This is a genomic window from Aggregatibacter valvarum, from assembly GCF_980468985.1.
In genome coordinates, this window is record NZ_OZ413141.1 from 288,358 (window position 1) to 346,028 (window position 57,671).

The following is a 57,671-nucleotide window of genomic DNA, read 5'->3' on the forward strand; positions in this document are numbered from 1 at the left end:
GTAATGGTACTTGCCCCTTGAGAGGTGCCGCCTTTATTGATCGTCACCATTAATGCACGCGCGATCCCGATCGGATCCAACCCATGATGTTCATAAAAACGGCTATCTTCTGTTGCCAATACGGCTTGAATTAATTTTTCAGGAATATTTTCCAATTTTACCGGAACACGACGTTGTTCACCGACTTCACCAATCAACTTACCGTCTGAAGTGTAAATTTGCATCGGCTGTTGCAATTCCACCGTTTTCAAACTTTCTACATCGGGTAACTCTGACTTGAACTGGACATAGACCATGCCGACAGCAACACAGCCCAGAATAAATAAGGTTAACAAGGTGCTTAATATTAATTTTGCGATCCGCATCGAAAATTTCTCGCTTACTTAAAGGGGGTTAAGAAAATTAAAATAAAGTTAGCCGATAAGTATAAAGACTACGCGCCTAAAGAAAAAGCGAAAACTGTTGGAAATCGGGGGAATCAGGATAAATTTATGTTCATAAAACGTACACCTTCAATTCAAGTCGGCCTCTGGTTGCGTCATCACGCTGTTGATGTGGTGTGGTTCGATAAGGACAATCGTCCTCATAGTGAGTGTTTGGAAAAATTAGATTTACTGGAGCTTCCCGCCACCCTTAATCGCCGACTTGCTATGCCTGCACGCAGAAAATCGCCTTATAAATTTATTACCGCCATCATGCCGCATCATATTTGGCAAAAAACACTGATTTTGCCGCACAATCTCACCCCGTTGGAATGTGAGCAACAATGTCATTTTACACTTTCCAACGAGCTGCCGTTGCCGCTTGAGGAGATTTGGTATGACTATGCCGCTATCCCGTTAAAACAGGGTTTTCGTTTGGAAATCTTCGCGATTCGCCAACAAATTGCAACGGATTACTTACAGCAATTTATGCCGCTACAGATTGAGGTGTTAGACAACATGGCAAAAGCCTTGTTACGGGGCGCAGAATATGTGTTAGGCAAGCCCTTGCCGGCAGAGGCCATTTTCTTATATCAAGATGAACAAGGCGGATTAGCTGTACAACCCAAACTGCAACAAAATCAAACCTTATTCCAAACAGAGACAAATTTGACTGCACTTTTTGAGCAATATTGCCATCGTTATGACGAAAAACCGGAAGCCGTTTTTTACCTGCAAACGGAAGACACTGAAACGGCAGTGCCGGATCACTGGCATTGTCTCTCAACGGAATTGCCGCTTATCGCCCTTGGTAATGCCTTATGGCAACAAGATACGTACGCCAAATCCACCGCACTTTTTGATGCACCGATAGGTTAAGGAAAGGTGATGAAAAAAGACATTAATCTGCTGCCGTGGCGATTACAGCAACGCCGCCGGCAAGCCAAAGCCTTGGTGACGAAATGCATGGCAGGTGCGGTGCTTTGTACGGTAATTAGCGTGGGGTTATACCGTGCTGCCGAACAGTACGCAAAACAGGCGGAAAAATTACAACATGAATATGTTGCATTGCAACGTGAGCTACAACTTACACAACAACACATTCAGCAGATTAGACATCATCAGCGTCATGACCAAGAGACCCAAGCAATCACCAAAGAAACGGTTTTTTTATTGTTAAATCAATTAGCTGAGTTACCACTCACACAAGGAGAGCTATCCGCGTTGGCACTTTCGGAGCATCATTTAACGCTTACCGGCCAAAGTGTTAGCCAAGAGGAGTTCGATCGCCTTAACCATTTTCTGACCGAGCAAGCGTTATTTAGCGAAGTGAAACTCACGGAATTTAAACCGCAACCGCAAGAAATGCGGTTTCAGTTTGATCTCAAGTTGCAGGTAACCCCATGAAATGGATAGATAAAATGGCGACGACACCGCTGTTAACGCATTGGTATCAGCTTGCTGCTTGGCAACAGACGGCCTTGTTATGCGCGCTGGGTATTGCCTCACTTTCTTGGCCGGCACAACATTATTGGCAGCAATGGACACAATTAGCACAACTGACAGAACAACAGGAAATGCAACAGGCGACATTAGCGCATCAACAAAAAATTTTGGCAGCACTAAAAGAAAAAGCCGATAAGCATTTACTTACACCAAAATTAGCCGGCAAACTTGCAGCAATTAATCAGCAAATTCAACAGCTTGCCCAAACATTACACATTGAACATAGCCAGTGGGACTTTCATCAAACAGCGTTGTTAACACTGCATGTTCAAGGCTATTTTGATGAGTTAAGTGCATTTTTGACCGCACTTTTAACAGAAAATGCGGGCTTGGCGTTAGTAGAATGGCAGGTGCAAAAACGCACTGAATCGAATAATGACAGTGTCCTTTTCAGCGAACTGTTATTCCAATTCAATCCCGAGGAAAAATAATGGTAAGACAAATGTTATGGTTATTCATCAGCGTGATGATCAGCCACGCTGGTTTAGCGAAAGATCCCTTTGACAAAACTCGCCGGCAAGGTACGACGCAAGCCGCGCCGGAAAAACAAAATAGCACGCCAAATTCAACCTGCCACACGGCGCCTTCAACCATTTTCCCGCAAACGACCTTTGAACAGATTCAAGTGATCGGCGTATTACAACATCACACCGATTGGCAAGTCATCTTGCTTGCTGACAATCAAGTCAGCTTTGCCCATCCCGGCGATTTGATTGCTTCCGAGCATATTCAAATTAGCAAGATCGACAAACAATACATTGATTTCTTACGTTGGAGCAATAGCGCAAACTGTGAGAAAACAACGCCGTTTCAGCTTAGATTTTAAGGATAATAGATGAAATTAGCGCTTTTCCACCGCTTAAAGTGCGGTCTATTTTTCGGATGTTTTGTGAGTCTGGTGATGAGCTTTTCCGTGCATGCGGAACAACCTCGCGTGTTTTCAATTCGATTGAAGCAAGCACCATTAGTGCCAACGCTGCAACAGCTGGCATTAGCACAAAACGTCAATTTAATTATTGACGATGAATTGCAAGGCACCCTTTCACTTCAACTGGATAATGTGGACTTGGATCAGCTCTTTCGATCTGTTGCCAAAATCAAGCAGTTGGATTTGTGGCAAGAAAACGGTATTTATTATTTAAGCAAACTTGAGACCGCCGCCAAATTTGCCACCCAAATGGAAACGCCTTTTACGTTGCCTGCCGAGATGACGGAACAACCCACGCAACTCACTACTGCCACCATTAAACTGCACTTTGCCAAAGCCTCGGAAGTGATGAAATCGCTCACCGGCGGTAGTGGTTCTCTCCTTTCTCCCAACGGCAGTTTAAGTTTTGACGATCGCAGTAATTTATTGTTAATTCAAGATGAACCGAAAGCCATTGCGAACCTCAAAAAGCTCATTAAAGAATTAGATAAGCCCATTGAACAAATCGCTATTGAAGCCCGAATTGTGACCATTAACGGTGAAAGCCTCAAAGAGTTGGGGGTTCGTTGGGGAATTTTTAATCCAACAGAAAATGCCCATCACTTCAGTGGAAGTCTGGCTGGTAACGGATTCGATAATATCACTCCCCAATTAAACGTTAACTTGCCGACAGCGACCACGCCGGTCGGTTCTGTTGCGCTGCAAGTGGCGAAAATCAACGGGCGGCTTTTAGACTTAGAATTGACCGCACTTGAGCGGGAAAACAATGTAGAGATTATCGCCAGCCCTCGTTTGCTCACCACCAATAAGAAAAGCGCTAGTATCAAGCAAGGGACGGAATTGCCTTACATCATGGTGAATGAAAAAAGTGGGACACAAAGTGTAGAATTTCGCGAAGCTGTATTAGGCTTAGAAGTGACGCCGCATATTTCACAGGATAAACAAATTTTGTTGGATTTAGTGGTCAGTCAAAATGCGCCGGGTGGACGTGTTTCATACGGCTTGGGTGAAGTGGTTTCTATTGATAAACAAGAAATTAATACACAAGTTTTTGCCAAGGACGGCGAAACCATCGTGTTGGGCGGTGTTTTTCACGATACCATCACCAAAGGCGTGGACAAAGTGCCTTTGTTGGGGGATATTCCAGGCATTAAACGCTTATTTAGCAAAGAAAGTGAACGCCATCAAAAACGCGAACTGGTGATTTTCGTCACGCCGCATATTTTACGCCAAGGGGCATTTCCGGAAAGTCTAAAAAAATCATCGCAGGTAACGCCTCAGAATAAACGCAACGAACCGGCAAAAAAACGATAAATTCACCATAAACCTGCCATTTACATGGCGGTAAACGAAATAAATCGCTTGTTTAGGTTGAAAAGAATAGGGATTTATTGAGATAATCTTGGGCAATTTTGGGGTGATCTTTTCCACTTATTCAAAACTTTCACACGACCACATGAATCATCACTTGCGGTCGTTTCTTATTTTCTAAAAGATCACATTTTTTCCGATGACATAAATTTAAGATGAATAACAATGGCAGAAAAACGTAATATTTTCCTCGTGGGGCCTATGGGGGCAGGTAAAAGCACCATCGGTCGCCAACTTGCACAACTACTTAACATGGATTTTGTCGATACCGACGCAGAAATTGAAGAACGCGCCGGTGCCGACATTGGTTGGATTTTTGATGTTGAGGGCGAAGAGGGATTCCGCAAAAGAGAAGAACGCCTTATTAATGAATTAACACAACGTCAAGGCATTGTATTATCTACCGGTGGTGGTGCCGTGTTATCAAAAGACAACCGCAATCATCTTTCCGCACGCGGTATCGTAGTTTATTTGGAAACGACCGTAGAGAAACAATATCAACGCACTCAACGAGATAAAAAACGTCCACTCTTGCAAGATGTTGATGATCCGCGCCAAGTGTTGGAAGACTTAGCTAAAGTTCGCAATCCACTTTATGAAGAAGTGGCGGACATCACCCTACCAACTGACGAACAAAGTGCCAAAGTCATGGCGACACAAATTATCGACCTGATTGACAACTACAACGGTTAATACGAACGGTTAAACCCCTCAAAGGCAAAGTAAATGTTGTGTGTAAATGTTGAATTGAAAGAAAGAAGCTATCCGATTCATATCGGTGCCGGATTACTCACGAATACCGATTGCTATCCGCTGCAATCCGGCAATAAAGTCATGATCGTAACCAATCCAACCGTTGCACAACATTATCTTTCCACCGTGACGGACACCTTAGAAAAAATCGGTTGTCTTGTTGAGCACGTGTTATTGCCGGACGGCGAACAATACAAAACCCTTGATTCTTTGAACCTGATTTTCACCGCACTTTTAAAAGCTAACCACGGACGCGATACCACGATCGTGGCATTAGGCGGCGGTGTCATCGGTGATATAGCCGGCTATGCCGCAGCAAGCTATCAACGTGGCGTACGTTTTATTCAAATTCCGACGACATTATTAGCCCAAGTGGATTCTTCCGTGGGCGGCAAAACGGCGGTAAACCACGAATTAGGCAAAAACATGATCGGCGCGTTTTATCAACCCACCGCCGTGATTGTCGATACACTCACCTTAAATACCTTACCCAAACGTGAAGTCAATGCAGGCTTAGCTGAAGTCATAAAATATGGGGCAATTTTAGACTTCCCCTTTTTCCAATGGCTAGAACAACACATTGATGACTTAGTCGCCCTTGACCAAAACGCATTACAACAATGTATCGCCCGTTGTTGCCAATTAAAAGCGGATATTGTGGCGCGCGATGAAACGGAAAAAGGCGATCGTGCGCTATTAAATCTTGGCCACACGTTCGGTCACGCCATCGAGACCTATTTAGGTTACGGCAACTGGTTACACGGTGAAGCAGTATCCGCCGGCTGTATGATGGCTGCGGCGTTATCAGAAAAATTAGGCGATTTAACACCGCATGATGTGGCACGGTTAGAAAAGCTCTTGGCCCGTGCCAATTTGCCAACGGTTTCGCCGGATGGCATGACCGCACAAGATTACTTGCCACTAATGATGCGTGATAAAAAAGTGCTAAATGGCAAATTGCGTTTGGTACTCCTCAAAGCGCTTGGACAGGCTTATGTGGCGACAGATGTCCCACAAGAACAGGTGATTGACGCCATCAATCGTTGTACGCAAGTTGACTAGCCCCCATGCCTAAATCTGCTAAAGCTACGACATCAACACCCAAAACTAAAAGCCGCCCTTTTCTCAAATGGGCGGGCGGTAAATATCGTCTCACAGACGAAATCAACCGCTTATTGCCAAAACGCAAACACTGTTTAGTCGAACCCTTTGTTGGCGCCGGTGCGGTATTTCTCAACAGCCATTTCGAACGCTACATTCTGGCAGACATCAACCCTGATTTAATCCACTTATTCAATATCGTCAAACAGGACGTTGAAGGCTACATCCAAGCGTGCAAACCAGTTTTCTTCCACCCGGATGCCAACACAGAAAGTTACTACTACAGCAAGCGTAAAGCATTTAATCAAAGTACCGATGTCTTCCAACGCGCCGTGTTATTTCTGTATTTAAACCGTTTTGGTTTTAACGGCTTGTGTCGCTACAATGCCAAAAACGAATTTAATGTGCCTTTCGGTGCTTACAAAACCCATTATTTTCCGGAAGAAGAACTCCGTTTTTTCTCAGCGAAAGCACAAAGTGCGGTCTTTATTTGCGCCGATTTTCAACAAACCTTTCAAATGGCGGATGACGACTGCGTCATTTACTGCGACCCACCCTATGCCCCAATTTCACAAAACAGCAATTTCACCAATTATTCCGGCAATGAATTTTCCATCGCCCACCAACGCGATCTTGCCAACCTTGCCAAAGACACCGTAAAACAACGTAATGTCCAAGTAGTGATTTCTAACCACGACACACCATTCACCCGAGAAATCTACCAAGGCGCGAAAATCCGCCGTTTAAAAGTACAACGCTCCATCAGCCAAGCGTCACATAAACGTGTCAAAGTAAGAGAGTTGATTGCGGTCTTTAACGCCTAAAAATAGCTTAAAAACTTACCGCACTTTTACAAATCAAACACGTCCGCATCGCGCAATACGTGAATATTGCCTTTGCGGCGTAAGAAACCACAGCGGTCGAAATATTCCACCAGTTGCACGGTCATTTTGCGTCCGAATTGTAATGCATCACGCAATTCGTTCACCGATATGCCTTCTTTCCCGGCGACAAGTTGTTTGATTAAACGGGCGGTGGCATAAATGTTCTCGGTCAGGAAGAAGCGGTCTTTTACCACAGCGGTGAGATAACCTAATTTACCAGCTTTGTAGAGGAAGTTGCGCATGGCGCTTTCTTCCTGTCCTAATAAGCCTGCAAGATCACGAACCCACAACGCTTGTCCGTTATGTTGCTCAAATTGTTCGAGAACTTGCTGCCATAATGCGCGTTCTTGTTCATTAAATTGAATTTTATGATCAGCGGTGTGTAGCCAACCACGGGTTTGCTGTAGCTGATTTTCGGCTAATAATTCATCAATAAAATGATAAATCAGTTTTTCCGGCTGATTCAGTGCCGCAATGCGATACAAACGGGCTTTACCTAAGCCGAGTTGGTCGGGATGTTGTTCGTGATATTGCGCAAGTGCGGTCAATAATTTTGACGTTTGTTGCGTGCGATACTCGGCATTAAAGCACCAACTTTGGAAGCGAATGTCGCCGTTTTTTTCAAGAATGTCATTTAGTTGTGAGTCTGTCAGTTGTTCAATCCACATCAACTGCTCGGCTTCCATCGCTTGATTTTGCAGATAAAGTGCGGTGCGTTTTTCGGCTGTTTCTGCTTGAATCAGTTGGCGTAAATAATCGAAACGGGCTTCTGTGCGCTTGTGGCGTTTCGGTGAATCGATTTCAATCACTTTGGCACCACCGAGTACGGCGGTCGAGTTGCTGTTGCGTAAGATGATTTTGTCACCATGTGCCAAAAACAACGGTTGTTCTAAAATGAGTTCTGCCAGCGCGTGTTGTTGCGGTGCGAGTTTTTGCTGTTGCAATAACGTCAGCTTGCCCGTGGTGTGTGAGGCGGCGTGATAAATATGCACCGGTTGGCTTTCGTTCAGTGGAATTTGGTTTTCCAGCCAAACGGTGACGCGATCTGTCGATTTGGCAGGCGGTTGGGAAAACAACCAATCGCCGCGTTCAATTAACGTGCGGTCGAAATCCAGGTTAATATTTAATGCCAGGCGTTGCCCTGCCAAGCCTTCTGTGCTTTGTTCGTTTTGTGCGTGGATATTTTTCACCCGCACTTTTTGCCCATTGCTTAAATACAATTCGTCGTCAATGGCAACCTTGCCCGCAAATGCGGTGCCCGTCACCACCGTACCAGCACCTTTAATGGTAAAAATACGGTCGATGGCATAACGGAACGGTTTTTCCGTGTCCGATAATTCCGGCAACTGCGCCAAATAATCGCGTAGCGTTTCGATGCCCTGACCGGTGGTAGCAGACGTGACGAAGAATTTACTGTTCGCCAAGAGGGCATATTGTTGGCGTAGTTGTTGTTCTAATGCGTCGATTTGTTGCGCATCGGCGCGGTCGGCTTTAGTGATCACCACCATGATTTCCTGCAGTTGCAACAAGCTCAAAATGTTTAAGTGCTCGATGGTTTGCGCTTGCACGCCTTCGTCTGCGGCAACGATAAGCATGGCGTAATGGATGCCGCCCAAGCCTGCTAGCATGTTAGCGAGAAAACGTTCGTGCCCCGGCACGTCGATAAAGCCGAGGATTTGATCTTTTAACGGCAAATAGGCGTAGCCTAAATCAATGGTCATGCCGCGTTTTTTTTCTTCAGGTAAATGCGCCGTGTGCGTGCCGGTGAGGGCTTGCAATAGTGCGGTTTTTCCGTGGTCAACGTGTCCGGATGTGACAATAATCATAGCGCCTCCAAGGTGTCGAGCAAGCGTTCGAGATTGGCCAAGCTGCGTAAATCCAACCAAATTTTATCCCGTTCAATGCGCCCGATAACCGGTTGCGGTAGCGCCAATAAACGGGCGAAAAGTGCGGTGGTTTTTGTCGGCATTTTTTCTGTTGCCGGCGCAATGGTGACCGCGATTGACGGAATCCGTGCCAGCGGCTGAGAACCACTACCAACTTGCGCTTCGCTTGATTCGATCGCAACAACGTAATCTGCATTTAAACGATTTTCCAACCGCTTTTTCAGTTGTTCCGCCTGTGCTTGTAATTGGTCGATGGGCTGAGTGAGCAGATGAAGTGCGGTCAGTTTTTCAGTGATTTTTTCCGGCTGCAAATACAAACGTAAAGTGGCTTCCAGCCCGGCAAGAGTCACTTTGTCGCAACGTAGCACGCGTTTGAGCGGATGGGCTTGTAGCTGTTGAATCAATGCTTTTTTACCCACGATAATGCCCGCTTGCGGCCCACCAAGCAGTTTGTCGCCGGAGAAGGAAATCAAATCCAGACCCTGTTGCAATTTTTCTTGCACCGTCGGTTCTTCCGGCAAATTGAATTGTTTCAGATCTATTAATGCACCGCTGCCTAAATCTGTGATGACCGGAATGCTAAATTCTTTACCTAATTCCGCCAGTTCTTGCTCGTCAACAGAATGCGTGAAACCGCAAATTTGGTAGTTACTGCTGTGAACTTTCATTAAAAATGCAGTATTTTCGTTAATTGCGTTGCGATAATCTTTTAAATGGGTACGGTTGGTGGTGCCCACTTCCACCAGTTTACAACCTGCCTGTGCCATGATGTCGGGAATGCGGAAAGCACCGCCGATTTCAATCAATTCACCACGGGAGATGATCACCTCTTTCCCCTGCGCGAAAGTCGCCAATATCAGTAATACCGCTGCGGCGTTGTTGTTCACCACACAGGCCGCTTCGGCGCCTGTGAGTTGTTGCAGTAAGTCGCTGATGTAGTTGTCCCGATGGCTCCGCTCGCCAGCCGCTAAATCATATTCCAACGCGACATTGCCCTGCATAGCGTCTAGAGCCGCTTGTTGTGCCGCTGGTGACCACAACGCGCGTCCAAGATTGGTGTGTAATACCGTGCCGGTTAAATTATGTACGCTCTTAATGTTCACTTGTTGTTGTAACAATAATTGTTGGCGGATGTACTGAAAGGTCGCCTCATCGGTTTGCAAAAAGTGCGGTAGATTTTCATGGCGTTTTATATGTTCGCGCGCTTGTTGCAACATCTCGCGAGACACACTGACAGTGGCACTATGACCAAATTCTGCCACGAATTGTTCACCTTGCGGGGTTTTGAGTAATTTATCGACGGCGGGAAGGGCTTGATAAAGGGCTGACATGATAATTCCTTTTTCTGGAGTGTTAAATTGGCATTTTAAGCGGGGATTATAAGGCGTGAAACCTGATTTCTTCTTTGCTTTTGCGTGCGCATTAGATACACTAGCGCCAATTTTTTTCGTATTTTTAAATTCTTGGAATTATAGGTAATTCAATGCGTACAAGTAAATATTTATTATCCACCTTAAAAGAAACCCCGGCAGAAGCGGCGATTGTTAGCCATCAACTCATGTTGCGTGCGGGCATGATTCGCCCTCTTGCTTCCGGCCTTTATAACTGGATGCCAACCGGTTGGCGCGTGCTACAAAAAGTGGAAAACATCATTCGCGAAGAAATGAATAAAAGTGGCGCCATTGAGATCAAAATGCCCGTCGTGCAACCGGCGGAATTGTGGCAAGAGTCCGGTCGTTGGGATCAGTATGGTCCGGAATTATTGCGTTTCACCGACCGTGGCGAACGGAGTTTTGTGATCGGCCCGACCAATGAAGAAGCGATTACCGATTTAATGCGTCGTGAAGTGACTTCTTACCGTCAACTTCCCCTCAATTTATACCATATTCAGACCAAGTTCCGTGACGAAGTGCGTCCACGTTTCGGTGTGATGCGTAGCCGCGAATTTATCATGAAAGATGCTTATTCTTTCCACATGGACAAAGAAAGTTTGCAGCAAACCTATGAGGTGATGTACCAAACTTATAGCAATATTTTCACCCGCTTAGGGTTGGATTTCCGTGCCGTGCAAGCGGATACCGGTTCTATCGGTGGTAGCGCGTCTCATGAGTTCCAAGTATTGGCAAACAGCGGCGAAGATGATGTTATTTTCTCCACCGAGTCCGATTATGCGGCCAACATTGAGCTGGCTGAAGCCGTGGCTGTCGGCGAGCGTGCCGCACCAACTAAAGCGATGGAATTGGTGGATACACCGAATGCGAAAACCATTGCGGAGCTTGTCGCGCAATTTAACCAACCGATTGAGAAAACCATTAAAACCTTGATTGTAAAAGGGGCTAGTGAAGAACAGCCGTTAGTGGCGTTAATCATTCGTGGCGATCACGAATTAAACGAAGTCAAAGCGGAGAAACTGGCAGAAGTGGCCTCCCCATTTGAATTTGCTGATGAAGCCGCCATTAAAGCCAAAATTGGCGCAGGTGTAGGTTCCCTTGGGCCGGTCAATTTAAACATTCCGGTGATCATTGACCGCAGCGTGGCGATCATGTCTGATTTCAGCGCCGGCGCCAACATTGACGGTAAACATTATTTCAACATTAACTGGGAACGCGATGTGGCGTTGCCGAAAGTGGCGGATATTCGTAACGTTGTTGAAGGCGATCCAAGCCCGGACGGCAAAGGCACGTTATTAATTAAACGTGGTATTGAAGTCGGCCATATCTTCCAATTAGGCGATAAATACTCCAAAGCCATGAATGCGACAGTACAAGGTGAAGATGGTCGTCCGATGGTTGTCACTATGGGCTGCTATGGTATTGGTGTGACGCGTGTTGTGGCAGCCGCGATTGAACAACATCATGATGAACGCGGTATTATTTGGCCGAGCGATGCGATGGCGCCATTTACGGTAGCGATTGTGCCGATGAATATGCACAAATCGGAAAGCGTGCAAGCATTCGCTGAGGATTTATACCGTACTTTATTGGCACAAGGTGTGGAAGTGATTTTTGATGACCGTAAAGAACGTCCGGGCGTGATGTTTGCGGATATGGAGCTTATCGGCGTGCCACACATGGTCGTCATCGGTGAGAAAAACTTAGCGAACGGCGAAATCGAATACAAAAATCGTCGTAGCGGTAAGAAACAAATGATTGCGAAAGCGCAATTATTAGACTTCTTAAAAAGCCAAATTAAGGCGTAACCATAAAATAAAGCGGCTATGATAAATAACCGCACTTTTTATTATTCACCGCACTTTTGTGATGAAAGTGAGGTGATTTTTTATGGCAAATTTCGTGAAGAATTATAAATAGAATTTTTCAACCACTTTCAAGTTGTCATCTAATTTATACACTAATGGCTGACCGGTTGGGATTTCTAAATCCATGATATCCGCATCGGAAATGCCTTCAATGTGTTTTGCCAGTGCGCGCAAAGAGTTACCGTGCGCCACCACTAAAACGCGTTTGCCGCTTAATAATGCCGGTGCGATTTGGTCTTCCCAGAACGGAAGTACGCGTTCTAGAGTCACTTTCAAGTTTTCACCATTCGGAATGACATCAGCCGGTAGGTTTGCGTAGCGACGGTCATTGTGGGCAGAATTCGGGTCTTTCGGATCTAATAATGGTGGCAATGTGTCGTAAGAACGGCGCCAAATGTGAACTTGCTCATCACCGTATTTTTCCGCAGTGGCTTTTTTGTCTAAACCTTGTAGCTCACCGTAGTGACGTTCGTTTAAACGCCAGTTTTTCACTTGTGGAATCCATAATTGGTGAGATTCTTCCAATACGATATTACAGGTTTTGATCGCACGAGTTAAAACAGACGTGAAAGCAATGTCGAATTCAAAATTGGCATCCAACAATTTTTTGCCTGCCGCTTTGGCTTCCTCTACGCCACGTTCGGTTAAATTCACATCACGCCAACCGGTAAATAAGTTTTTTGCATTCCATTCACTAAAACCGTGACGAATAAACACTAATTCCATGATAGATCTCCTAAGATTAATTAAAAAACTCCCTCAGTTATAGCAAAAAAAGCCTTTCTGATAAAGAAAAAATGCCTTTATTTTCTGCCATGTTGTTTGGGTTTGGCGAAGACCTTGATCGTCTTTGGGGGAATTTATGAAATAGATCAAAATGTTGTAATTAATCGGAAATAAACGTTTTACTTTCAGTATTTTTTAGATAGTCTAACAGGTATTTTTAATGTTTGATTTTCTAGAAGGAAGACATGATGACAACACTTTTCGAGATGGCACAAAATTGGTTAAACCAAGATCCGGACGCTGAAACGCACGCAGAATTAACCGCACTTTTAAGCGCGGCAAAAAGTGGCGATGCAAAAGCGGAAGCTGAACTGGCTGCCCGTTTTGACGGACGTTTACAATTCGGTACTGCCGGTTTACGCGGTCGCCTGCAAGCCGGTTCCATGGGGATGAATCGTGTGTTGGTGGCGCAAGCCGCCGGCGGGTTGGCTGAGTATTTAAAAGGGTATGATAATCAGCCTTCCATCGTGATTGGCTATGACGGCCGTAAAAACTCCGATGTATTTGCACGCGATACGGCTGAAATCATGGCTGGCGCCGGCATTAAAGCCTATTTATTACCACGCAAATTACCAACACCGGTGTTGGCTTATGCTATTCAATATTTTGATACCACTGCAGGCGTGATGGTGACGGCGAGCCACAATCCACCGGAAGATAACGGCTATAAAGTTTATTTAGGCAAAGCCAACGGTGGCGGACAAATTGTATCTCCGGCAGACAAAGACATTGCTGCATTAATTGATAAAGTTGCGGCAGGCAGTGTGAAAGATTTACCGCGCAGCCAAGATTACGTTGTGTTAGATGACACCGTGGTGGACGCTTATATTGCGAAAACAGCCGCACTTGCGAAAGAACCGCAAACCGACATTAACTACGTTTACACCGCCATGCACGGCGTGGGCTATGAAGTGTTGAGCAAAACGTTGACAAAAGCGGGCTTGCCACAACCGCACATCGTTGCTGAACAAGTCTGGCCGGACGGCACTTTCCCAACCGTGAACTTCCCTAACCCTGAAGAAAAAGGGGCGTTAGATTTAGCGATTCAAGTGGCAAAAGCAAACAATGCCGAATTTATTATTGCCAATGACCCGGATGCTGACCGTTTAGCGGTGGCAGTGCCGGATGCTGAAGCCAACTGGAAACCATTGCACGGCAACGTGGTGGGTTGCTTCTTAGGTTGGTATTTGGCGAAACAATATCAAGCACAAGGTAAAAAAGGCGTATTGGCTTGTTCCCTTGTGTCCTCGCCTGCCTTAGCAGAGATTGCCAAACGTTATGGCTTTGAATCCCAAGAAACCCTTACCGGCTTTAAATACATCGGTAAAGTTCAAGGTTTGTTGTTTGGTTTTGAAGAAGCGTTGGGCTACTTGGTGGATCCGGATAAAGTGCGCGATAAAGACGGCATTTCGGCTGCCATCGTGTTCTTGGATTTAGTGCGTAGTTTGAAAAAACAAGGCAAAACTTTGGCAGATTATGCAGAGGCGTTCACCAAAGAATTTGGCGCCTATGTGAGCGGACAAATTTCTATTCGTGTGAGTGATTTGTCAGAAATCGGCAAATTAATGACCGCACTTCGCAATAACCCGCCAAGCCAAATCGGTGGTTTCAATGTGGCACAATTTATTGACCACACCAAAACTGACCGCCAAAGCGATATTTTGGTCTTTGTTTTGGAAAACGGCAGCCGTCTTATTGCTCGTCCTTCCGGTACTGAACCGAAAATCAAGTTCTATCTTGATGCACGTGGTACCGATCCGAAAAATGCGGATCATGTGTTGGCGGAATTCGATGCTGCCGTTCGCGCGATTTTACGTCAAGAGGCGTATGGTAAGCAGGATTGCTAATTAAGCTCGACAGTTGAAATAAAAAACGGTAGGTCAATGTGCCTACCGTTTTTGTTGCCAATCCCGTGATTATTTTTGTGAATAACCTTCCATCAAGTGCTGCCAATGCTGCCCGTCAAATTGAATGTGCATACGTTCCACTTCTTTGTTAAAGGAACGCTGTAATCGTTGCAAATTGCCTTCCTTCCAAAAACTTCCCGATTTTTCACCGCACTTATCAAAATCAATGAGCCAAAATTTTGTCCCGCTTTCCAGAATCGTAGCGTGCAACTTGTTGCACGAAATCATGAATGCCTGAAAGAGTTAAATAACGTTCCGTGCGTAATTTGGTCGTGCATCAAGATGCACGCTACGCATGAAATCGTGAATTACGCATCGAGGCTAATTATTCGTGCAACAAGTTGCACGCTACGAGGGGTTAAATAATCGTCCTATATGTTGAATTTTGGTTGTCAGCCTTGTTCATTATATAGCGAGGATTTTTTTTTGTTCATTGCTTAAGCTATTTGTCTCCATACGCATAGTGTATGCCAGACTTTGCCTGGCTATAATAAAAAACGGTAGGTCAATGTGCCTACCGTTTTTGTTGCCAATCCCGTGATTATTTTTGTGAATAACCTTCCATCAAGTGCTGCCAATGCTGTCCGTCAAATTGAATGTGCATGCGCTCCACTTCTTTGTTAAAGGAACGTTGTAATCGTTGCAAATTGCCTTCTTTCCAAAAACTGCCCGATTTTTCACCGCACTTATCAAAATCAATAAGCCAAAATTTTGTGTCGCCTTCTCGTTGTTGGCATAAAATGTTGTGCGCGTTAAGATCGGTGTGACAAATTTGTAAATCGTGTAATTGACGGATCAATCCGCCGATTTGTCGCCATTGATCGGCGGTAAGCCGTTGTGTCTGCAAAAGTGCGGTCAGATCTTGGGCATTTTCGATTTTTTCGCTCAGCAAATCGGCTTGATAACAGACTCCCAAGTTGCCTTTGAGAACCCGAGCCCCAATGGGTTTGGGTACCGGTAGTCCCGCCTGATGTAATTGATTTAACAAGTTAAATTCAGCAATGCTGCGGGTGCTTTTTAGCTGCTGAAAACGGTAACGATCTTTGTTGAACTTGCCCCATAAGCCACCACGGTAATAATGACGCAGCGCGGTGTTTACACCGAAGCGATCTGCCGTGTGTAAAAACCATGTGGTGCCGCGCCCTTGCGCCGATCCTAAAATGCGGTTTTGTCGGCGCCAAAAATCGGCGTTAAAAAAGTCTTCCTGATGGGGTTCCGGGTGTTCAAAATTAAAGAGAAAAAAGTCGTTTTTAAGTTGATATTCAAGCATTTTGCGACCTTGAAAAGGAGATAGCGGATGGGCGCATTCTACTTTAAAATAACGCAATTCCCAAATTCAACATCAACGAGAGATCTATGCCGCTTTTCACCCAACCTCCGCAATCCCTTTGTATTTTACGTTTGTCCGCCATTGGCGATGTTTGTCATGCGTTGGCGGCGGTGCAACAGATTCAGCGTTATTGGCCAAGCACCCAAATAACATGGGTTATCGGCAAGACGGAAGCGCAGTTGTTTCGTCATGTGTCGGGAGTGGAGTTTGTGGTGTATGACAAAAAAAGCGGCTGGCGTGGGTTGTGTCAGTTGTGGCGACAGTTGAAAGATCGTCGGTTTGATGCGTTGTTAAATATGCAAACGGCATTTCGTGCGTCAATTTTATCCCTGGGGATTAAGGCGAAATATCGTATCGGTTTCGGTAAACAGCGGGCGCGCGAAGGGCAGTGGTTGTTTACCCATCGCAAGATTCAAGATCCGAGCAATCCTCATGTGTTAGACGGCTTTATGGCGTTTGTGAACTATTTGGGTGTGCCTTGCACGGAACCGCAATGGGATTTGCCGGTCGCGGAGGAGGATTTGATCACGGCGCGCCAATATATTGATCCCACCCGTAAGAATTTGCTGATTTCCCCTTGTTCCAGTAAGCCCGAAAAAGACTGGTTAGTGGAACGTTATGCGGAAGTCGCCAATATTGCCCACCAACAGAATGTCAACGTGATTTTGTGCAGTTCACCTGCGCCTCGTGAACTGGCGATGATTGAGCAAATTCAGGGCTTATGTCACTTTGCACCAACCAATGCTGCAGGCAAGTTAACGCTTCCACAGCTTGCGGCGTTAATCCGACTTGTGGATTTGGTGCTTTCACCGGATTCTGGCCCGGCACATATTGCAACGACGCAAGGCACGCCGGTTATCGGTTTATATGCTTATCACAACCCGTTGCGTACCGGTCCTTATCGCAATCTTGCCAATGTGGTGTCGGTGTATGAAAAAAATGTGCAAAAAGAATTTGGCAAACCGTCTGCGCAGTTGCCTTGGGCAACGAAATTAAAGGGAAAACATTTAATGGCACAAATTGAGGTGGCGCAGGTGGTGGAACAGATGAAAAAGTGCGGTGTGTTTTAAAAGAGAAAAACGCCTCAATATCTGACCGCACTTGCACTGTTGCCGTTATTTCATTTATGTCAATTTAATTGGAGTTTGCTATGGCCGTATCGCTATCTCGTTTATCCGAAATCATTCCGCCTAACGCCCCTTTTGCGCCCACTGAATTTAAGTTGGGATTGTATGTTATCGTGGACAGTTATGAATGGGTTGAACGGCTCATTCACGCCGGAGTGAAAACCTTGCAAATTCGCATTAAAGATCGCTCATCGGAACAAGCAGAAGAGGAAATCGCCCGCTGCATTGCCTTAGCCAAACAACATCAAGTGCGATTGTTTGTGGATGATTTTTGGCAGTTGGCAATTAAGTATCAGGCTTATGGCGTCCATCTTGGGCAAGAGGATTTACTTACCGCCGATTTAAACGCCATCCAACAAGCGGGGCTGCGTCTCGGTGTTTCCACCCACAACCAGGAAGAAGTCGATCTGGTGTTACCGTTGCGTCCTTCCTATATTGCCCTAGGACATATTTTCCCGACGCAAACCAAAGCGATGCCTTCATCGCCTCAAGGCATTGCCAATTTAGCGGCACAGGTGAAAAACGTAGGTAAGATACCGACCGTCGCCATCGGGGGTATTAATGCCTCACATTTCCCTGATATTTTAGCCACCGGAGTGGGCAGCATTGCTGTGATTTCTGCCGTCACCAAGGCACAAGACTGGCAAAGTGCGGTGAAAAACTTACTGCAATATTTTGCCGAATAACGGGCTATTTTCGTTCAAATTCATGGCGCACTATCTCGAAAAATTTATCTTAAAATTGAACCGCACTTAAGTTGACGGAAAACATAGAGCAAAATCAATTTGTCTGTAGTTTTTGCAAGACAAAAGAACAAAATAGCTTTATGATACCGACGTTTTTAGAGCAAACTAACCCGTTTTAATTAACTTAATGAGGAAAATAAAATGGCAAAAATTGTTAAAGTCATTGGTCGCGAAATTATCGACTCTCGTGGTAACCCAACAGTGGAAGCCGAAGTGCATTTAGAAGGCGGATTCGTCGGTCTTGCAGCGGCTCCATCAGGTGCATCTACCGGTTCTCGTGAAGCCTTAGAATTACGTGACGGCGACAAATCCCGTTTCTTAGGTAAAGGCGTATTGAAAGCGGTTGCCGCCGTAAACGGCCCGATTGCTGAAGCCATTCTTGGCAAAGATGCCTCTAACCAAGCTGAAATCGACCAAATCATGATCGATTTAGACGGCACGGAGAACAAATCTAACTTCGGTGCAAACGCCATCTTAGCGGTATCCTTAGCAAACGCAAAAGCAGCCGCAGCGTCTAAAGGTTTACCACTTTACGCTTACATCGCAGAACTTAACGGTACGCCAGGCGTTTACTCTATGCCATTACCAATGATGAACATCATCAACGGTGGTGAACACGCCGACAACAACGTTGATATCCAAGAATTCATGATCCAACCGGTTGGCGCAAAAACCTTACGTGAAGCCCTTCGTATCGGTGCAGAAGTGTTCCACAACCTTGCGAAAGTATTAAAATCTAAAGGCATGAGCACAGCGGTTGGTGATGAAGGTGGTTTCGCACCAAACCTAGCCTCTAATGCTGACGCGTTAGCCTGTATCAAAGAAGCGGTAGAAAAAGCAGGTTATGTATTAGGTAAAGATGTGACTTTAGCCATGGACTGTGCCTCTTCTGAGTTCTATAACAAAGAAACCGGTAAATATGAGTTAAAAGGTGAAGGCCGTTCATTCACATCTCAAGAATTCACACACTATCTTGAAGAATTAACCAAACAATACCCAATCGTGTCTATCGAAGACGGTCAAGATGAATCTGACTGGGAAGGCTTCGCATACCAAACCAAAGTGTTAGGCGACCGCGTTCAATTAGTGGGTGACGACTTATTCGTAACCAACACCAAAATCTTAAAAGAAGGTATCGAAAAAGGTATCGCGAACTCCATCTTAATCAAATTCAACCAAATCGGTTCTTTAACCGAAACCTTGGCTGCGATTAAAATGGCAAAAGATGCAGGTTACACAGCGGTTATTTCTCACCGTTCCGGTGAAACCGAGGATGCGACTATTGCTGACTTAGCAGTGGGTACCGCAGCAGGTCAAATCAAAACTGGTTCTATGAGCCGTTCTGACCGTATTGCGAAATACAACCAATTAATCCGTATTGAAGAAGCATTAGAACGCGCGGGTACACCAGCGCCGTTCTTAGGTTTAAAAGCGGTTAAAGGTCAAGCGTAATGGCATAGATGCGGAGAAAATAGGTGTTAAAAGCCACCGCACTTTCGTGTTTCAGGCTGAGTTCAATTGAGGTTGAACTCAGTTTTTTTATGCCACTAAAAAAGGATAAGCCTATCGACTTATCCTTTCTTTATTTTGATTAGCACATTGACCGAGGTAAATCGGTCAATGAGAAAAGTGCATATTACGCGAAACGTCTCACTTCGCCGTTGCCTGCAACGTTTTCTACGCAACGTGGGCAAAGGGTCGGATGTTCTGGATTCACGCCGATTTTATCGGAATAATGCCAGCAGCGTGGACATTTTTCACCGTGAGAACGGGCAACGCTTACGGAAACCCCCTCTAACTCTCCAGCCGCCACATCTGCCGGTTTGTCTGCTAATGCTTTCACTTCCGCTTTTGAGGTAATTAACACAAAGCGTAATTCATCACCTAATTGTTCCAACAAGGCACGATATTCATCGTTAGCATAAACCGTCACTTCTGCTTCTAAACCACCACCGATCACTTTGTCGTTACGGGCGATTTCTAACACGCGGTTCACTTCAGAACGTACTTTGATCAGTTGTTGCCAGTAAGCATCATCTAATTTTTCGTTCTCACCTAAGCCGAATAAGCCTTCGTAGAATTCTTCCGTGAAGACGAATTCTGCACATGCCGTCGCCGTTTGCGGCAAGTAGCCCCACACTTCATCCGCGGTAAAGGAAAGGATTGGTGCCATCCAGCGTACCAACGCTTCTGCAATATGCCATAAGGCGGTTTGGCAACTACGGCGCGCAAGGCTGTCCGCTTTGGTGGTGTATTGACGGTCTTTAATAATATCAAGGTAGAACGAGCCCATTTCCACAGAACAGAAACGCATTAAACGTTGTACCACTGTGTGGAATTGATAGTTATCGTACGCCTCTTTGATTTCATTTTGCGCATCTAACGCACAAGCGACTGCCCAACGATCCAAGCTCATCATGTCTTCCGGTTTCACTGCATCACGTTGCGGATCAAAACCGTTTAAGTTCGCTAATAAGAAACGTGCCGTGTTACGAATACGGCGATAGCTGTCTGCTGCGCGTTTTAAAATTTCATCGGAAACAGTCATTTCACCGGTATAGTCGGTAGAGGCCACCCATAAACGTAAAATGTCGCCACCGAATTTATCCATCACTTCTTGTGGTGTCACGATGTTACCGATAGATTTTGACATCTTACGGCCTTGACCATCCACGGTGAAACCATGGGTTAATACTTGTTTGTATGGTGCTTTGTTATCCGTCGCAGTAGAAAGCATTAAAGAAGACATAAACCAACCACGGTGTTGGTCGGAACCTTCTAAATACATATCAATATCTTGACCGTTAAATTCCGGACGATTCGCCACCACAGAAGAATAGGTTGATCCTGAGTCAAACCATACGTCAAGGGTGTCAGGCACTTTGCGATAGGTTTCTGCGTCTGCACCTAATAATTCTTTTTCATCTAAATCCCACCATGCTTGAATACCTGCTTTTTCTACACGCTTAGCCACTTCTTCAAGTAACTCTAAAGTACGTGGATGAAGCTCTTCGGTTTCTTTGTGCACGAATAAGGTCATTGGTACGCCCCAAGTACGTTGACGAGAAATACACCAGTCTGGGCGGTTTTCCACCATTTTTTCGATACGTGCTTGACCCCAATCAGGAATCCAACGTACACCTTTGATTTCGCCTAATGCTTGTTGGCGTAAACCTTGTGTTTCCATACCGATAAACCATTGTGGGGTTGCACGGAAAATAATCGGGGTTTTGTGACGCCAGCAGTGTGGGTAGCTGTGTTTAATTTTCTCCACTTTTAATAAGTTGCCCACTTCTTGTAATTTTTCAACAACCAATGGATTGGCTTCAAATACACCTTTGCCTGCAAAGAATTCAGTCGTTGAAATAAATTTACCGTCATTAGATACAAGACCCGCCATTGGTAAATTATATTTTTGTCCAACAATAAAGTCGTCTAAACCGTGGTCTGGCGCGGTATGAACTAAACCTGTACCGCCATCAGTAGTCACGTGTTCACCTAAAATTACTGGTACAGTGAAATCATAGAACGGATGGTTAAAGCGTACTAACTCAAGTGCTTGACCTTTTACTGAACCTAACACTTCAACCTGTTCTACACCCACCGCTTTCGCCACGGATTCCACTAATTCAGCGGCTAAGATCACACGCTCATCGCCTAACTGAACAAGGTTGTATTCTAAGTCTGCATTTACCGCAATCGCACGGTTAGATGGCATTGTCCAAGGCGTTGTTGTCCAAATCACCGCAGAAAGTTTGCCGTGACCTTTTCCTACTGCATTAAATTTCTCCTCAATTTCCACCGCACTTACCGCCGGGAAACGCACATAGATAGACGGAGAAACTTTGTCTTCGTATTCCACTTCTGCTTCAGCCAAAGAAGAGCCGCAATCCAAACACCAGTGCACCGGTTTTGAACCTTTGTATAAGTGGCCGTTAGCAATCACTTTACCAAGGGTACGGATAATGTTTGCTTCGGTGTCGAAGTTCATCGTTAAATAAGGATTATCCCAATCACCTAACACGCCTAAACGGATAAAATCTTTTTTCTGACCTTCAACTTGTTCCGCTGCATATTCGCGGCATTTCGCCCGGAATTCGGCCGCAGAAATTTTCTCATTTGGTTTGCCCACTAAGCTTTCTACTTTCAATTCAATCGGCAAGCCGTGGCAGTCCCAACCCGGAATATAAGGCGAGTCAAAACCTAATGCGGTTTTGGATTTCACGATGATATCTTTCAGAATTTTATTTACCGCATGGCCGATATGAATATTGCCGTTCGCATACGGCGGGCCATCATGCAAAATAAAGGATTTTTTGCCTTTTGAAGCTTCACGAATTTTTTGGTAAAGATTTTTTTCATACCAATTTTTTAACATCACAGGCTCGCGTTTGGCTAAATCACCACGCATCGGAAAGCCCGTTTCAGGAAGGTTAAGGGTATTTTTATAATCAGTCATTTTATATTCCAGTGTTATGTAAAAATTAAAATTTGCGTTCTATAAAGTGCGGTCAGTTTTGAAAACGTTTTTCGCTGTTTCTACATCCTGCGCAATTTGTGCTTTTAAATCGTCAAAAGAGGGAAATTTCATTTCATTGCGGATTTTATGACAGAGTTCGACATCCAACCATTGTCCATAAAGATCGCCTTGAAAATCAAATAAATGTGCTTCTAATAATTGATTCACGCCATTGACGGTCGGGCGGGTGCCGATATTGGCGACTCCATTAAAAAACGCGCCGGATTTTAACCGCACTTTAACTGCGTAAACCCCTTTGACCGGATTCACCTGACGATGCAAGCGAATATTCGCAGTCGGAAACCCGATAGTGCGACCAAGCTGATTGCCGTGAATCACGCGCCCTAAAATACGATAAGGACGCCCAAGTAATTTTTCCGATAACGTCAAATCATCTTTGGCTAATGCTTCGCGAATCGCTGTACTGCTGATGCGTAAGGCATCTAAACAAAAGCTACGGTTATCTTCGACGGTAAAACCAAACTTTTCACCGGCGTGTTGCAACAGCGCAAAATTACCTTGGCGCTTGGCACCAAATTTAAAATCATCGCCAATGCTTAAAAATTTCACATTTAATTTACGCACCAACCAATCTTCAATAAATTGCTGCGCAGGCAAATTGGCAAAAATGCGGTCGAATTTTGCGATGATAACCACATCCACACCGGCTTGTTTAAGATAATACAATTTATCGCGCAAGCGCATCAGGCGAGCAGGGGCTTTGTCACCCAGAAAAAATTCTCGCGGTTGTGGTTCGAATAACATCACCGCCATGGGCAAATTCAGTTCGTCGGCTTTTTGGCGTAAATGGCGCAAAATCGCTTGATGGCCTAAATGTACCCCGTCAAAATTGCCGATAGTCAAAACACAACTCGACAAACATTGCGATACCTTAGAGAGCCCACGAATTAATTGCATGATATTGCCTATAAAAAATTAAGATCAATTTTTTCATTATAACGACAAATGCCCACTTCGGAAAGCAAATCATAGACGGCTACATTGAACCCTAAAAAGGAGCTTGTTATTGAGCAATAGGCTAAATTTGATTACAATTCATTAATTTTTTTATATCAGGAGGACGGGATGTATTTTGACCAAATTAAAGCTGAATTAGATGAGGCGGCAACCGTATTAAACGCGTTTTTATCAGATGAAAAAAATATTCAGGCGGTGCAACAGGCGGCATTGTTAATTGCCGATCAGTTTAAACAGGGCGGAAAGGTGCTTTCTTGTGGTAACGGTGGTTCTCATTGTGACGCCATGCATTTTGCCGAAGAACTCACCGGACGTTACCGCGCAAATCGCCCAGGGTATCCTGCCATTGCCATTTCGGATGTCAGCCACTTAAGTTGTGTAGGTAACGATTTTGGTTATGAATATGTGTTTTCCCGTTATATTGAGGCAGTCGGTCAACAAGGCGATGTGTTATTTGCACTTTCAACTTCAGGCAATTCCGTGAATATTTTAAATGCCATTCAGGTTGCCAAAGAAAAAGGCATGAAGGTGATTGTGCTAACCGGCAAAGATGGCGGAAAAATGGCGGGCTTAGCCGATGTGGAAGTTCGCGTGCCACATTTTGGTTATGCTGATCGGATTCAAGAAGTGCATATTAAAGTGATTCATATTTTGATTATGTTGATTGAATTTGAAATGAAAAAATAGATGTCATTGAAATTATCTGCGTAACTCAAGGAGTAAGACTTCATTTATTCAGACGTAGATATTTATGAATCAGACTTAAAAAAAGAAGATGGTCTTCAAACCATCTTCTTTTTTATTAGGCACAATTCGTGTGCGTTATTGCGCTTTTACCGCAGCGATTGCCACCATATTAATAATACGGCGAACGGACGCGACTGAGGTTAAAATATGCGCTGATTTTTTTAAACCCATTAAGATAGGGCCAACGGTTGTCGGTGTTGCCGTGCCTTGTAATAGATTTAAGCTGATACGTGCGGCTTCCATATTTGGCATTACCAACACGTTTGCCGCACCTTTGAGTGGGCTGTCCGGCATCACGTCATCACGGAGCTGTTGTGATAAGGCAACATCACAGTGCATTTCGCCGTCAATAGTGAGTTCCGGTGCGCGTTCTTTCACTAAATGTAAAACGTTACGCATTTTGACCGCACTTGGGGTGTTGTTGCTGCCGTAATTAGAATGTGAAATTAAGGCAATCTGTGGCTCAATACCAAATAGACTGACTTCTTTCGCTGTCATGAGCGTAATTTCTGCCAATTCTTCCGCTGTCGGATCGTTGTTCACGAAGGTATCGGCAAGGAATAAGTTGCCTGCCGGTAGCACTAAGCCGTTAACGGTCGCCGCCGTATGTACCCCTTCTTGCAAACCAATGACGTTTTTGAGGGTTTTTAAATGGTCGGCATAATGTCCTACTAAACCACACAACATGGCGTCGGCATGACCTAAATGTAACAACACGGCACCGATAGCCGTTGGGTTGTTAAACATTTCCCGTTTAGCAATATCCGGTGTGACGCCTGCACGTTTGAGCATGTCATAGTAAGTTTTGCAACATTCTTGATAACGTGCGTCATTTTCGATGTTAATTAACTCAAAATCACGTCCCGCCTGAATATGTAACCCGAGTTTTTTAATGCGTTGTTCAATGACGCTTGGGCGACCGAGTAAAATCGGATAAGCGATGCCTAAGGTCGAGATTTCTTGCACAGCATGTAAAATTCGGGTTTCTTCACCGTCGGTTAATAACACACGTTTCTTGTCTTGTTTCGCTTGCGCAAACACCGGTTTCATAAACAAGTTGGTTTTATAAACGAACTGGGTGAGTTGTTCGATGTATGCATCAAAATCTTTAATTGGACGAGTCGCAACACCAGAATCCATCGCGGCTTTTGCCACGGCTGGGGCGATACGCACGATTAAACGCGGATCAAAGGGTTTTGGAATAATGTATTCCGGGCCAAACGTGAGTTCGGTATCACCATAAGCGGATGTCACCACATCGCTTTGTTCGGCTAATGCCAAGTCAGCAATGGCGCGCACTGCGGCAAGCTTCATTTCTTCGTTAATGGTGGTAGCGCTGACGTCTAATGCTCCGCGGAAAATGAACGGGAAGCAAAGTACGTTGTTGACTTGGTTCGGGTAATCGGAACGACCGGTGCACACAATGGCATCCGGACGGACTGCTTTTGCCAATGGCGGTAAAATTTCCGGTTCTGGGTTGGCGAGTGCCAAAATTAACGGATGTGCTGCCATGGTTTTAACCATGTCTTGCGTTAACGTGCCGGCAGCAGAACAACCTAAGAAAATATCCGCATTTGGAATGACTTCGGCTAACGTACGCTTGCCGTTATCGTCAATCGCATACAGTTTCTTGGTTTCATCCATGCGATCATCACGGTTTTTATAGATCACGCCTTTGGAGTCGCATACGATGATATTTTCCCGCTTCATGCCGAGAGAAACTAATAAGTTCAAGCACGCAATCGATGCCGCACCGGCACCGGAAGCAACGAGTTTCACGTTTTCAATTTTTTTATCAACAATGCGTAAGCCGTTGAGCACTGCGGCGGCTGAAATGATTGCTGTGCCGTGTTGGTCATCGTGGAAGACCGGGATTTTCATTCTTTCGCGCAATTTGCGTTCAATGTAAAAACATTCCGGTGCTTTAATGTCTTCCAAGTTAATGCCGCCGAAGGTGGGTTCAAGGGACGCAATAATATCAATGAGCTTATCTGGGTCGTGTTCATTCACTTCAATGTCGAAGACGTTGACGCCAGCGAATTTTTTAAACAATACGCCTTTCCCTTCCATCACCGGTTTACCTGCTAAAGCTCCGATATTGCCTAAACCAAGCACGGCGGTACCGTTTGAAATCACCGCCACTAAGTTGCCACGAGAAGTATATTTATAAGAATCTGCCGGATCTGCCTGAATAGCCAAACAAGGTGCCGCCACCCCCGGAGAATACGCAAGCGCTAAGTCGCGTTGAGTCGCAAGCGATTTGGTGGGCGTCACTTCAATTTTTCCCGGAATCGGGAATTCGTGAAAATCTAATGCCGCTTTTTTAAGTTGTTCATCCATAAAAATATCCTCTTTTGAATAAATGCGTTGGAGCAAGTTCGTTTTATTATAATGAAAATGGAAGAGAATTCTGTGACATTTCACACATTATTAACAATTTTTTACTTGGAATAAGCGCATGACATATTCTTGGGGGAAAATAAAAGGTTAAGTTCAGAGAACAAACAGAGCTTTGAGGAAACCTCGTAATAAGTGCTCAGACAATGGACTATAGAAAGCGTCATGTTGATGGCGCCCTCAAAAGGTATTATAACGAACTGCCCTCTCATGTCTTGAACAGGCTATTGCATGATAGGTATTTTTATATTATCGCAAAAGTAGAAAGAGGTGAGAAAATGACCGCACTTTGAGTGCGGTGCTTATAAAAGGGAGTGCAATAAGGGGGACATTCTAAAAGCTGTTCCAAAGTTGATTATTTATTAATCAAGCTCAAAAATTCTTTTCGGGTTTCACGATCTTCTAAGAACACGCCACCGAAAGCCGATGTCACCGTATAGCTATTAGCATCTTTAATGCCGCGACATTTCACACAAAAATGCGTTGCCTTGACATAGACAGCGACATCTTCCGTTTCTAAGATCGTTTGAAATGCCAATAAAATTTGCTCCGTTAAGCGTTCCTGTACTTGCGGACGTTGAGCAAAAAATGCCACGACACGATTAATTTTTGATAACCCGATGACCCATTTTTTCGGGTAATACGCCACGGACACCATGCCATCGATGGTCACGAAATGATGCTCACAGGTACTGGTTAACGTCACATCATTGACTAACACCATTTCGCTGACTTTCATACGATTGGCGATATTGGTGATTTTCGGAAAGTTGGCATAATCCAAACCACTGAAAATTTCATCAACGAACATTTTGGCAAGGCGGGCAGGGGTTTCTTCGATGCTGTCGTCACGTAAATCCAAACCGATTAAACGCAACACTTCACGCATATGTTGTTCAATGTGTGTGCGACGTTCATCTTTGCTTTCGTCCAACACAATCATGGGGGTTTCGATTCCTTTCTGACGCAGCGCCTCACGCACTTTCGCTGCTTCAGGTGAAATGTGATTCATTTACTACTCTCAATTAAGGCCGGTCAAAATAATGCGGCATTCTAACAAACTCTCCGATAATAATAAAATGAGAATAATTTTAGCTGAGGATGAAAATCTCTCTCGGTGAGTGGCTGTTTGACTGAGTCGTATTCGGCGTGATGTTGATAAAAACACCTGGATTTACGAATCACAAATTTTATCACGCCCATTGTCGCACCGTGATATGATGGTTTCTCTCAATGCAGGTAACAGCTGATTTAATCGGTGGAGCCTAAAATAAATTCGCTATTTAATGAAAAGTGAGCCGCTATGCGTTATTCCATTCATGATTTTGTACAATTAATCGCTCGGCTACGGGATCCGGTGAACGGTTGTCCGTGGGATATTAAACAAAATTACACCTCAATGATTGCTTGCCTCAAAGAAGAAACTTACGAAGTGATTGAAGCCATTGAGCAACATAATACAGAAAATCTAAAAGAAGAACTGGGTGACTTGTTATTGCAAGTGGTCTTTCTTAGTCAATTGGCAGCAGAAGATCATCACTTTACTTTTGATGAGGTTGTGCAAGCTGTGGCGGAAAAAATTGTACGACGCCATCCTCATGTTTTCGGTAACACACAAGCCAACAACGAAGAAGAAGCCTTACAAAATTGGAATGCGATGAAAGCTTTGGAACATCAACATCAAGGCCATACGTCCTTATTGGATAATATTCCGCACGCATTTCCTGCCTTGATGCGTGCAGAAAAATTACAAAAACGTTGTAGCAAAGTCGGGTTCGACTGGGCGGACGTTTCTCCTGTTTTTGCTAAAGTGGAAGAAGAGTTGCAGGAAGTCAAACAAGAAATCGCACGTTCTCCACAAGATCCGGCAAAAATTGAAGAAGAAATCGGTGATCTCTTTTTTGCCACGGTGAACCTCAGCCGACACTTGAAATGCTCGGCAGAAGAAAGTTTGCGTAAAGCCAATCAGAAATTTGAGCAGCGCTTCCGCCGTGTTGAGGCCAAGCTTGGTGCGCAAAATCGGACGTTGGCGGAAGCTTCATTAGAGGAAATGGATAGGTTGTGGGATGACGTGAAACGGGAAGAAAAACACCGTTAAAATCCACCGCACTTTACGATTAATTTGACGTTTATCTTAATTATATGAATATCCTGATTATCGGCCCGTCTTGGGTGGGCGACATGGTGATGTCGCACAGTTTGTATCAACAATTATGTCTTCAATACCCTCAATGCCACATTGATGTCATGGCGCCGAATTGGTGTAAACCTTTGCTGGCGCGTATGCCGGAAGTCCGCCAAGCAATCGAAATGCCGTTGGGACACGGTAAATTTGCGTTATGTGAACGTTATCGTTTAGGCAAAGCCTTACGCCAGCGTTATGATATGGCGATTGTTTTGCCCAATTCATTAAAGTCTGCGCTGATTCCGCTGTTTGCACAGATTAAGCATCGTCGCGGATGGAAAGGCGAATCCCGTTATTTTCTGCTCAATGATTTACGTCATCATAAACAACGTTACCCCATGATGGTGCAACGTTATGTTGCGCTTGCGTTTGAGCGCAATGCGGTTCCCTCTGCGAACGAAATGCCGATCTTAGCCCCGAAATTAACGGTAAATCCACAACAGCAAGCCGCCACCCTAAAACAATTTGAAAAACAAACCGCACTTTTAGGCACGCGCCCGTTGATTGGATTTTGTCCCGGCGCAGAATTTGGCCCGGCAAAACGTTGGCCGCATTATCACTATGCAAAACTGGCTGAAATGTTAATTGAACAGGGCTATGCCATTATGTTATTTGGTTCGGCAAAAGATGTGGACGTAGGCGAGCAGATTCGCAATACATTGCTGGAGGCGTTACAGCCGTTCTGTGTAAATTTAGCCGGACAGACCAGCTTGGATCAAGCAGTCGATCTGATTGCGCATTGCGCCGTGATTGTGAGTAATGACAGCGGATTAATGCATATTGCGGCGGCAACCTCACGCCCGCTGGTTGCCCTTTACGGTCCGACCAGTCCGACCTATACGCCACCGCTTTCCGACAAAGCCATTATTCTGCGGAAAATAGAAGGCGGCTTACTTAAAGTACGTAAAAGCACGGATAGCGCGGAAGGTTATCATCAAAGTTTGATTGATCTTTCTCCACAAGACGTGATGGAGGCGGTACGTTCTTTACAAGCATAATCCTTGTTTTGATTAATAACTGAGAACTATTTGCATTTTATTTTCGATCACCTAGAATGGCTTCGTTCATGCACAATTTAACATTGTGCAGAACCTATCATTTATCTGAAATTATAAAAGGAGTTTTTTATGAAGATTCGTCATTTCCAACTTGCCACCCTCGCTGCGGCAATTGCCTTCTCCGGCATTGCAGCAGCCGATATCACGGTTTATAACGGTCAACACAAAGAAGCCGCCAAAGCGGTTACTGAAGCATTTACCAAAGAAACCGGCATTAAAGTCACGTTAAACAGCGCCAAAAGTGAACAACTTGCCGGTCAATTAAAAGAAGAGGGCGACAAAACCCCGGCAGACGTATTCTATTCTGAACAAACCGCGCCATTTGCGATGTTATCTGAAGCCGGTTTGCTTGAGCCGCTTTCTGCTGATACTATCAAACAAACACAACATAAAGGCGTGCCGGTTGCACCGAAAAAAGACTGGATTGCCTTAAGTGGTCGTTCTCGCGTGGTGGTTTATGATAAGAATAAACTTTCTGAAAAAGACATGGAAAAATCCGTGTTAGATTACGCGACACCAAAATGGAAAGATAAAATCGGTTATGTGCCGACTTCCGGTGCGTTCTTAGAACAAGTCATTGCTATCACCAAATTAAAAGGTGAACAAGCGGCGTTAAACTGGCTAAAAGGCTTGAAAGAAAACGGCAAACTTTACGCGAAAAATAGCGTGGCGTTGCAAGCTGTTGAAAATGGTGAAGTGCCGGCAGCGTTAATTAACAACTATTATTGGTATGCGTTGGCAAAAGAAAAAGGCGAAGATAAATTAAACTCCCGTTTATACTTCATTCGCCACCAAGACCCGGGCGCATTAGTGACTTACTCTGGTGCAGCGGTGTTAAAAGGCTCCAAAAATAAAGAAGAAGCGAAAAAATTCGTCGAATTCTTAGCCAGCAAAAAAGGCCAAGAAGCGCTTGTGGCTGCTCGCGCAGAATACCCATTGCGCACTGATGTGGTTTCGCCGTTTAATATGGATCCTTACGCAAAATTAGAAGCACCTGAAGTGAGTGCGACAACGGCGAAAGATAAAGAAAACGCGAACAAATTAATTGAACAAGCCGGTTTGAAATAAGCTTGTTATCACGGCATCTCATGCGAAGAGATGCCGTGAGTTCACGCACAAAAGTGCGGTCATTTTACTCTCTGTTTTTGACAAGCCGGAGAATCTAACTGATACAGGGAATGTGATTCTCAACAGGTAACGCATATTACGCGTTTGTGCTGTTGGAATGAGAGCCCTTATTCTTCAATTAAACGACGCAATAAACTGCCGTCAAACAACGCACGTTTCACTAAGGCAAACGCCCCTATCACATCTTCATTGGTGAGCTCTGATGCGACTAATGGCGTGTTTTGAACAAACGCCGGTAAGGCATGGCTTTCCAACGTGCGACGAATAGCCGCAAATAAGACGTTTTTTGCCTGCGTAATTTCACCGGAAATCACGATTTTTTCCGGATTAAACATATTTACGCTCATTGCCAACACACGCCCGATTTGCGTACCGACGTGTTCGATGAGTTCTGTGGCTACCGCATCTTGCTTATTGCTGGCTTTGCAAATGGCTTCAATGTCATGGGCTTCCAAAGAAAGCCATTTACTTTGGTAACCGTCTTCCAATAACTCCGACATTTTATTTTCAATTGCCGAATTGCTGACCACTGTTTCCAAACAGCCCACATTGCCGCACATACAACGTTTTCCTAACGGATCCACCTGAATATGCCCGATTTCACCGACATTCTTTTTATAACCGGAAAAGAGTTCATGATTAATCACAATTCCCGCACCCACACCGCGATGAATACGCAATAGCAATGAATCGTAACAATCTTTGGTGACACCAAAATAGTGCTCCGCAAGGGCTAAACTACGCACATCATGCCCGATATAGGTCGGTAAATTGAAACGTTCGGCAACGTGATTAGCCAAGTCCCAAGGCGTAGTTAATTCAAAGTGCGGAACCTGTTCAATCATGTTACTTTTCGTATCCACAAAGCCGGGAACCGTGATACCAATCGCAATAAATTCACTGCCACGTTTTTGGTTTTCTTGAATAAATTCATCCAAGCGTTGAAATAAAAACTGTTCAAATGCTTGTGGTGTTGGGTAATTTTCAAGCGTAAAGACGGATTTATTCACTAATTTGGCGGATAAATCCATAATGGCTAAGGTTAAATGTTCCCGCCCGATACCCACTAAAATCGCACGAAAATGTTTATGTTCCGCGACAATCGAGGTTGCCCGACGCCCACCGGTCGATTCTTGTTGTTCTACTTCTTTAATTAAACCGCGAGCAAGTAAATGGCGGGTAATTTTAGTCACACTTGCCGGAGCAAGTTGGCTTATTTCAGAAATTTGAATACGGGAAATTGGGCCTTTCTGATCGATAAGCTTATACACCACTGCGCTATTCATTTGTTTCACTAAATCAACGTTCGCGATTTGAGGACTTTCTCGCATTTTTTTCTCCCGCAAAAGTAAGTTGAGTGATGTTAAACGGCATTTAAATACCTTTGGAACGACTATTCATCGTCCATTCCCAAGGCTTTGGAAAAGGTTTGCAGCCCCACTGCATTACCGTTTTTTACCATGGTTTGCATGGCTTTTGTTGGCGCATGAATTAATTTATTCATTAATTTATAACTTAATTCTTGTAGCACTTGTTCCGCCTCTTCGCCTTGTTGTAAGGAAGCGATCGCTTTTTCCAGTAAATCTTGGCGAGTCAACTCCGCCTCTTCCCGATAGCGACGAATCAAATTAGAAAACTGATGGACCTTCAACCATGCAAAGAAATCCGCGCATTCTGCCTGAATAATTTCCTTTGCCTGCGCAGAGGCTTGTTCCCGTTGGCTTAAATTATGCTGAATGATATTTTGTAAATCATCCACCGTATAATGATAAACACTGTCTAATTCTGCCGCACTTTCTTCAATGTCACGCGGCACGGCAATATCCACCAACAGCATCGGACGATAGCGGCGCATGATTTGCGCCTTTTCAACCATGTTGCGGCTTATCAAAATATGCGGACTGCCGGTAGAGCTAATCACAATATCGGCTTGATCTAAGCCCTGCTGTAACTGTTCTAACGGCAGGATTTGAATATTCGCCGTTGTATCCAATTTCTCCACGAGGGCTTCGGCGCGGGCTAAAGTGCGGTTAGAAATCACCATGTTTTTTACACCGTGACGCAATAAATGGCGGCAAACCAATTCAATAGTTTCCCCTGCGCCCACTAATAAAATGGTTAATTCACTCAACGATTCAAAAATTTGGCGCGCTAAACTGCAAGCAGCGTATGCCACAGATACTGCACTTTCACCGATATTGGTTTCTGTACGCACGCGTTTTGCCGTGGAAAATGTTTTTTGAAATAAACGGGATAATTCGCCGGAAATAGCTTGCTGTTCTTGTAGATAGTGCTGCTCGCTCATTTGGTAAGCTTGCTTCACTTGCCCCAAAATTTGTGGCTCGCCTAAAATCAATGAATCCAAGCCACACGCTACTTCCATTAAGTGATTGACGGCAGGCAGGTTTTCATAAGTGTAAAGGCAACGTTGAAGCTCGGCTAAGTCCAGTTGATGAATTTCAGCGAACCATTGTACAGCCTGGCGAATCCAATGTTGTGTGTCTTGTGGCGGGACGGTTTTATTGTGCAGATAAACTTCAGTTCGGTTACAAGTGGATAAAATCACCGCACTTTCGGCTAATTCAATTTGCCGAATATGACGCAAAGCAAAAGCACGTTTTGTCAGAAAAAGCGACTTTTTCCCGTAAGGCAACAGAGGCGGTTTTGTGATTAATACCAAGAACTAAAATCGTCATAAAAAATACATGAAAAATCACCGCACTTTATTATGTTGACACAACAAATACGGCAACATTTATCCCACTAAAATATAAAAAATAGACATAAAAACGGGCTATATTCTAGCTGAATTGCCCATGTTTGGGCAAATTAGCGCAAGAAAAAAGCCATTAATCTGCAATTTTATTGCGAAGTATCAAATTTCTAAAACGTATCTTTGGCTTGGCGTAATTGGGTAAATTGCGCCAAGTTGGTTGCCGTTAAAAACGGATTAATGTGTTTTTCCAAGCCTATCGTGGTGGGTAGGCTTGGTTTATTTTCAGCACGTAATTGCGCCACCAAAACACGATGATTTTCCACCGCACTTTTGTTTGCCCAAACGTTTTGCACAAACGCTAAGTTGCTTAACGTATATTCATGTCCCGGGCAAACAATGGTGTCATCAGGCAACGCCGCGAAACGCTGCATGGTGGCGAACATTTGCGCGTAATCACCGGTAAATACACGCCCGCAACCGGCGGAAAATAGGGCATCACCGCAAAATAAATGCCCATCCACCCAATAACTCACATGCTGCGCTGTATGCCCGCCACTGGGTAGCACTTGAATTTGGTAATGTTCGGTGATAAGGTCGCCTTCATTAATCACCTGCGTCAGCCCACAAGCAGCGCACTCTTCCGGACCATAAATCGGTACTTGCGGGAAACGTTGTTTAAACGCCGCAACACCGTTCGTGTGATCCGCATGGTTGTGCGTGAGCAACAATGCTTCAACAGAAAAATGTTGTTCTTCCAACAAGTGAAACAGCTTGTCGGTTTCGGGCAAATCAACAATGAGCAACGGTAAATTTTCCCGTGCATAAAGCCAAATATAATTATCGTTTAACGCAGGAATCGGAATTAACATAGAACCTCGGAGTTACCATGATGTGGCGTGCTAAATATGAAAAGTCACTGGCGATGCCCACCGGTTGGCAACAACTGCCAAATGGACGCACTTATTGTAACGCATTAAATGCGTATTTTGCCCCTTGGTTTACAAAAATTTGTGGTTATCAGATTCTGAAAATTGGCGGACTTAGCGCAGAAATTCAATGTGATTTGCCCTTGCGCCACCAAATTAGTCTCAGCGAAAAAATAACGGAAAATTTGACCGCACTTTTAGACGATCATCATTCCGTTGTACAAGCCAAGCTCACCGAACTTCCTTTTATTCAACAGCAGTTGGATGCTTGTGTGCTGGCGAATACGTTAAATTTTGTCCAAGATCCCCACCAAGTATTGCGCGAAACTCACCGTGTTCTCACCGATGACGGCTACTTGTTCCTCAGTGTGTTTAATCCGCTTAATGGCCTCTTTTTTAAATTAAAAACAGGTGACTTCCCTGCGCGTCATTATTGCATTTGGCGGATCATTGATTGGTTGGAATTACTCAACTTTGATATTTTGGAACAGCGGAATTTGGCGCTCTCCCATCAAACCGCCGGTTGGTTTGCCCCGTTGACGGTTATCGTGGCGCAAAAACGCACCTACCCGCTGACACTTAATCCACAAAAAGTGCGGTCAAAAATCCCAGCGTTTTTACAACCGGCAGAAGCGTTGAAACAAGCCGAAGATCTTTAGTCTTTGAAGAAAAAAATAACGGTCAGAAATACATTCACATTCATTTCTGACCGTTTAAATTATGCCTTAGGAAAATTTCCTTCTTGGCGAAAAGATTTAAAAAATTGACCGCACTTTGCGGAAAATCATTAAGCTTGTGGATTCATGATCTCATCGAAGGTTGCCGCTTTTTCAGTGACTTGCGCTTTCGCTAACACCGCCTCAACAGCTTGTTCTTCTAATACGACGTTACGAATGTTATTCATTAATTCGTTGTTTTTGCTGTAGTATTCAACCACGTCTGCCGGTTGTTCGTAAGCCGATGCAATATCCTCAATCATGGCTTTCGCACGTTCTTCATCTGCTTTTAATTCGTTTGAAGCAATCACTTGGGAAAGTAACAATCCCACTAACACACGACGTTTAGCTTGTTCTTCAAACAATTCACGTGGTAATTGTGCTGCTTGTTGTGCATTACCGCCAAAGCGTTGTGCCGCTTGTTGACGCAATACCTCAATTTCTTGTTCAACCGCAGAACTTGGTACATCAATTTGATTTTGTTCTACTAAACCGTCAATGACTTGGGTTTTCACGCGAGTCACTAATGCATTTTTCAATTCACGTTGCATGTTTTTACGAATTTCATTGCGTAAATCTGCAACAGATTTTGTGTTCGGACCAAATTTTGCAACGAACTCATCGGTTAATTCCGGTAATACCATCACTTCAACTTTTTTCAACGTGATGTCAAATTTCGCTGCTTTACCTTTTAAGTTCTCAGCGTGATATTCTTCCGGGAAAGTCACATCAATCGTGAATTTGTCACCGGCTTTGTGGCCAACGATGCCCTCTTCAAAGCCTGGGATCATACGACCTTGACCCATAAATAAAACGAAATCGGATGCTTTGCCGCCTTCAAACGCTTCGCCGTCAACAGAACCCACGAAGTCAATAGTTACGCGATCTTCTGCTTTTGCTGCTTCTTGGCTTTCAGTCCAAGTTGCTTGTTGTTTACGCAACACTTCAACCATCTTGTCAACATCTGCTTCAGAGATTTCAACAACCGGTTTTTCTACTTTGATATTTTCTAAACCTTTTAATTCAACTTCAGGATACACTTCAAAAGTGGCGCTGAATTTTAAGTCTTTGCCTTCTTCAAATTGTTCAACAGTGAAACTTGGACGACCTGCTAGGTTAATTTTGTTTTCAATAACCGCTTGGAAGAAATGGTTTTGTAATAAATCGCCTAAAATATCTTGACGAACAGAAGCGCCGAAACGTTTTTCAATAATGTGTGGCGGGACTTTACCTTTACGGAAGCCGTCAATACGCGCATTTTTAGCAACGCGTTTTAATTCTTCGCGGATAGCCTGAACAACAGTTTCAGCCGGAACGGTGATGGTTACACGACGCTCTAAACCTTGAGTCGTTTCAATATTTAATGACATTATGATGTTACCTCAAATTGATGCACTCGGCGAATGCTCACACCGAACACGTTATTAATAGAAAATAAGACAATGAATTATAACGGGACAAAGCCTTTCAGTCGAGGAAATGCACGATAAAAGCGCATAATCGATTAAAAAACACTCGATTTATCTATACAAAATTAACCACGCGGATGATAGCGTTCGTGTAACCGTTTTAAGCGTTCTTTCGCCACGTGCGTATAAATCTGTGTCGTCGATAAATCGCTATGCCCCAACAACATTTGCACCACGCGCAAATCGGCGCCGTGATTCACCAAATGCGTGGCAAAGGCATGGCGCAAAACGTGAGGTGACAACATATTAGTATCAATTTCCGCCAACACCGCATAATGTTTGATCCGGTGCCAAAACGTTTGACGTGTCATTTGCGTGCCGCGACGGCTTGGAAATAACACATCGGAACTTTGTCCATCCAATAAAATAGGTCGGGCAAACAGCATAAATTGCTTCACCCAATGGGTGGCCTCCTCTCCCATCGGCACAATACGTTCTTTATTGCCTTTGCCGATGACCCGCACCACGCCTTGATTCAAACTAATGCTATCGGTATGCAGTGAAACCAATTCCGTCACCCGCAATCCGGTGGCATACAATAGCTCCAACATCGCCTTATCGCGTAGTTCAATCGGCTGATCTAAACTTTGCACATTGAGCAAATCCGTGACTTGCTGTTCGGTTAAATACTTCGGCAAACGGCTGGGTAATTTAGGCGAACTTAACACCGCACTTGGATCGTCGGTGCGGTATTTTTCTTGATACAAATATTGGAAAAGCTTTCGAATGGCACTCAATAATCGCGCCGTGCTGGTGGCTTTATAGCCCTGTTCTACCCGCTCACCAAGAAAGGTCTGAAGATCGACCGAATCTAAACCAAGCAGTGACAGTTTGCGCTCACCAAGCCAATCACAAAGTGCAGTGAGATCCAAGCGATAAGATTGCACGGTATTGGGCGACAAGCCTTTGCCTATCCATAATTCATTCAAAAATAAATCGAGCAAAGTAAGATCATTCATGTTTAGCCCCGATGCAGTAAAAAGGCTTCCACTTTACGTGGTGTCACCACGAACGCCAATGCCGCAATGATGGCCATTAAGACAAAGGTCATTGAGGGGGAATACGGATAAATCACACCGCTCAATGCCGTCAAAATCGCCACCATGGCGCTGTTTGAAATACCGTTATACAACGCTTGTAATTTAGAAATGTGCGACTGCGGTTGCGTGGTGATGTAACGCACCATGCCGTAATGCGCCACCGCGTATGTTAAGCTGTGAAGTAATTGCAAAAGCCCGATGAGCCAAATCTCACTTGTGGCGGCAAGCCCCATCCAACGTACAATACACGCCAAGGTCGCCAAATGAAAAAGGGTGCTGACCTTCCAGTTTTGCAGTAAACGGCGGGAAAAGAAAAACAGCAAAATTTCGGCAATCACACCTAGGCCCCATAGCAAGCTGGTCTGCGAAACGGAAATCCCAAGACTTGTCCAATACAAAACGCTATAAACATAATAGGCGGCATGTGAGCCCTGAATTAAAGACGAAGCCAACAAAACCCGCAAGGTTGTGTTGTTTTTTAATAAATCCCAATAACCTACATTCGCGGTAGCCTGTTCCGAGAGTTCATCTTGCGGGGGAATCGTGGGTGTGACGCACTGCATCACCGAATATGCCAATAAAAGTGCGGTCAAAATCCAAACGATATTTTGCTCACCGAAAAAGCCAATCACATTGCCAAATAAGGTTACGCCCACCACAAAGGCAAGGGATCCAATGAGCCGAGCTTTACCGTAATCCAACTGAATTTGCCGCTGCCAAGTGCTTGCCAAAGAATCCGTAATCGGCATACCTGCCGCATTGACCATGGCAAATAAGCCGATAGCAGAAAACAGCAACCAAAAATTCTCCGCAACAACACTTAAACCGGCCATAATCAATGCGCTGGCAAGCGCCAACACACGCAAAGAATTGATCAACTGTGAAGCGCGTTTAATTAAACCGGAAAAAAATAAACCGCCGACAAAGCGAAAGACATAAGCGCTTGCCAACACCATGCCGATCAGCTCTTCCCCATACTGTTGTGATTTCAACCAAACCGGGAAAAACGGCACGAATACACCATAGGCGCAGTAGTAGCCAAAAAAGCTCAACGCGAGCCAAGTAAAAGGACGAACAAGCATTAAAATAACGTTTCCATTTCTTTTGAACGTGCCACGCAAGCTTGCATGGCTTGTTGCACGATGTCATTAAATTGATATTGATTCAACACATTCAGCGCTGCCGCCGTTGTGCCGCCTTTAGAGGTCACATTTTGGCGCAATGTCGATAAATCTAGCTGCGGATTTTCCACCACCATTTTAGCCGAACCTAACATTGCCTGTTGCACCAATTCTCGCGCGTTTTCAGCGGATAACCCCATTTCAATTAAGCCTTGTTGCATGGCTTCTAAAAATTGGAAGAAATACGCCGGGCTACTGCCAGACGCGGCTGTGACGGCATGCATCTGTTCTTCTGAGGCTACCCAAAGGGTTTTGCCTACGGCGGACAACAAATCCTGCGCAAAAGTGCGGTCGTTTTCTGAAGTGTTTTTAGCGGCAAATAGCCCCGCCATGCCCTCGCCCACTAAGGCCGGCGTATTTGGCATCACACGCACAACAGCGTGAGTGGTCGGCAAAAGCGCAATTAATCTTGCCACGGAAATGCCTGCCGCAATCGAAATCAGTAATTTATCGGAAAAATTCACCGCACTTAAAGGGGAACATACTTCGGCTAATACTTGCGGTTTGACGGCTAACAAAACGACCTCTGCTTGTGTGACGGCGGCGACATTATCCGTTGAGGTGCGTACGCCTTTTGGCGCAAATAAATCACGCTTTTCTTCATTCGGATCGCACACAATAATTTTATCGGCAGGATAAGCTTGTTTTAATAAGCCGAACACGATGGCTTGCGCCATATTGCCGCCACCGATAAAGGCGATAAGTTTATGTTGCATAGCTATTTCTCGTTACTTCGTGTTGACATAAGGATTGGTTTGTTTTTCCTCTCCAATCGTGGTGTAAGGGCCATGACCGGCGACAATAATCATATCATCGCCTAAAGGATACAATTTTTCACGAATGGACGTAATGATGTCCTCATAACTTCCTCCCGGAAAATCCGTCCGCCCAATGCCACTTTTAAAGAGTACATCGCCGGTAAATGCGATGCGTTTTTGGTGCTCAATAAAACCAATATGACCGGGCGTGTGGCCGGGTAAATGTAACACTTCAAAAGCAAAATCGCCTATTGTCAACACTTCACCTTCCTGATCCAACCAACGATCCGGTTCAAAAGCGGCGACATCAAATAAAAGACCGAATTTTTCCGACTGTTGCGACAAACTTTTAAACCAATATTCATCTTTGGAATTGGAACCTAAAATTGGCACGTTGAAATGTTGTTTGACTTTTTCTGCCGCGCCAACATGATCCAAATGACCGTGTGTCAGCAAAATTGCCTGTAAATTTAATTCCAATGCTTCAATGCGCTTAATCAGTTTATCGGCTTCGCCACCCGGATCGATAATGGCGGCATTTTTATTTTCATCCCAAATTAACGAGCAGTTTTGCTGAAATGCCGTGACCGGAATAATTTCAATATTCATTGTCTCTCCTGTGATTTGAACAAAAAAACCGCAACAAAGTGCGGTTTAAAATTGCGTTGTTTTGACTAGCTACCATTCCATGTACGAACCGGACCGGTATCCATGTGAATAAAATTACTGCGCGGATAATACCCAACGCCTCCGTTTTGGAGCGATTGCACAGAATCACGTAGTGTTGCCAGTGGCACGCCATCAATACGAAAATCAATCGCCTGACCACGGATATGATAGCTGTTACTTGCGACACCATGACTTTTGCGATGCATTGCCGCATTACTGGCGGCAGAGCGATAGCCACAAATAATTTGAATTTCCGTATTACGTAATCCTAATTGTTGTTGAACACGGTAGAATTTTGTAAACAACTGCGGATCCATTTTATGCACTTGATTGGTTCGTTTATCACGCAAGAAGTGATCGAGTAGTCGCAATGTATTGGCGCTAAAACCACGGCCAAGTGCAAATTCGGCACCTAATTTTTCGCCGGTATTGATGTTACGGAAATTCAATATCCGTGGTTTAGGTGTCGAAACGGCAGCCAAAACGGTATTTGGTAATAGCGTTGCACCTAGCACAATGCCACCTAAAGATAACCATTTACGGCGACCGTGGTTGATATGATTCATTTTTTCTTCCTACCTTTGTTCAACATTTTACCATTTGACTATGATCGTCTGTGTTAGTTCGACAAAAGATTACTGAACATAGTGTTTTAACACGTTCCAGTCAATATAACTTAAATTTGCCGCTTTGTCATAACCGTAAATATCTGGCAACGTATGCACTTGGTCTTTATCAACCCAAGCGGTGACGTAATATAAAAACACCGGATTGTCAGATTTGATGCTGGCAGATGTTGTTTTTCGGCTTTTCAGCACATTTTGTTTTCGTTCATCGCTCCAACCGGCTTCTTTCAACAAAATAGTCGCCAACTGATCGGACTTCTCAACACGCACACAGCCGGAACTTAAATCCCGTTTTTTATTGGCAAATAAATTACGTTTTGGCGTGTCATGCAAATAAATGGCATCAGAACTTGGCATATTAAATTTGTAGTTCCCCAACGCACTGTTGTCGCTTGGTGCTTGACGTAAATGATATGGGAATTTATTCGCTGTCATATTTTCCCAATCAATTGTGTAAGGATCGATGGTATTGCCTTTGCTATCAATAATCGTATAACCATTACGATAAATGTAGCTCGGATCTTTTCGTACTTTTGGAATAATATCCTCGTTAATTAAACGCGTTGGCGCATTCCATGGTGGGTTGACAACCACATTGCTTAAACGGCTAAACATGACCGGCGTTTTACGCTCGGGTTTCCCCACAATCACGCGAGAGGTTAATACCGCTTCGCCGTTACGATAATACGTGAGCTGATAACTTGGAATATTAACAAAGATCCCATTTTCAAATGCCGGCAGAATTCGTAAACGTTGCGCATTGATTGCGAAACGGTGTAATTCGGTTGTTTTATTTTTTTCTACCCCTTTTGCAATGAGCGCCTTCACACGATCCAATGTCTGTTGAAACAAAGGATTATCACTGGAGAGGTTTTTAACAAATGCCAAATGATCGTTATTTTTGACCGCACTTAACCACGTAGAAATCTGATTTTCATCGGGTTTACCGGCTTTATAACTATTTTCTGAATACAACCATTTTTGCGCTGAACGTTGTACATTGTTGGCATAATATAAATAGTCTAAAAACGCATCGGTTAACAAAATATCTTCAATTAATGCACCATTGCCCGCAACACGATGTGCTGCATTGAGTGCCTCGGCGGAACGTTTGGAAATTCCTGCGGCAACCATCAGCGCATAATCATGGAGAAATTGTTGCTTCGCCTGAACATCCGTCCAAAGTGGGGCGAAATTATTTTCGGCATAAATTTTTGCAACGAGCGATTTAAATTGCAACGGAGTCTCGCCAATATGTTCAGCTAACGCCTGTTCTGCTTGCTGTTGTTTTTCCTCTGCCAAGCGCGCCTCTTCCGCACGCGTTTCAAGCGCAAGCTGTTGCGTAGCTAAACCGGCATCATTTTTATCAAGCGCCATCAGCGAGTTTTGTGCAAATTGTAAGCCGACCATTGCCGGCGTGTCGGCCTGAAGCAAGCCACTGTACGACAACATCCCAAGAAAAAAGAGGCTTGGCTTAACGCATTTCCGATTCATTCTTAACGATTCCTAAAATAAATAACAATAATCACCACACATTGTGGTACAAAAAAACGCCTTATTCTAACAAAACATCGCGTGCGAAGGAATGCTTTACCTGCGCCTTTACATTTTTTCCCATGTTCTGCTCAATGTCATGATAGTCACAATGACATTCACCGCCTCTTTCATGCCTTCAAGCGTAATCAATTCATGCTTACTGTGAAAGTTATACCCCCCGGTGAAAAGATTCGGGCAAGCTAATCCTTTTTCCGCTAACCAAGCGCCATCGGTACCGCCGCGAATGACCTTGTGATTTGGCGTAATTCCGCAGTGTTTCATGGCAAGATCCGCTAATTCGATAGATTGCGGCACGTTTTTTACCGTTTCGTACATATTCTTATAGCTATCGGTCAGCACCAGTTCAATCGGTTTTAGCAGGCGTTTTTGCTGATTAAATTGCGCCACTAAATCACGAATAAACTGTTTCCGCTTTTCAAATTCTGTTCCATCAAAATCACGAATGAGATAATGCAACTCTACTTTTTCAATGTCGCCGGAAAAATGATTTAAATGGAAAAAGCCTTCTCGCTGTGCAGTGTTTTCAGGGGTTTCTGTCTGCGGAAAAGCGTGCTGAAATTCACAGGCCATGGCTAAGGCGTTAATCAGTTTATTTTTGGCCGAACCGGGGTGAATATGACGTCCGTAAAATGTGACTTTGGCAGAGGCAGCATTAAAGTTTTCATATTCCAATTCCCCCACGGCGCCACCGTCGATGGTATAAGCCCAATCGCATGGAAAATCCTCAAAAGGGAAAAATTGCATACCTAGCCCGATTTCCTCATCCGGCGTGAAGGCCACTCGAATATTGCCATGAGGGAGATTTTCTGTTTTTAGGCGATAAAGTGCGGTCATAATTTCTGCAATTCCGGCTTTATTGTCTGCGCCCAACAAGGTATTTCCATCCGTCACAATCAGGGTTTTACCAATGAATTGATGTAAGAAAGGATAATGGACGGGACTGAGAAATTCCTCGCCGACACCTAACGCAATATCGCCGCCTCGATAATTTTCAATCACTTCAGGCTGCACGTTTTTGCCGCTGCAATCAGGCGACGTATCTAAATGGGAAATGAAACCAATCGTTGGTGCATTGGAATCCACGTTAGCCGGTAAATATGCCGTGAGAACACCGTGTTGACTCAACATGATGTCTTGCAACCCTAATGCCACCAGTTCCTGTTGCAGGTGTTTGGCAAGGGCAAGTTGACCGGCAGAACTCGGCGAAGTTTTTGCGCCCGGTTTAGATTGGGTGTCATACGTCACATAATTTAAAAAACGTTCCAATACAGGTTCTTGAGAGAATAAATCTTGCATGCGTGATGTTCTTCTTTTTTATTTTTACTAACAGAAACCAAGGTGTGTGTTTATTGGGGCATCAATGGCATAAAGCACCGGCAATAAACACCTTTTGCTTTCTATTTTAAAGCGGTCCACGCTACCACGCAAAACCTTTACATCGCACAATACTTAAGCAGATGCAGGATAAACCAGAATCACAGGAAAGCAGCACCATTATGCACTGCGCCTTATCGCCTTTTCATTGAGAAAAAACCGACTTTCCGCTACAATACGCCACTATTTTTATTCACGTAAACAGACTATGTCAGAAATTAAGTTAATCGTTGGACTTGGCAATCCCGGCGATAAATACGCAGACACCCGCCACAATGCCGGAGAATGGTTAATTGCGCGTTTAGCGCGGCGGTTTAATGTCACATTAAATGCGGAAAATAAGTTTTTCGGGAATGTGGGAAAAACGCTGATGAACGGCAAAGAAATCCGTTTTTTGGTGCCGACAACCTTTATGAATTTAAGCGGCAAAGCAGTAGGCGCATTGGCGAATTTTTATCGTATCAAACCCGAAGAAATTTTAGTCCTGCATGATGAGTTAGATTTACCCCCCGGCAGCGTTAAACTGAAATTAGGTGGCGGACATGGCGGGCACAACGGCTTAAAAGATATTGTCGCCGCATTGGGCAATAACAACAATTTTTATCGTCTGCGCATTGGGATCGGTCACCCGGGACACCGTGATTTGGTGGCGGGTTATGTGTTAAACAAACCGTCACCCAGTGAGCGCGAAGCACTTGAAAAAGCCTTGGATGAAGCTGCAAATTGCGTGGAACTGCTTTTCAAAGACGGCATCGTCAAAGCCACTAATCGACTAAATAGTTTTAAAATTTAACCGAAAAGTGCGGTCAAAAAACACGGTCAATTTCAACCGCACTTTTCTTCACCAATAAGGAAAAATTATGGGATTCAAATGTGGTATCGTGGGCCTGCCGAATGTGGGCAAATCCACCCTTTTCAACGCCTTAACCAAAGCCGGCATTGAAGCAGCAAACTATCCGTTTTGCACCATCGAGCCAAATACCGGCGTGGTGCCAATGCCGGATCCGCGTTTAGACGCCTTAGCGGAAATCGTCAAACCTGAACGTGTATTACCCACCACCATGGAATTTGTGGATATCGCAGGCTTGGTGGCCGGCGCGAGCAAAGGCGAAGGCTTGGGTAACAAATTCTTAGCCAACATCCGTGAAACGGACGCCATTGGCCATGTCGTACGTTGTTTTGAAAACGATGACATCGTACACGTGGCGGGCAAAATCGATCCGTTAAACGATATTGAAACTATCAACACCGAACTGGCGTTAGCCGATTTAGACAGCTGTGAACGTGCGATTCAACGTTTACAAAAACGCGCTAAAGGCGGCGATAAAGACGCGAAATTTGAACTTTCCGTGATGGAAAAAATCTTACCGGTACTTTCTGAAGCGGGCATGATTCGTTCCGTGCCGTTAGACAAAGACGAGTTATTGGCGATCAAAAGCTACAATTTCTTAACCTTAAAACCGACTATGTACATCGCCAACGTGAACGAAGACGGTTTTGAAAATAATCCTTATCTCGATAAAGTCCGCGAATTTGCCGAAAAAGAAGGCTCTGTCGTGGTGCCGGTGTGTGCCGCCATCGAAGCAGAAATCGCCGAACTGGATGATGATGAAAAACTCGAATTTTTACAAGATCTCGGCATTGAAGAACCGGGCTTAAACCGTGTCATTCGCGCCGGTTATGCGCTTCTCAATCTGCAAACCTACTTCACTGCTGGCGTGAAAGAAGTTCGCGCATGGACGGTTTCCGTGGGTGCCACCGCACCGAAAGCGGCTGCTGTAATCCATACTGATTTTGAAAAAGGCTTTATCCGTGCAGAAGTGATTGCCTACGAAGATTTCATCCAATTCAAAGGCGAAAACGGTGCCAAAGATGCCGGTAAATGGCGGTTGGAAGGAAAAGATTACATCGTACAAGACGGCGATGTCATGCACTTCCGCTTCAACGTGTAAAACAGTCAAAAAATGAACCGCACTTTAAGCAACTAAAGTGCGGTTTTTCATCCCTTATAAAGAAAATAACAGGTCGGAAAGACAAGCCATAAGATTGCGCTGAGGATCACCGTCAAGCTGAAATACCAGCGTTGCGTTTTATGGCGAAAATGTTGCCTGCCTAAATGAATCCCGATAAACCCACCGAATAAACTCAATAACAACAATGTACGCTCAGGAATGCGCCATTGTTGACGGATAGCGCGTTGTTTATCCTGCCACATCAAAAAATAAGCGGCGATATTCACCGCCGCTAATACTATGACCAAAAGTGAAATTGGCATTAAGCGTAAACCGGAAGACGTTTACAGATTGCCAAGACTTTTTCTTTTGTCGCCGCAATCACTTGTTCTTCATTGTCTTTACCCAGTGCGTCTAACACATCACACATCCAGCCGGCAAGTTCACGACAGTCTTGCTCGTTAAAACCACGACGGGTCACGGAAGGTGTTCCCACACGGATACCGGAAGTCACAAAGGGTTTTTGTGGGTCATTCGGTACAGAGTTTTTATTCACGGTAATGTTTGCTTTACCAAGTGCCGCATCCGCCGCTTTACCGGTTAAACCTTGTTGAACTAAATCCACCAAGAACAAGTGGTTTTCGGTACTGTTTGAAACCACTTTGTAACCGCGTTGTTTAAACACCTCCACCATGGCTTTTGCATTTTTCAATACATTTTGTTGGTAGATTTTGTATTCCGGCTCTAACGCTTCTTTGAAGCATACTGCTTTTGCCGCAATAATGTGAACTAATGGACCACCTTGACCTGCCGGGAAAACAGCAGATTGAAGTTTTTTATACATTTCTTCATCGCCGCTGGCAGATAAAATCAAACCACCACGTGGACCACCTAAGGTTTTATGCGTTGTTGTTGTAACAACATGGGCATACGGAAGTGGATTCGGATAGACGCCTGCGGCAATTAAACCGGCAACGTGTGCCATATCCACGAATAAATAGGCGCCCACTTCATCTGCAATCTCACGCATTTTTTTCCAATCAACTACTTGAGAATAAGCAGAGAAACCGCCCACAATCATTTTTGGTTTCACTTCATGCGCTTGTTTACGCAACGCATCGTAGTCAATCAAACCATCATCAGTAATGCCATATTGTTCTGCATGATAGATTTTACCGGAAAAGCTCACGGAAGCACCGTGGGTTAAGTGGCCACCATGTGCCAAGCTCATGCCTAAAATGGTGTCGCCCGGATTCAATAATGCCATATAAACGGCCGCATTCGCCTGTGAACCGGAGTGCGGTTGCACGTTCACATAATCTGCGCCAAATAATTCTTTCGCACGATCAATCGCCAACTGTTCCACAATGTCAGCGTACTCACAACCACCATAATAGCGTTTGCCGGGATAGCCTTCCGCGTATTTATTGGTGAATTGAGAACCTTGCGCTTGCATTACGCGCGGGCTGGCATAGTTTTCAGAAGCGATTAATTCAATATGTTCTTCTTGACGACGATTCTCATCTTGAATGGCTTGCCATAAAACCGGATCGTAATCAGCGATGTTCATGCTCTTTTTAAACATTGTGTTTTCCTCGTTGTTTGCATTATTTGTGTATAGTTTACCTGTTTCCAAGTAAAAACTTAATCAAAAATTTCGATCATATTTTTCATTATTACAATGAAAAACATTCATTTATCTAAATCGGGCTTTTTTCTTTCACTAATTTCTCAATTAGTTTAACTTCTTTTGTTTTCTCTCCAGCGCCCAGTTTACGGCATTGGCTGGTTTCTTTCGTATAAGTATTAAAATTGGTCATCCTTGTTGGGCTTTTCATTTTAATCTTCATATCCAAATGATTACTGCAGTTATTACAAAGTGAAACAAATTCCTTATCGAATTCTTTTAATTCTGGTGATTGTTCAATGATTTTTGCGACTTGTGGTGAATGGGCGGTTTTAAATAGACGATCAGTAAAGCCATAACTCAATTTACCATCACTTGCCTGCCATTTGGCTTGGGCTTGCAATAAATAGCGCATCCAACCTTCTTTTGTATCAATCTGAGAGATACCACGCATCAGCACAGTTTGATCTGTTCGATAAGTGACATAATCAAAATGCTCAACAGGTAAAGGGGATTTGGCTGCAGGTTTTACATGGCAAATTCAATCGCCGACTAAGGCTTGTTCTTGTTCAGTTTGCTGATGAGCTACCGTACACACTGAGAATAATACAGCAACAAGACCACCCAATATTAATTTTCTCATGAGATACTCCTTTTATTGACAGTAGATATAACATTCATCAATACAAAGTAGGGAAAATTTTTTTTAATCCGGAATATGTAAAAGGCGGCAGTTACATAAATCATCACTCTCAAATTCGGATATTTCACCTGCAACCTTATTCGGAATTGGGAATAAACGCACAGTTAGCGGTTTATTTAATCGAAATGCCATCGTTCCCGTATCACGCATAATAGCAGCGATGCTTTCAGCCTTAACATTTCCCGCCACTGGAACCGTGTCTAAACCGATACCACATACGGCGCTATACGTCAGCAAAGCACGAATATCAAAATAGTGTTTTTGTGTCCCTTCGGCTAAACCTAAATCTTCTGTCACCGCCAACATTAATCCAGAAAACCCAACTAATGGCACACGTTGGATTGATTTAAATACTTTTGTCAGTAGCGCAGAAACCTCTACAGAACCAGCCGCACCAAAATAGGGCAATCCCATTAATTCATACACTTTTGTCATGGGTGAACAATTTTTAGATGGTGCCGCCGAACTATCAATACCTGCAAATTCAAATTCACTTGATAATTTGACCGCACTTAACATCTCTAATACTTGATCTACATGATATTGCAACGCTTGCGACATCGCTTGATAACAATCTGCATAAAATTGATTATGAGGTGATTTTGGTACAGATTTTAATACTTCGACTAATAAATCAGGCGTTTCTAAACCAATGACAAAACTATTTGGTAAATGACTTAGATGATAACCGGCGGGGAAATAAGGAATAAATGGCTTGCAGTTAAAATTCACAGTAAAGTTAAAGTTACCTTCGCCACGTGGTGTGATATTTGCAATCCGTTGTACCGCATAAACAGATTGCTCAATAAGTTCATTATCTAACACGCCATTTTCATCTAATGGCACATTAACACAGGCATTACACAAGTCACCATAAGCTGCGATTAACTCTGGCAATAACGCTATTTCCTCTTTATTTCTCGCCGCGCCTATTGCAAATCGAAGACGAATTCCACTTTCATTAAATTTATTCAGTAACTCCGTTAAATACTGCAAATCTGCTTTTGCCGTCTGCAAATTGGTTAAATCCAAATATTCACCAAAGGGATTGGTAATCACTCGAATCGATTGCAAGGTATAACCGGCTTTCTGCACAGCTGGCAATAACAAATCCACATCACGTTTGACTGAATAAAGGGCGTCTTCCCATTGAGTTTTATTTTTATGTAACGTTAGAAAAAAACTTATGGTACGAAGACGACATAATTCTTTATTTTTATAATCCATTCGATCCCTTAACATTAAATGTAGTTATTTTTGCTGCTCACGTTCAACAGCACGGTATCCAATATCTCGACGATAAAAACGACCATTCCATTGAATTTGCTTAGCAAGTTTTAATGCTTTCTGTTGCGCCTCAAATACGCTTTCACCTAATGCCGTAGCACAAAGCACGCGGCCGCCGTTGGTGACTAACTTGCCCGCTTTCGCTTCTACGCCGGCCAAAAAAACTTTCTCATTTTCGACCGCACTTTCAGGCAAACCGCTGATTTCATCGCCTTTGCGATAATCTCCCGGATAACCTTCTGCTGCTAATACGATACCTAAAGAAGCCTTCGGATTCCATTGGGATTTCACTTCGTCCAATTTGCCATCACAGGCTTTAAGACAAAGCTCCACCAAATCCGATTCCAAACGTAACATAATCGGTTGGGTTTCCGGATCACCGAAACGGCAGTTAAATTCGATCACTTTCGGCTGACCATTTGGCATGATCATCAAACCGGCATACAAGAAACCTGTGTAAACATTGCCTTCCGCTGCCATGCCATTGACTGTTGGATAAATCACTTCTCGCATAATGCGATCATGAATTTCTGGTGTCACCACTGGCGCAGGCGAATACGCGCCCATACCACCAGTATTTAAGCCTGTATCATTTTCGCCCACGCGTTTATGATCTTGACTAGTCGCCATAGGTTCGACGTTTTTACCATCTACCATGACGATAAAACTTGCTTCTTCGCCATCTAGAAACTCTTCAATCACCACTCGGCTACCCGCTTCGCCAAAAGCATTGCCAGAAAGCATATCACGCACAGCTTCTTCCGCTTCTTGCAATGTCATTGCAACGATTACGCCTTTGCCCGCCGCCAAACCATCTGCTTTGACGACAATTGGCGCACCTTTTTCACGCAAGTACGCCAATGCAGGTTCTATTTCAGTGAAGTTTTGATATTCTGCCGTTGGGATTTTGTGACGAGCGAGGAAGTCTTTAGTGAATGCCTTTGAACCTTCCAATTGCGCAGCTGCTTTAGTAGGACCAAAAATTTTCAATCCAGCCTCACGAAATGCATCAACTACCCCAATCACTAGCGGGGCTTCCGGCCCCACAATTGTCAGCCCAATTTGCTTATCTTGAGCAAATTTCACTAATGTGGGAACATCAGTAGCAGAAATGTTTACGTTTTCTACTTTTTGCTCTAATGCTGTACCCGCGTTGCCTGGTGCGACAAAAACTTTATCTGCTAGTGGAGATTGTGCTGCTTTCCAAGCCAAGGCGTGTTCACGACCGCCATTTCCGATGATGAGGATGTTCATGTTGTAGTCCTTGTGTCTTTTTGAATTTAATCCCCTCTTTAGCAAAGAGGGGTAGGGGAGATTTGGCAGAAGTTATTTCAACCTCATAGTACATTTAGCATCGTTGAAATCTCCCCCTCGCCCCCTCTTTACGAAAGAGGCGGGGATAAGTAAAAAAGTAAGTCGCTCATTGAGCGAAGTTATGACATAAATTAATGTCTAAAATGCCGCATTCCGGTCAATACCATCACCATATTATGCTCATCTGCCGCATCAATTACTTCCTGATCACGCATTGAGCCGCCCGGATGAATCACACATTGAATGCCTACTTTCGCCGCCGCATCAATGCCATCACGGAACGGGAAGAACGCATCGGATGCCATCACACAACCGGCCACTTCCAAGCCTTCATCCTGCGCTTTAATACCGGCAATTTTAGCCGAATACACACGGCTCATTTGGCCTGCACCAATGCCAATGGTTTGGTTATCTTTGGCATAAACAATAGCATTCGATTTCACAAATTTCGCCACTTTCCAACAGAATAATAAATCTTTCAATTCTTGTTCGGTCGGTTGACGTTTACTGACCACTTTTAAGTCGTCCAAGCCCACCATACCTAAATCCGCATCTTGCACCAACAAGCCACCGTTCACACGTTTGAAATCTAAACGTTGGGTACGTGCTTGCCATTCTCCACATTCAAGCAAACGAACATTTTTCTTACGTTTCACCACTTCAACGGCTTCCGCAGACACTTTCGGTGCGATAATCACTTCCACAAATTGACGTTCGACAATTTCATTTGCCGTTTTTTCGTCTAATTCACGGTTAAACGCAATGATACCGCCAAAGGCTGAGGTAGGGTCTGTTTGATAGGCGCGATTATAGGCCTCTAAAATATCTTTGCCTAAGGCCACGCCGCACGGATTGGCGTGTTTCACAATCACACAAGCAGGTTCATCAAATTCTTTTACGCATTCGAGGGCTGCGTCGGTGTCGGCAATATTGTTATAAGACAAAGCCTTACCTTGCAGTTGGTTTGCCGTCGCCACACTCGCTTCTTTTACATTGAGATCCACATAAAACGCGGCATTTTGATGGGCATTTTCGCCGTAACGCATGGTTTGTTTACGCACGAAGTTAAGGTTTAAAGTACGTGGGAATTGACCGCACTTCGCATTCGCGTCTTCTTCCTCTGCCACATGATACGGTTTCACCATTTGTCCAAAATAGTTGGCAATCATAGAGTCGTATTGCGCGGTGTGTTCAAATGCTTTGATGGCAAGATCAAAACGGGTTTCAAGCGTTAAGCTGTTTTGATGTTGATCCATTTCGGCAAGAATGGCATCAAAATCCTGATTGTTCACGACAATCGCCACATCTTTATGGTTTTTCGCAGCAGAGCGCACCATGGTTGGACCGCCAATATCAATATTTTCCACGGCATCTTCTAACGTGCAATTTGGCTTAGCCACGGTTGCGGCAAAAGGATATAAATTCACCACCACCATATCAATGCCTTCAATGCCGTGTTGCTGCATGATCGCATCATCCGTACCACGACGACCTAAAATCCCACCGTGCACTTTCGGGTGTAAAGTTTTCACTCGACCGTCCATCATTTCCGGAAAACCGGTGTAATCGGACACTTCGGTTACCGGCAAGCCGTTTTGTTCTAACAGTTTTGCCGTACCGCCGGTAGAAAGCAGCTTAACACCGCGTTTTACGAGGCCTTGGGCGAATTCCACAATACCGGATTTATCGGACACGCTAAGCAATGCTTGGCGAATGGGACGAGTTGATTGCATGAATAATTTCCTTTGATTTATGAAGTAAAATTTAAGGTGGCGTATTATAGCGCAAACGTTTGCGTTTAGGTAATCCGTTTTAAGCATTGCAATAGATTGCTTGTTTTTTATTCGTTTTAGAAACCTACTGAGGTAAATACGCCCAATGGCAATCTTGATGATAAAAGTTTTTAGTTAACGCCAACTTTAACGATAAAGTGCGGTATAATTCGGCGCAATTTTAATGCTAATGAACAACAAATACCAATGACAAACCTCACTCAATTTGCAGATTTTGATCTCGCGCCTGAATTACTCAACGCCCTCCAGAAAAAAGGCTACCAACGTCCTACTGCCATCCAACAGGAAACCATTCCTGCCGCGATGGAGGGCTTTGATGTCCTCGGGTCCGCACCGACCGGCACCGGAAAAACCGCCGCGTTTTTGCTACCGGCGATTCAACACTTGTTGGATTATCCACGCCGTAAACCGGGCGCGCCGCGTGTGTTGATTCTTACGCCAACCCGTGAACTTGCCATGCAGGTAGCGGAACAGGCGGAAGAACTTGCCTGCTTTACCAAACTCAGCATTGCGACTATCACCGGTGGTGTGGCGTACCAAAATCACGGCGAGATTTTCAATAAAAATCAGGACATCGTGGTGGCGACCCCGGGACGTTTGTTGCAATACATTAAAGAAGAAAATTTTGATTGTCGCGCGGTAGAAATTCTGATTTTTGACGAAGCAGACAGAATGTTGCAAATGGGCTTTGGGCAAGATGCGGAAAAAATCTCAGCAGAAACCCGTTGGCGTAAACAAACGTTGTTGTTCTCGGCGACCCTTGAAGGGGATTTATTGGAAGATTTTGCCAACCGCACGTTAAACGAGCCGGTAAAAATTGATGCAGAGCCTAGCCGTCGTGAACGGAAGAAAATTCAGCAATGGTATTATCACGCCGACAGCAATGCGCATAAATTCAAATTATTGGCGCATTTTATTGAGCAAGAGCAAGTCAGTAAGGGGATTGTATTCGTACGCCGTCGGGAAGATGTGCGCGAACTCGCGGAAAATTTGCGTAAACGCGGTATTCGCAGCACGTATCTAGAAGGCGAAATGGCGCAAACCCAACGCAATAACGCGATTGATAAACTGAAAAATGGCGTAGTGACGGTGTTGGTTTCCACCGATGTCTCCGCGCGCGGTATCGATATTGATGACGTTAGCCACATTATGAATTTTGATTTACCGTACAGCGCCGATACGTATTTGCACCGCATTGGGCGTACCGCACGTGCCGGCAAAAAAGGCACCGCCGTGTCCTTCGTGGAAGCGCACGATTATGGTCTGCTGGGCAAAATTAAGCGTTATACCCAAGAAATGCTAAAAGCCCGTGTGATTGAAGGGTTGGAACCACGCACGAAAGCGCCAAAAGACGGCGAAATCAAAACTGTCAGCAAAAAACAAAAAGCGAAAAAATTAGAAAAACGCGAAGCGCAAAAGAAAGCGACTAAAAAAGCCAAACAACGTCATCAAGATCGTAAAAATATTGGCAAACGCCGTAAACCAAGTGGGGTGGCTCACCATGACGTCGGGGGAAAATAACCCTGTTCTATCAAAAGTGCGGTCATTTAAAAGCTTATTTTGGGGCTGTCAAGATGCGCAAGTCGGTTGACTGACTTGCGCCATTTTTCTGTTATTTTTTCATTTCACTGTATTTGTCAATTCGCCTTTACGTCAAAATGACCATGCCCATGTCTAAAAAGAGATGACGCAAACGTTTTCGTCTCTTTGATTTTCCTTTATAATAACCCGCAATTTTTGTTTCAATTCAACCTTAAAGGTAATCCTCATGTTTCAAACTTTCCGTGGCTCACCTGCCCTTTCCGAATTCCGTATTAATGGCTTAATGCAAAAATTCCAACAGCAACAATTACCGGTGAAATCCGTGTATGCGGAGTATGTGCATTTTGTGGCATTAAACGCCGCCCTTTCTGCTGAACAGGAAGCCAAATTGAAAGCCTTGTTGCATTACGGTCCAACCTTGGCAGAGCATGAAGCGAAAGGGGAAAGTTTTATTGTTATTCCGCGGGTTGGCACCATTTCTTCTTGGTCGTCTAAAGCCACCGACATCGCCCACAACTGCGGCTTAAATGAGGTGGAACGCATTGAGCGTGGTTTGGCGTATTACTTTGAATTGACACAGCCGTTAGATGAAAAAACAACGGAAAAACTGACCGTACTTTTACATGACCGCATGATGGAAACTGTGGTGCGCAAGGCAAGCGATGCGGAAGTGTTGTTCCGTCAACAAGAACCAAAACCGTTCAAAACCGTGGATATTTTAAATGGCGGACGCCGTGCCTTAGAAAGTGCCAACGTGGAGCTGGGTTTGGCATTGGCGGAAGATGAAATCGATTATTTGATGGAAAATTTCACCGCACTTGGACGCAATCCGCACGACATTGAGCTTTATATGTTCGCGCAAGCCAATTCGGAACACTGCCGCCACAAAATTTTCAATGCCGACTGGATTATCGACGGCAAAAAACAGGATAAATCCCTGTTCAAAATGATCAAAAATACCTTTGAGAAAACCCCTGATTTCGTTCTTTCCGCGTATAAAGACAACGCAGCGGTCATGGAAGGTTCCAAAGCGGGACGTTTCTTCCCGGATCAAGACGGCATTTACCGTTATCACAATGAAGACACTCACATTTTGATGAAAGTGGAAACCCACAACCACCCAACCGCTATTTCTCCATTCCCGGGGGCGGCAACCGGCTCCGGTGGCGAAATCCGTGACGAAGGCGCAACCGGTCGTGGCGCAAAACCGAAAGCGGGTTTGGTGGGCTTCTCTGTATCCAACTTATGCATTCCAAACTTTGAACAACCTTGGGAAGCCCCGCTTTCCAAACCGAACCGTATTGCTTCCGCCTTAGATATTATGCTGGAAGGCCCCTTAGGTGGCGCGGCGTTTAACAACGAATTTGGTCGTCCTGCATTGCTCGGCTATTTCCGTACTTACGAACAAAAAGTAAATAGCTTCAATGGCGAAGAAGTACGCGGTTATCACAAACCGATCATGTTGGCGGGCGGTATCGGCAACATTCGTGCCGAACACGTGCAAAAAGGCGAAATCCCGGTGGGCGCAAAACTGGTTGTGCTTGGCGGTCCGGCGATGAACATCGGCTTGGGCGGTGGCGCGGCGTCTTCGATGGCATCCGGCAAATCCAAAGAAAACTTGGATTTCGCCTCCGTACAACGGGATAACCCGGAAATGGAACGTCGTTGCCAAGAAGTGATCGACCGTTGCTGGCAGTTAGGCGAGGACAACCCGATTGCCTTTATTCACGACGTGGGCGCGGGCGGTTTATCCAACGCTATGCCGGAATTGGTGCATGACGGCGGTCGTGGCGGTAAATTCGAGTTACGCAAAATCTTGAGCGACGAACGCGAAATGAGTCCGTTGGAAATTTGGTGTAACGAATCGCAAGAACGTTATGTGCTCGCTATTCATCCGGAAAAACTACCGCACTTTGAGGAACTCTGCCGTCGTGAACGCGCGCCTTATGCGGTGATCGGCGAAGCCACGGAAGAAGAACATTTAACCTTACATGACGAGCATTTCAACAACGATCCGATTGATTTACCGATGGGCGTGCTGCTCGGCAAAACCCCTAAAATGACCCGCGACGTGCAAACGGCAAGCGTGAACGGCGAACCGCTCGAACAAAGCCAAATTCAATTAAAAGAAGCGTTACATCGTGTACTTCGTTTGCCGGCGGTGGCGGAAAAAACCTTCTTAATTACCATCGGTGACCGCACGGTGACCGGCATGGTGGCGCGTGACCAAATGATCGGCCCGTGGCAAGTGCCGGTGGCTGACTGCGCGGTGACCACAGCGACATTAGATAGCTACTACGGTGAAGCCATGTCCATGGGCGAACGCACGCCGGTCGCATTGCTCGATTTTGCCGCGTCTGCCCGTTTAGCCGTGGCAGAATCCCTCACCAACATTGCCGCCACGAACATCGGCGACATTAAACGCATTAAATTATCTGCCAACTGGATGTCCGCCGCAGGCCATAAAGGCGAAGATGCGGGTTTATATGCCGCGGTGAAAGCTGTAGGCGAAGAGCTTTGCCCGCAATTAGGCTTAACCATTCCGGTGGGCAAAGATTCTATGTCCATGAAAACTACTTGGCAGGAAAATGGCGAGCAAAAAAGCGTAACTTCACCGCTTTCCTTAATCATCAGCGCCTTTGCCCGCGTGGAAGACGTGCGCAAAACCGTCACCCCACAATTACGCACTGACAAAGGACAATCCCGCTTGTTGTTGGTGGATTTGGGCGAAGGCAACAACCGCTTAGGTGCTACGGCGTTAGCGCAGGTGTATGCCCAACTTGGCGACAAACCGGCGGATGTGGTCAACGCCGACACATTGAAAAACTTCTTTAACGCCATGCAGGAATTGGTGGCGCAAGAAAAATTATTGGCATATCACGATCGCTCCGACGGCGGATTAATCGTCACCTTAGCGGAAATGGCATTTGCCGGACATTGTGGCGTGGCTGTAGATATCAGCGCCTTGGGTGACAACGACTTAGCCGTGTTATTTAACGAAGAATTGGGAGCGGTGATTCAAGTACGCGATAGCGATTTGAGTCTCGTGCGCGATGTCTTTGCCAAACACAATGTGTTGCACTTAGTGAAAGAATTAGGCGCAGTGACTGAAAACGACGAAATCGAAATCACCCGCGGTAACAAAGTGTTACTCAATGAAAAACGCTCCGAATTGCGTGGCATTTGGGCGGAGCTTACCCATCAAATGCAACGTTTACGCGACAACCCGGAATGTGCCGACCAAGAATTTGCCGCGAAGAAAAATCCGCAGGACAAAGGCTTCTCCGCCCGTTTAACCTACGACCCAAGCGAAGACATTGCTGCGCCTTATATTGCTACAGGAAAACGTCCGAAAGTGGCGGTGTTGCGTGAGCAAGGCGTCAACAGCCATGTTGAAATGGCG

Annotated in this window: 47 protein-coding genes and 2 pseudogenes (2 of these 49 only partly in view); 22 read left to right on the forward strand and 27 right to left on the reverse strand. The window is 44.7% G+C overall.

The window, feature by feature from the left end; all coding sequences use genetic code 11:
• Window positions 1–365, reverse strand: partial view of a penicillin-binding protein 1A gene (locus tag AC30SF_RS01325; RefSeq protein WP_489607310.1) — the 5' portion only. It extends 2,200 nt beyond the left edge of the window; the window shows 365 of its 2,565 coding nt (coding positions 1–365); its start codon is at window positions 363–365; its stop codon lies off the left edge, out of view.
• A 126-nt stretch (window positions 366–491) separates the two neighbouring features.
• Here AC30SF_RS01325 and AC30SF_RS01330 point away from each other — a divergent pair, with 126 nt between their 5' ends.
• The 8 genes from AC30SF_RS01330 (at window position 492) to AC30SF_RS01365 (ending at window position 6,905) form a co-directional block, all read left to right on the forward strand.
• Window positions 492–1,301 (forward strand): competence protein ComA, encoded by an 810-nt coding sequence (locus tag AC30SF_RS01330; protein WP_489607311.1) that lies wholly within the window; start codon window positions 492–494, stop codon window positions 1,299–1,301.
• A gap of 9 nt (window positions 1,302–1,310) precedes the next feature.
• Window positions 1,311–1,829: a PilN domain-containing protein gene (locus AC30SF_RS01335; protein ID WP_489607312.1), complete on the forward strand. Its 519-nt coding sequence runs from the start codon at window positions 1,311–1,313 to the stop codon at window positions 1,827–1,829.
• Window positions 1,826–2,359, forward strand: a complete 534-nt coding sequence (locus tag AC30SF_RS01340; protein ID WP_489607313.1) for a competence protein — start codon at window positions 1,826–1,828, stop codon at window positions 2,357–2,359. Before AC30SF_RS01335 ends, AC30SF_RS01340 begins: the two co-directional genes overlap by 4 nt.
• Window positions 2,359–2,754, forward strand: a complete 396-nt coding sequence (locus tag AC30SF_RS01345; protein ID WP_489607314.1) for a competence protein ComD — start codon at window positions 2,359–2,361, stop codon at window positions 2,752–2,754. The genes AC30SF_RS01340 and AC30SF_RS01345 overlap by 1 nt, the downstream gene beginning before the upstream one ends.
• A 9-nt stretch (window positions 2,755–2,763) precedes the next feature.
• Complete coding sequence (locus tag AC30SF_RS01350; protein ID WP_489607315.1) at window positions 2,764–4,170, forward strand: type IV pilus secretin PilQ; 1,407 nt, start codon at window positions 2,764–2,766, stop codon at window positions 4,168–4,170.
• Window positions 4,171–4,392: 222 nt separating this feature from the next.
• The gene (gene aroK / locus AC30SF_RS01355; protein WP_005715891.1) at window positions 4,393–4,920 is read left to right on the forward strand and encodes a shikimate kinase AroK; all 528 of its coding nucleotides are present in this window, start codon (window positions 4,393–4,395) and stop codon (window positions 4,918–4,920) included.
• Window positions 4,921–4,953: 33 nt separating this feature from the next.
• Window positions 4,954–6,042 (forward strand): 3-dehydroquinate synthase, encoded by a 1,089-nt coding sequence (aroB, locus tag AC30SF_RS01360; protein ID WP_489607316.1) that lies wholly within the window; start codon window positions 4,954–4,956, stop codon window positions 6,040–6,042.
• A 5-nt stretch (window positions 6,043–6,047) separates the two neighbouring features.
• A complete protein-coding gene (locus tag AC30SF_RS01365; RefSeq protein ID WP_489607317.1) occupies window positions 6,048–6,905 on the forward strand; it encodes a Dam family site-specific DNA-(adenine-N6)-methyltransferase in 858 nt (285 codons plus the stop codon).
• A gap of 26 nt (window positions 6,906–6,931) precedes the next feature.
• On the opposite strand, the gene selB is transcribed toward AC30SF_RS01365, so the two are convergent.
• Together selB and selA are read right to left on the reverse strand one after the other, a co-directional pair.
• Entirely contained in the window at window positions 6,932–8,791 is a 1,860-nt protein-coding gene (gene selB / locus AC30SF_RS01370; RefSeq protein WP_489607318.1) for a selenocysteine-specific translation elongation factor, read from the reverse strand.
• Entirely contained in the window at window positions 8,788–10,182 is a 1,395-nt protein-coding gene (gene selA, locus AC30SF_RS01375) for an L-seryl-tRNA(Sec) selenium transferase (protein WP_489607319.1), read from the reverse strand. Before selA ends, selB begins: the two co-directional genes overlap by 4 nt.
• Window positions 10,183–10,334: 152 nt before the next feature.
• Between selA and proS the strand changes: the two genes are divergently transcribed.
• Window positions 10,335–12,050, forward strand: coding sequence for a proline--tRNA ligase (gene proS, locus AC30SF_RS01380; protein WP_489607320.1), 1,716 nt, complete (start codon window positions 10,335–10,337; stop codon window positions 12,048–12,050).
• Between the two features lie 102 nt (window positions 12,051–12,152).
• On the opposite strand, the gene AC30SF_RS01385 is transcribed toward proS, so the two are convergent.
• Window positions 12,153–12,836 (reverse strand): 2,3-diphosphoglycerate-dependent phosphoglycerate mutase, encoded by a 684-nt coding sequence (locus AC30SF_RS01385; protein WP_021616275.1) that lies wholly within the window; start codon window positions 12,834–12,836, stop codon window positions 12,153–12,155.
• Between the two features lie 248 nt (window positions 12,837–13,084).
• On the opposite strand from AC30SF_RS01385, the gene AC30SF_RS01390 reads away from it, so the two are divergent.
• Complete coding sequence (locus tag AC30SF_RS01390; RefSeq protein ID WP_489607321.1) at window positions 13,085–14,743, forward strand: phospho-sugar mutase; 1,659 nt, start codon at window positions 13,085–13,087, stop codon at window positions 14,741–14,743.
• Between the two features lie 69 nt (window positions 14,744–14,812).
• Here AC30SF_RS01390 and AC30SF_RS01395 read toward each other — a convergent pair.
• Both AC30SF_RS01395 and AC30SF_RS01400 read right to left on the reverse strand, forming a co-directional pair.
• Window positions 14,813–14,989, reverse strand: a pseudogene (locus AC30SF_RS01395) (lipopolysaccharide kinase InaA family protein); the annotation flags it as partial.
• Window positions 14,990–15,344: 355 nt separating this feature from the next.
• Complete coding sequence (locus tag AC30SF_RS01400; RefSeq protein ID WP_489607322.1) at window positions 15,345–16,073, reverse strand: 3-deoxy-D-manno-octulosonic acid kinase; 729 nt, start codon at window positions 16,071–16,073, stop codon at window positions 15,345–15,347.
• A gap of 86 nt (window positions 16,074–16,159) precedes the next feature.
• Between AC30SF_RS01400 and AC30SF_RS01405 the strand changes: the two genes are divergently transcribed.
• The 3 genes from AC30SF_RS01405 (at window position 16,160) to eno (ending at window position 19,458) form a co-directional block, all read left to right on the forward strand.
• Complete coding sequence (locus AC30SF_RS01405) at window positions 16,160–17,203, forward strand: glycosyltransferase family 9 protein (protein ID WP_489607323.1); 1,044 nt, start codon at window positions 16,160–16,162, stop codon at window positions 17,201–17,203.
• A gap of 80 nt (window positions 17,204–17,283) precedes the next feature.
• On the forward strand, window positions 17,284–17,946 hold the full coding sequence (gene thiE, locus AC30SF_RS01410; protein ID WP_489607324.1) for a thiamine phosphate synthase: 663 nt from the start codon (window positions 17,284–17,286) through the stop codon (window positions 17,944–17,946).
• Between the two features lie 201 nt (window positions 17,947–18,147).
• Complete coding sequence (gene eno, locus AC30SF_RS01415; RefSeq protein ID WP_489607325.1) at window positions 18,148–19,458, forward strand: phosphopyruvate hydratase; 1,311 nt, start codon at window positions 18,148–18,150, stop codon at window positions 19,456–19,458.
• A 184-nt stretch (window positions 19,459–19,642) separates the two neighbouring features.
• Here eno and ileS read toward each other — a convergent pair whose 3' ends face one another.
• Window positions 19,643–22,465 carry an isoleucine--tRNA ligase gene (gene ileS / locus AC30SF_RS01420; RefSeq protein ID WP_489607326.1) on the reverse strand — a complete coding sequence of 941 codons (2,823 nt, stop codon included), beginning with the start codon at window positions 22,463–22,465 and terminating at the stop codon, window positions 19,643–19,645.
• Between the two features lie 39 nt (window positions 22,466–22,504).
• A complete protein-coding gene (ribF, locus tag AC30SF_RS01425) occupies window positions 22,505–23,443 on the reverse strand; it encodes a bifunctional riboflavin kinase/FAD synthetase (RefSeq protein ID WP_489607327.1) in 939 nt (312 codons plus the stop codon).
• A 168-nt stretch (window positions 23,444–23,611) separates the two neighbouring features.
• Here ribF and lpcA point away from each other — a divergent pair, with 168 nt between their 5' ends.
• Window positions 23,612–24,190, forward strand: a complete 579-nt coding sequence (lpcA, locus tag AC30SF_RS01430) for a D-sedoheptulose 7-phosphate isomerase (RefSeq protein WP_314401573.1) — start codon at window positions 23,612–23,614, stop codon at window positions 24,188–24,190.
• 135 nt (window positions 24,191–24,325) lie between these two features.
• Here lpcA and AC30SF_RS01435 read toward each other — a convergent pair whose 3' ends face one another.
• Together AC30SF_RS01435 and folE are read right to left on the reverse strand one after the other, a co-directional pair.
• Complete coding sequence (locus AC30SF_RS01435) at window positions 24,326–26,590, reverse strand: NADP-dependent malic enzyme (protein WP_489607328.1); 2,265 nt, start codon at window positions 26,588–26,590, stop codon at window positions 24,326–24,328.
• A gap of 412 nt (window positions 26,591–27,002) precedes the next feature.
• Window positions 27,003–27,659: a GTP cyclohydrolase I FolE gene (gene folE / locus AC30SF_RS01440; RefSeq protein ID WP_021616663.1), complete on the reverse strand. Its 657-nt coding sequence runs from the start codon at window positions 27,657–27,659 to the stop codon at window positions 27,003–27,005.
• 291 nt (window positions 27,660–27,950) lie between these two features.
• Between folE and mazG the strand changes: the two genes are divergently transcribed.
• The 3 genes from mazG (at window position 27,951) to AC30SF_RS01455 (ending at window position 30,958) form a co-directional block, all read left to right on the forward strand.
• Window positions 27,951–28,745: a nucleoside triphosphate pyrophosphohydrolase gene (mazG, locus tag AC30SF_RS01445; RefSeq protein WP_489607329.1), complete on the forward strand. Its 795-nt coding sequence runs from the start codon at window positions 27,951–27,953 to the stop codon at window positions 28,743–28,745.
• Window positions 28,746–28,789: 44 nt separating this feature from the next.
• Complete coding sequence (waaF, locus tag AC30SF_RS01450) at window positions 28,790–29,830, forward strand: lipopolysaccharide heptosyltransferase II (RefSeq protein ID WP_489607330.1); 1,041 nt, start codon at window positions 28,790–28,792, stop codon at window positions 29,828–29,830.
• 129 nt (window positions 29,831–29,959) lie between these two features.
• Complete coding sequence (locus tag AC30SF_RS01455) at window positions 29,960–30,958, forward strand: extracellular solute-binding protein (RefSeq protein ID WP_314116516.1); 999 nt, start codon at window positions 29,960–29,962, stop codon at window positions 30,956–30,958.
• A gap of 167 nt (window positions 30,959–31,125) precedes the next feature.
• Here the strand turns inward: AC30SF_RS01455 and AC30SF_RS01460 are convergent, their stop codons facing one another.
• The 3 genes and pseudogenes from AC30SF_RS01460 to gloB all read right to left on the reverse strand — a co-directional run bounded on the left by AC30SF_RS01460 (window position 31,126) and on the right by gloB (window position 34,603).
• A complete protein-coding gene (locus AC30SF_RS01460; RefSeq protein ID WP_489607331.1) occupies window positions 31,126–32,349 on the reverse strand; it encodes an ROK family protein in 1,224 nt (407 codons plus the stop codon).
• Window positions 32,350–32,411: 62 nt separating this feature from the next.
• Window positions 32,412–33,714 (reverse strand): annotated as a pseudogene (gene hemA, locus AC30SF_RS01465) (glutamyl-tRNA reductase).
• 187 nt (window positions 33,715–33,901) lie between these two features.
• Window positions 33,902–34,603, reverse strand: coding sequence for a hydroxyacylglutathione hydrolase (gene gloB, locus AC30SF_RS01470; protein WP_489607332.1), 702 nt, complete (start codon window positions 34,601–34,603; stop codon window positions 33,902–33,904).
• A gap of 20 nt (window positions 34,604–34,623) precedes the next feature.
• Here gloB and AC30SF_RS01475 point away from each other — a divergent pair, with 20 nt between their 5' ends.
• Window positions 34,624–35,319, forward strand: coding sequence for a class I SAM-dependent methyltransferase (locus AC30SF_RS01475; RefSeq protein ID WP_489608297.1), 696 nt, complete (start codon window positions 34,624–34,626; stop codon window positions 35,317–35,319).
• 128 nt (window positions 35,320–35,447) lie between these two features.
• On the opposite strand, the gene tig is transcribed toward AC30SF_RS01475, so the two are convergent.
• From tig to pepT, 8 genes are all read right to left on the reverse strand, one after another.
• Window positions 35,448–36,746, reverse strand: a complete 1,299-nt coding sequence (gene tig / locus AC30SF_RS01480) for a trigger factor (RefSeq protein ID WP_489607333.1) — start codon at window positions 36,744–36,746, stop codon at window positions 35,448–35,450.
• Window positions 36,747–36,910: 164 nt separating this feature from the next.
• Complete coding sequence (gene xerD, locus AC30SF_RS01485) at window positions 36,911–37,804, reverse strand: site-specific tyrosine recombinase XerD (protein ID WP_489606227.1); 894 nt, start codon at window positions 37,802–37,804, stop codon at window positions 36,911–36,913.
• A gap of 2 nt (window positions 37,805–37,806) precedes the next feature.
• Window positions 37,807–38,967: a 3-phenylpropionate MFS transporter gene (locus AC30SF_RS01490; protein ID WP_489607334.1), complete on the reverse strand. Its 1,161-nt coding sequence runs from the start codon at window positions 38,965–38,967 to the stop codon at window positions 37,807–37,809.
• Entirely contained in the window at window positions 38,967–39,782 is an 816-nt protein-coding gene (gene proC, locus AC30SF_RS01495) for a pyrroline-5-carboxylate reductase (RefSeq protein ID WP_489607335.1), read from the reverse strand. Before proC ends, AC30SF_RS01490 begins: the two co-directional genes overlap by 1 nt.
• Window positions 39,783–39,794: 12 nt before the next feature.
• Window positions 39,795–40,433 (reverse strand): MBL fold metallo-hydrolase, encoded by a 639-nt coding sequence (locus AC30SF_RS01500; protein WP_489607336.1) that lies wholly within the window; start codon window positions 40,431–40,433, stop codon window positions 39,795–39,797.
• Between the two features lie 65 nt (window positions 40,434–40,498).
• Window positions 40,499–41,059, reverse strand: a complete 561-nt coding sequence (gene mepK, locus AC30SF_RS01505) for a peptidoglycan L,D-endopeptidase MepK (RefSeq protein ID WP_021616677.1) — start codon at window positions 41,057–41,059, stop codon at window positions 40,499–40,501.
• Between the two features lie 69 nt (window positions 41,060–41,128).
• Complete coding sequence (locus tag AC30SF_RS01510; RefSeq protein ID WP_489607337.1) at window positions 41,129–42,613, reverse strand: L,D-transpeptidase family protein; 1,485 nt, start codon at window positions 42,611–42,613, stop codon at window positions 41,129–41,131.
• Between the two features lie 108 nt (window positions 42,614–42,721).
• The gene (gene pepT / locus AC30SF_RS01515; protein WP_489607338.1) at window positions 42,722–43,972 is read right to left on the reverse strand and encodes a peptidase T; all 1,251 of its coding nucleotides are present in this window, start codon (window positions 43,970–43,972) and stop codon (window positions 42,722–42,724) included.
• Window positions 43,973–44,258: 286 nt separating this feature from the next.
• On the opposite strand from pepT, the gene pth reads away from it, so the two are divergent.
• Both pth and ychF read left to right on the forward strand, forming a co-directional pair.
• A complete protein-coding gene (pth, locus tag AC30SF_RS01520) occupies window positions 44,259–44,843 on the forward strand; it encodes an aminoacyl-tRNA hydrolase (RefSeq protein ID WP_297930051.1) in 585 nt (194 codons plus the stop codon).
• A gap of 67 nt (window positions 44,844–44,910) precedes the next feature.
• Window positions 44,911–46,002, forward strand: a complete 1,092-nt coding sequence (ychF, locus tag AC30SF_RS01525) for a redox-regulated ATPase YchF (RefSeq protein WP_109431906.1) — start codon at window positions 44,911–44,913, stop codon at window positions 46,000–46,002.
• 47 nt (window positions 46,003–46,049) lie between these two features.
• Here the strand turns inward: ychF and AC30SF_RS01530 are convergent, their stop codons facing one another.
• From AC30SF_RS01530 to purH, 6 genes are all read right to left on the reverse strand, one after another.
• Window positions 46,050–46,325: a DUF1294 domain-containing protein gene (locus tag AC30SF_RS01530; RefSeq protein ID WP_489607339.1), complete on the reverse strand. Its 276-nt coding sequence runs from the start codon at window positions 46,323–46,325 to the stop codon at window positions 46,050–46,052.
• A complete protein-coding gene (glyA, locus tag AC30SF_RS01535) occupies window positions 46,325–47,587 on the reverse strand; it encodes a serine hydroxymethyltransferase (protein ID WP_021616683.1) in 1,263 nt (420 codons plus the stop codon). Before glyA ends, AC30SF_RS01530 begins: the two co-directional genes overlap by 1 nt.
• Before the next feature lie 115 nt (window positions 47,588–47,702).
• Window positions 47,703–48,044 (reverse strand): hypothetical protein, encoded by a 342-nt coding sequence (locus AC30SF_RS01540; protein WP_489607340.1) that lies wholly within the window; start codon window positions 48,042–48,044, stop codon window positions 47,703–47,705.
• 291 nt (window positions 48,045–48,335) lie between these two features.
• Window positions 48,336–49,559: a DUF711 family protein gene (locus AC30SF_RS01545; RefSeq protein WP_489607341.1), complete on the reverse strand. Its 1,224-nt coding sequence runs from the start codon at window positions 49,557–49,559 to the stop codon at window positions 48,336–48,338.
• A gap of 24 nt (window positions 49,560–49,583) precedes the next feature.
• Window positions 49,584–50,873: a phosphoribosylamine--glycine ligase gene (gene purD, locus AC30SF_RS01550; protein ID WP_489607342.1), complete on the reverse strand. Its 1,290-nt coding sequence runs from the start codon at window positions 50,871–50,873 to the stop codon at window positions 49,584–49,586.
• A 191-nt stretch (window positions 50,874–51,064) separates the two neighbouring features.
• Window positions 51,065–52,666 carry a bifunctional phosphoribosylaminoimidazolecarboxamide formyltransferase/IMP cyclohydrolase gene (gene purH, locus AC30SF_RS01555; protein WP_489607343.1) on the reverse strand — a complete coding sequence of 534 codons (1,602 nt, stop codon included), beginning with the start codon at window positions 52,664–52,666 and terminating at the stop codon, window positions 51,065–51,067.
• Between the two features lie 246 nt (window positions 52,667–52,912).
• Here purH and srmB point away from each other — a divergent pair, with 246 nt between their 5' ends.
• The gene (gene srmB, locus AC30SF_RS01560) at window positions 52,913–54,247 is read left to right on the forward strand and encodes an ATP-dependent RNA helicase SrmB (RefSeq protein ID WP_489607344.1); all 1,335 of its coding nucleotides are present in this window, start codon (window positions 52,913–52,915) and stop codon (window positions 54,245–54,247) included.
• A 247-nt stretch (window positions 54,248–54,494) separates the two neighbouring features.
• On the forward strand, window positions 54,495–57,671 hold the 5' portion of the coding sequence (gene purL / locus AC30SF_RS01565) for a phosphoribosylformylglycinamidine synthase (RefSeq protein WP_489607345.1). Its footprint extends 717 nt past the window's final position; the window shows 3,177 of its 3,894 coding nt (coding positions 1–3,177); its start codon is at window positions 54,495–54,497; its stop codon lies off the right edge, out of view.

Excerpts from the sequence above, each read along its gene's own strand:
- thiE (WP_489607324.1), top strand. The coding sequence starts at position 17,284 with ATGGCCGTATCGCTATCTCGTTTATCCGAAATCATTCCGCCTAACGCC.
- AC30SF_RS01435 (WP_489607328.1), bottom strand. The coding sequence starts at position 26,590 with ATGGATGAACAACTTAAAAAAGCGGCATTAGATTTTCACGAATTCCCG.
- aroK (WP_005715891.1), top strand. The coding sequence starts at position 4,393 with ATGGCAGAAAAACGTAATATTTTCCTCGTGGGGCCTATGGGGGCAGGT.
- purH (WP_489607343.1), bottom strand. The coding sequence starts at position 52,666 with ATGCAATCAACTCGTCCCATTCGCCAAGCATTGCTTAGCGTGTCCGAT.
- AC30SF_RS01345 (WP_489607314.1), top strand. The coding sequence starts at position 2,359 with ATGGTAAGACAAATGTTATGGTTATTCATCAGCGTGATGATCAGCCAC.
- AC30SF_RS01340 (WP_489607313.1), top strand. The coding sequence starts at position 1,826 with ATGAAATGGATAGATAAAATGGCGACGACACCGCTGTTAACGCATTGG.
- srmB (WP_489607344.1), top strand. The coding sequence starts at position 52,913 with ATGACAAACCTCACTCAATTTGCAGATTTTGATCTCGCGCCTGAATTA.
- folE (WP_021616663.1), bottom strand. The coding sequence starts at position 27,659 with ATGAATCACATTTCACCTGAAGCAGCGAAAGTGCGTGAGGCGCTGCGT.
- ribF (WP_489607327.1), bottom strand. The coding sequence starts at position 23,443 with ATGCAATTAATTCGTGGGCTCTCTAAGGTATCGCAATGTTTGTCGAGT.
- AC30SF_RS01530 (WP_489607339.1), bottom strand. The coding sequence starts at position 46,325 with ATGCCAATTTCACTTTTGGTCATAGTATTAGCGGCGGTGAATATCGCC.
- AC30SF_RS01510 (WP_489607337.1), bottom strand. The coding sequence starts at position 42,613 with ATGAATCGGAAATGCGTTAAGCCAAGCCTCTTTTTTCTTGGGATGTTG.
- AC30SF_RS01330 (WP_489607311.1), top strand. The coding sequence starts at position 492 with ATGTTCATAAAACGTACACCTTCAATTCAAGTCGGCCTCTGGTTGCGT.
- selA (WP_489607319.1), bottom strand. The coding sequence starts at position 10,182 with ATGTCAGCCCTTTATCAAGCCCTTCCCGCCGTCGATAAATTACTCAAA.
- AC30SF_RS01385 (WP_021616275.1), bottom strand. The coding sequence starts at position 12,836 with ATGGAATTAGTGTTTATTCGTCACGGTTTTAGTGAATGGAATGCAAAA.
- ychF (WP_109431906.1), top strand. The coding sequence starts at position 44,911 with ATGGGATTCAAATGTGGTATCGTGGGCCTGCCGAATGTGGGCAAATCC.
- AC30SF_RS01500 (WP_489607336.1), bottom strand. The coding sequence starts at position 40,433 with ATGAATATTGAAATTATTCCGGTCACGGCATTTCAGCAAAACTGCTCG.
- glyA (WP_021616683.1), bottom strand. The coding sequence starts at position 47,587 with ATGTTTAAAAAGAGCATGAACATCGCTGATTACGATCCGGTTTTATGG.
- AC30SF_RS01475 (WP_489608297.1), top strand. The coding sequence starts at position 34,624 with ATGTGGCGTGCTAAATATGAAAAGTCACTGGCGATGCCCACCGGTTGG.
- proS (WP_489607320.1), top strand. The coding sequence starts at position 10,335 with ATGCGTACAAGTAAATATTTATTATCCACCTTAAAAGAAACCCCGGCA.
- AC30SF_RS01460 (WP_489607331.1), bottom strand. The coding sequence starts at position 32,349 with ATGCGAGAAAGTCCTCAAATCGCGAACGTTGATTTAGTGAAACAAATG.
- AC30SF_RS01390 (WP_489607321.1), top strand. The coding sequence starts at position 13,085 with ATGACAACACTTTTCGAGATGGCACAAAATTGGTTAAACCAAGATCCG.
- AC30SF_RS01350 (WP_489607315.1), top strand. The coding sequence starts at position 2,764 with ATGAAATTAGCGCTTTTCCACCGCTTAAAGTGCGGTCTATTTTTCGGA.
- pepT (WP_489607338.1), bottom strand. The coding sequence starts at position 43,972 with ATGCAAGATTTATTCTCTCAAGAACCTGTATTGGAACGTTTTTTAAAT.
- mepK (WP_021616677.1), bottom strand. The coding sequence starts at position 41,059 with ATGAATCATATCAACCACGGTCGCCGTAAATGGTTATCTTTAGGTGGC.
- pth (WP_297930051.1), top strand. The coding sequence starts at position 44,259 with ATGTCAGAAATTAAGTTAATCGTTGGACTTGGCAATCCCGGCGATAAA.
- gloB (WP_489607332.1), bottom strand. The coding sequence starts at position 34,603 with ATGTTAATTCCGATTCCTGCGTTAAACGATAATTATATTTGGCTTTAT.
- lpcA (WP_314401573.1), top strand. The coding sequence starts at position 23,612 with ATGTATTTTGACCAAATTAAAGCTGAATTAGATGAGGCGGCAACCGTA.
- selB (WP_489607318.1), bottom strand. The coding sequence starts at position 8,791 with ATGATTATTGTCACATCCGGACACGTTGACCACGGAAAAACCGCACTA.
- xerD (WP_489606227.1), bottom strand. The coding sequence starts at position 37,804 with ATGAATGATCTTACTTTGCTCGATTTATTTTTGAATGAATTATGGATA.
- AC30SF_RS01455 (WP_314116516.1), top strand. The coding sequence starts at position 29,960 with ATGAAGATTCGTCATTTCCAACTTGCCACCCTCGCTGCGGCAATTGCC.
- mazG (WP_489607329.1), top strand. The coding sequence starts at position 27,951 with ATGCGTTATTCCATTCATGATTTTGTACAATTAATCGCTCGGCTACGG.
- AC30SF_RS01335 (WP_489607312.1), top strand. The coding sequence starts at position 1,311 with ATGAAAAAAGACATTAATCTGCTGCCGTGGCGATTACAGCAACGCCGC.
- AC30SF_RS01405 (WP_489607323.1), top strand. The coding sequence starts at position 16,160 with ATGCCGCTTTTCACCCAACCTCCGCAATCCCTTTGTATTTTACGTTTG.
- AC30SF_RS01400 (WP_489607322.1), bottom strand. The coding sequence starts at position 16,073 with ATGCTTGAATATCAACTTAAAAACGACTTTTTTCTCTTTAATTTTGAA.
- proC (WP_489607335.1), bottom strand. The coding sequence starts at position 39,782 with ATGCAACATAAACTTATCGCCTTTATCGGTGGCGGCAATATGGCGCAA.
- waaF (WP_489607330.1), top strand. The coding sequence starts at position 28,790 with ATGAATATCCTGATTATCGGCCCGTCTTGGGTGGGCGACATGGTGATG.
- purD (WP_489607342.1), bottom strand. The coding sequence starts at position 50,873 with ATGAACATCCTCATCATCGGAAATGGCGGTCGTGAACACGCCTTGGCT.
- ileS (WP_489607326.1), bottom strand. The coding sequence starts at position 22,465 with ATGACTGATTATAAAAATACCCTTAACCTTCCTGAAACGGGCTTTCCG.
- AC30SF_RS01540 (WP_489607340.1), bottom strand. The coding sequence starts at position 48,044 with ATGCGCTATTTATTGCAAGCCCAAGCCAAATGGCAGGCAAGTGATGGT.
- AC30SF_RS01365 (WP_489607317.1), top strand. The coding sequence starts at position 6,048 with ATGCCTAAATCTGCTAAAGCTACGACATCAACACCCAAAACTAAAAGC.
- AC30SF_RS01545 (WP_489607341.1), bottom strand. The coding sequence starts at position 49,559 with ATGGATTATAAAAATAAAGAATTATGTCGTCTTCGTACCATAAGTTTT.
- aroB (WP_489607316.1), top strand. The coding sequence starts at position 4,954 with ATGTTGTGTGTAAATGTTGAATTGAAAGAAAGAAGCTATCCGATTCAT.
- tig (WP_489607333.1), bottom strand. The coding sequence starts at position 36,746 with ATGTCATTAAATATTGAAACGACTCAAGGTTTAGAGCGTCGTGTAACC.
- AC30SF_RS01490 (WP_489607334.1), bottom strand. The coding sequence starts at position 38,967 with ATGCTTGTTCGTCCTTTTACTTGGCTCGCGTTGAGCTTTTTTGGCTAC.
- eno (WP_489607325.1), top strand. The coding sequence starts at position 18,148 with ATGGCAAAAATTGTTAAAGTCATTGGTCGCGAAATTATCGACTCTCGT.